This window comes from Hallella colorans, from assembly GCF_003096815.1.
Classification (GTDB): domain Bacteria; phylum Bacteroidota; class Bacteroidia; order Bacteroidales; family Bacteroidaceae; genus Prevotella; species Prevotella colorans.
Window position 1 is genome coordinate 1 of sequence record NZ_QENY01000002.1, and the last position, 57671, is coordinate 57671.

At 42.7% G+C, this 57671-nt stretch carries 41 protein-coding genes (1 of these 41 running past the window's edge); 23 read left to right on the forward strand and 18 right to left on the reverse strand.

All coding sequences use genetic code 11. The annotated features are described in order from the left end of the window. Positions 1-96 precede the first annotated feature (96 nt). From C7379_RS01040 to C7379_RS01065, 6 genes are all read left to right on the forward strand, one after another. The gene (locus C7379_RS01040) at positions 97-294 is read left to right on the forward strand and encodes a restriction endonuclease subunit S (protein ID WP_116615600.1); all 198 of its coding nucleotides are present in this window, start codon (positions 97-99) and stop codon (positions 292-294) included. A gap of 8 nt (positions 295-302) precedes the next feature. Continuing rightward, complete coding sequence (locus tag C7379_RS01045) at positions 303-938, forward strand: abortive infection family protein (protein WP_102697902.1); 636 nt, start codon at positions 303-305, stop codon at positions 936-938. 12 nt (positions 939-950) lie between these two features. Further along, a complete protein-coding gene (locus C7379_RS01050; protein ID WP_116615601.1) occupies positions 951-4046 on the forward strand; it encodes a type I restriction endonuclease subunit R in 3096 nt (1031 codons plus the stop codon). A 14-nt stretch (positions 4047-4060) separates the two neighbouring features. Further along, a complete protein-coding gene (locus C7379_RS01055) occupies positions 4061-6031 on the forward strand; it encodes an AAA family ATPase (protein ID WP_116615602.1) in 1971 nt (656 codons plus the stop codon). 208 nt (positions 6032-6239) lie between these two features. Beyond that, complete coding sequence (locus tag C7379_RS01060) at positions 6240-7142, forward strand: polyphosphate kinase 2 family protein (RefSeq protein WP_116615603.1); 903 nt, start codon at positions 6240-6242, stop codon at positions 7140-7142. Positions 7143-7311: 169 nt separating this feature from the next. Further along, positions 7312-7713, forward strand: coding sequence for a hypothetical protein (locus tag C7379_RS01065; RefSeq protein ID WP_116615604.1), 402 nt, complete (start codon positions 7312-7314; stop codon positions 7711-7713). A gap of 209 nt (positions 7714-7922) precedes the next feature. Here C7379_RS01065 and C7379_RS01070 read toward each other — a convergent pair whose 3' ends face one another. The 5 genes from C7379_RS01070 to C7379_RS01090 all read right to left on the reverse strand — a co-directional run bounded on the left by C7379_RS01070 (position 7923) and on the right by C7379_RS01090 (position 17124). Next, positions 7923-9326: an MFS transporter gene (locus tag C7379_RS01070; RefSeq protein ID WP_243406669.1), complete on the reverse strand. Its 1404-nt coding sequence runs from the start codon at positions 9324-9326 to the stop codon at positions 7923-7925. 126 nt (positions 9327-9452) lie between these two features. Continuing rightward, positions 9453-11075 (reverse strand): MFS transporter, encoded by a 1623-nt coding sequence (locus C7379_RS01075; protein WP_116615605.1) that lies wholly within the window; start codon positions 11073-11075, stop codon positions 9453-9455. A 76-nt stretch (positions 11076-11151) separates the two neighbouring features. Then, entirely contained in the window at positions 11152-13323 is a 2172-nt protein-coding gene (dpp5, locus tag C7379_RS01080; RefSeq protein WP_116615606.1) for a dipeptidyl-peptidase Dpp5, read from the reverse strand. A gap of 135 nt (positions 13324-13458) precedes the next feature. Further along, positions 13459-15372 carry a membrane protein insertase YidC gene (gene yidC, locus C7379_RS01085; protein WP_116615607.1) on the reverse strand — a complete coding sequence of 638 codons (1914 nt, stop codon included), beginning with the start codon at positions 15370-15372 and terminating at the stop codon, positions 13459-13461. A 144-nt stretch (positions 15373-15516) separates the two neighbouring features. Continuing rightward, entirely contained in the window at positions 15517-17124 is a 1608-nt protein-coding gene (locus C7379_RS01090) for a CTP synthase (protein WP_116615608.1), read from the reverse strand. A gap of 641 nt (positions 17125-17765) precedes the next feature. Between C7379_RS01090 and C7379_RS01095 the strand changes: the two genes are divergently transcribed. Next, positions 17766-18980 carry a DUF3078 domain-containing protein gene (locus C7379_RS01095; RefSeq protein WP_243406670.1) on the forward strand — a complete coding sequence of 405 codons (1215 nt, stop codon included), beginning with the start codon at positions 17766-17768 and terminating at the stop codon, positions 18978-18980. A 709-nt stretch (positions 18981-19689) separates the two neighbouring features. Here the strand turns inward: C7379_RS01095 and C7379_RS01100 are convergent. Both C7379_RS01100 and C7379_RS01105 read right to left on the reverse strand, forming a co-directional pair. Further along, positions 19690-22065 (reverse strand): TonB-dependent receptor, encoded by a 2376-nt coding sequence (locus C7379_RS01100; protein ID WP_116615609.1) that lies wholly within the window; start codon positions 22063-22065, stop codon positions 19690-19692. 72 nt (positions 22066-22137) lie between these two features. After that, positions 22138-23115, reverse strand: a complete 978-nt coding sequence (locus tag C7379_RS01105; protein ID WP_116615610.1) for a GNAT family N-acetyltransferase — start codon at positions 23113-23115, stop codon at positions 22138-22140. 274 nt (positions 23116-23389) lie between these two features. Between C7379_RS01105 and C7379_RS01110 the strand changes: the two genes are divergently transcribed. Beyond that, positions 23390-23908 (forward strand): KdsC family phosphatase, encoded by a 519-nt coding sequence (locus C7379_RS01110; RefSeq protein ID WP_116615611.1) that lies wholly within the window; start codon positions 23390-23392, stop codon positions 23906-23908. 18 nt (positions 23909-23926) lie between these two features. Beyond that, on the forward strand, positions 23927-24487 hold the full coding sequence (locus C7379_RS01115) for a Maf family nucleotide pyrophosphatase (RefSeq protein WP_116615612.1): 561 nt from the start codon (positions 23927-23929) through the stop codon (positions 24485-24487). 195 nt (positions 24488-24682) lie between these two features. On the opposite strand, the gene C7379_RS01120 is transcribed toward C7379_RS01115, so the two are convergent. From C7379_RS01120 to C7379_RS01130, 3 genes are all read right to left on the reverse strand, one after another. Then, positions 24683-26023, reverse strand: a complete 1341-nt coding sequence (locus C7379_RS01120) for a TolC family protein (RefSeq protein ID WP_116615742.1) — start codon at positions 26021-26023, stop codon at positions 24683-24685. A 4-nt stretch (positions 26024-26027) separates the two neighbouring features. Continuing rightward, the gene (locus tag C7379_RS01125) at positions 26028-29183 is read right to left on the reverse strand and encodes an efflux RND transporter permease subunit (RefSeq protein WP_116615613.1); all 3156 of its coding nucleotides are present in this window, start codon (positions 29181-29183) and stop codon (positions 26028-26030) included. Between the two features lie 62 nt (positions 29184-29245). Next, positions 29246-30313: an efflux RND transporter periplasmic adaptor subunit gene (locus C7379_RS01130; protein WP_116615614.1), complete on the reverse strand. Its 1068-nt coding sequence runs from the start codon at positions 30311-30313 to the stop codon at positions 29246-29248. Between the two features lie 196 nt (positions 30314-30509). On the opposite strand from C7379_RS01130, the gene C7379_RS01135 reads away from it, so the two are divergent. The 11 genes from C7379_RS01135 (at position 30510) to C7379_RS01190 (ending at position 41797) form a co-directional block, all read left to right on the forward strand. Next, on the forward strand, positions 30510-31412 hold the full coding sequence (locus C7379_RS01135) for a helix-turn-helix domain-containing protein (protein WP_165814998.1): 903 nt from the start codon (positions 30510-30512) through the stop codon (positions 31410-31412). A 362-nt stretch (positions 31413-31774) separates the two neighbouring features. Further along, a complete protein-coding gene (nhaD, locus tag C7379_RS01140; RefSeq protein ID WP_116615616.1) occupies positions 31775-33124 on the forward strand; it encodes a sodium:proton antiporter NhaD in 1350 nt (449 codons plus the stop codon). An 87-nt stretch (positions 33125-33211) separates the two neighbouring features. Further along, positions 33212-34189 (forward strand): 6-phosphofructokinase, encoded by a 978-nt coding sequence (gene pfkA, locus C7379_RS01145; RefSeq protein ID WP_116615617.1) that lies wholly within the window; start codon positions 33212-33214, stop codon positions 34187-34189. Between the two features lie 130 nt (positions 34190-34319). Then, positions 34320-35846 carry a F0F1 ATP synthase subunit beta gene (gene atpD / locus C7379_RS01150; protein WP_116615618.1) on the forward strand — a complete coding sequence of 509 codons (1527 nt, stop codon included), beginning with the start codon at positions 34320-34322 and terminating at the stop codon, positions 35844-35846. Positions 35847-35876: 30 nt separating this feature from the next. Further along, complete coding sequence (gene atpC / locus C7379_RS01155; protein WP_116615619.1) at positions 35877-36116, forward strand: ATP synthase F1 subunit epsilon; 240 nt, start codon at positions 35877-35879, stop codon at positions 36114-36116. Between the two features lie 562 nt (positions 36117-36678). Next, a complete protein-coding gene (gene atpB / locus C7379_RS01165; RefSeq protein WP_116615620.1) occupies positions 36679-37743 on the forward strand; it encodes a F0F1 ATP synthase subunit A in 1065 nt (354 codons plus the stop codon). Between the two features lie 89 nt (positions 37744-37832). Continuing rightward, positions 37833-38078, forward strand: a complete 246-nt coding sequence (atpE, locus tag C7379_RS01170) for an ATP synthase F0 subunit C (RefSeq protein ID WP_116615621.1) — start codon at positions 37833-37835, stop codon at positions 38076-38078. A 25-nt stretch (positions 38079-38103) separates the two neighbouring features. Then, the gene (gene atpF / locus C7379_RS01175; protein WP_116615622.1) at positions 38104-38619 is read left to right on the forward strand and encodes a F0F1 ATP synthase subunit B; all 516 of its coding nucleotides are present in this window, start codon (positions 38104-38106) and stop codon (positions 38617-38619) included. A 3-nt stretch (positions 38620-38622) separates the two neighbouring features. Beyond that, entirely contained in the window at positions 38623-39159 is a 537-nt protein-coding gene (locus tag C7379_RS01180) for a F0F1 ATP synthase subunit delta (RefSeq protein WP_116615623.1), read from the forward strand. Between the two features lie 62 nt (positions 39160-39221). Further along, complete coding sequence (gene atpA, locus C7379_RS01185) at positions 39222-40808, forward strand: F0F1 ATP synthase subunit alpha (protein ID WP_116615624.1); 1587 nt, start codon at positions 39222-39224, stop codon at positions 40806-40808. A 14-nt stretch (positions 40809-40822) separates the two neighbouring features. Further along, the gene (locus tag C7379_RS01190; RefSeq protein ID WP_116615625.1) at positions 40823-41797 is read left to right on the forward strand and encodes a F0F1 ATP synthase subunit gamma; all 975 of its coding nucleotides are present in this window, start codon (positions 40823-40825) and stop codon (positions 41795-41797) included. A 186-nt stretch (positions 41798-41983) separates the two neighbouring features. Here the strand turns inward: C7379_RS01190 and C7379_RS01195 are convergent, their stop codons facing one another. The 3 genes from C7379_RS01195 to C7379_RS01205 all read right to left on the reverse strand — a co-directional run bounded on the left by C7379_RS01195 (position 41984) and on the right by C7379_RS01205 (position 44855). Further along, complete coding sequence (locus tag C7379_RS01195; protein WP_116615744.1) at positions 41984-43315, reverse strand: DUF2130 domain-containing protein; 1332 nt, start codon at positions 43313-43315, stop codon at positions 41984-41986. 95 nt (positions 43316-43410) lie between these two features. Next, complete coding sequence (locus C7379_RS01200; protein WP_116615626.1) at positions 43411-44316, reverse strand: DMT family transporter; 906 nt, start codon at positions 44314-44316, stop codon at positions 43411-43413. A 128-nt stretch (positions 44317-44444) separates the two neighbouring features. Continuing rightward, the gene (locus C7379_RS01205; RefSeq protein ID WP_116615627.1) at positions 44445-44855 is read right to left on the reverse strand and encodes a secondary thiamine-phosphate synthase enzyme YjbQ; all 411 of its coding nucleotides are present in this window, start codon (positions 44853-44855) and stop codon (positions 44445-44447) included. Positions 44856-45235: 380 nt separating this feature from the next. Here C7379_RS01205 and C7379_RS01210 point away from each other — a divergent pair, with 380 nt between their 5' ends. Next, the gene (locus C7379_RS01210) at positions 45236-46135 is read left to right on the forward strand and encodes a patatin-like phospholipase family protein (protein ID WP_116615628.1); all 900 of its coding nucleotides are present in this window, start codon (positions 45236-45238) and stop codon (positions 46133-46135) included. 769 nt (positions 46136-46904) lie between these two features. On the opposite strand, the gene C7379_RS01220 is transcribed toward C7379_RS01210, so the two are convergent. From C7379_RS01220 to lon, 5 genes are all read right to left on the reverse strand, one after another. Then, positions 46905-48344: a C69 family dipeptidase gene (locus C7379_RS01220; RefSeq protein ID WP_116615629.1), complete on the reverse strand. Its 1440-nt coding sequence runs from the start codon at positions 48342-48344 to the stop codon at positions 46905-46907. 988 nt (positions 48345-49332) lie between these two features. Next, a complete protein-coding gene (locus C7379_RS01225; RefSeq protein WP_116615630.1) occupies positions 49333-51066 on the reverse strand; it encodes a DEAD/DEAH box helicase in 1734 nt (577 codons plus the stop codon). Between the two features lie 134 nt (positions 51067-51200). Further along, positions 51201-52475, reverse strand: coding sequence for an LptF/LptG family permease (locus C7379_RS01230; protein WP_116615631.1), 1275 nt, complete (start codon positions 52473-52475; stop codon positions 51201-51203). 32 nt (positions 52476-52507) lie between these two features. Beyond that, positions 52508-53635 (reverse strand): tRNA guanosine(34) transglycosylase Tgt, encoded by a 1128-nt coding sequence (gene tgt, locus C7379_RS01235; RefSeq protein ID WP_116615632.1) that lies wholly within the window; start codon positions 53633-53635, stop codon positions 52508-52510. 19 nt (positions 53636-53654) lie between these two features. Beyond that, positions 53655-56138 (reverse strand): endopeptidase La, encoded by a 2484-nt coding sequence (gene lon / locus C7379_RS01240; protein ID WP_116615633.1) that lies wholly within the window; start codon positions 56136-56138, stop codon positions 53655-53657. A gap of 226 nt (positions 56139-56364) precedes the next feature. Between lon and C7379_RS01245 the strand changes: the two genes are divergently transcribed. Both C7379_RS01245 and C7379_RS01250 read left to right on the forward strand, forming a co-directional pair. Beyond that, positions 56365-57009 (forward strand): tRNA1(Val) (adenine(37)-N6)-methyltransferase, encoded by a 645-nt coding sequence (locus C7379_RS01245; RefSeq protein WP_243406671.1) that lies wholly within the window; start codon positions 56365-56367, stop codon positions 57007-57009. A gap of 47 nt (positions 57010-57056) precedes the next feature. Beyond that, positions 57057-57671 carry the 5' end (the start) of a threonine/serine exporter family protein gene (locus C7379_RS01250; RefSeq protein WP_116615635.1) on the forward strand. 747 nt of this gene lie beyond the right edge of the window, so the window shows 615 of its 1362 coding nt (coding positions 1-615); the start codon lies at positions 57057-57059; the stop codon falls past the right edge of the window.

A 57671-nucleotide genomic window follows, 5' to 3' on the forward strand; every position in this document is an offset into this window, starting at 1 on the left:
GAAATCAAGTCCGTTTCATTTCAAAACACCACCTAATAGACTGTATTTCAATTAATTCAAAGAGTGATTAGTCCACCTTAACGGGACAGTAGTGACTTGTGTTATATTCTTAATAATATTGATTTGTCAGGTTACATAACAGGTTCGGCACAACCCAAACTCAATCAAGCTAATTTAAGTGCAATATCAATCATCCTACCTTCATTAAACTTACAAGAACAAATTGCTGATTTCATCTCTATGTTCGATAACAAGATAGAACTCAATCGACGGATAAATGATAATTTAAATTAATATTAATAATGCAGTGGACAAGAGAATATATTGCAAAAGAACCAAGTCTTAGGACTTTTGAAACGCATATTTCAACAATAGAAAACAATGTTGAGATTAATCCTTCTTTGTGCGTTGAAGTAAGCAAAAGTCTGACGGAGGCACTTTGCAAAACAATTCTCACTAATCAAAATGCAACATACAAAGATGATATTTCAGTTAATGGTTTAGTAAAGCAGACTTTAGAACATCTTATAAAACAGACTGAAAAAGAGATAGTTGGTCTATCTGAACTATGCCGTAGAATTTCTACTGTCATTCAATCAATTGCAGAGATACGAAATAATGCAGGGTTTGCTTCACATGGTTTGGATGTATTGCATCCTCAGATAGACAAATCACTATCCCTACTGATATACAAAACAACAGATGTTCTCTGTGGGTTCATTTTACATTTTTATTTCAGTTATGCTCACCACGCTAACCAAAGATTAATTTATCAAGATTGTGAGTGCTTTAATGATTGGTTTGATGAAGAAAATCCATTAGAAGTAGGAGGCGTACACTTATCAGCATCAGAGGCTCTTTACAACTTAGATTATCAAGCTTATAAAGCTAACTATATAGATTATTTAGAATTTCTTTTAGAAATGAATGAACAATAAAAATAAAAAACAATGCCCTTCACAGAAGATAATTACGAAAAAGCACTGATATCCCTCTTTGAGGGAATGGGCTATCAATATTTGTACGGTCCAAATATTGAAAGAGACTACTATGTGCCATATTATGAAGCACAATTAGAAGAAAGTCTGCAAACTGTTAATCCAAAGAAGCCACATGCAGCTATTCATGAAGCGATTATTAAACTACGCAATATTGATATGGGTAGTTTGGCGCAGCGTAATGAAACTTTTACAGACTATTTGCAGCATGGCATAGAGGTTTCTTATTTCAATGGCAAGGAAATGCGCAATGAAATGGTCTATTTGATAGACTTTGAGCATACGGACAAAAACACTTTTCAAGTTATCAATCAATGGACATTCATTGAAAATGCAGAGAAACGTGCCGATATCATTGTATTTGTGAATGGTTTACCATTGGTGGTTGTAGAATTAAAATCACCTTCCCGTGAAGAGACGGATGCTTCAGAAGCATATCTTCAACTCCGCAATTATATGAAGGATATACCATCGTTGTTCGCTTTCAATATGTTCTGTGTAATGAGCGATATGACTCTTTCCAAAGCTGGAACAATTACCAGCAAGGAAGATCGCTACATGGAATGGAAAACAAAAGATGGCAATTATGAAAGTACGGAATTTGTCGATTATGATACATTCTTTGAAGGAATATTTCAAAGGGAACGACTCTTAGACATAATCAAGAACTTTATCTGTTTTTCCAAAGAAGAAAAAGGGAGTGCTAAGATATTAGCAGGGTATCATCAGTATTTTGCAGTGAAGAAAGCCATCGAACGTACCAAACATGCTACAGTAAGTAATGGTAAAATCGGTGTATTCTGGCATACGCAAGGCAGCGGAAAATCATTGTCAATGGTTTTCTACGCCCACTTGCTGCAACAAGAGTTATCACAACCTACTATTGTTGTGATTACCGACCGCAACGATTTAGACGATCAACTCTATACCCAATTTTCTAAATGTAAGGAGTTCTTGCGCCAAACTCCAATACAAGCCAATAGTCGAGAGAATCTAAAAGAGCTATTGAGTGGACGAGAAGCTAATGGCATTATCTTCACAACCATGCAGAAGTTTGAGGAATCTGACGAACCTTTGTCAGAGCGAAGAAATATTATCGTGATGACTGATGAGGCGCATAGAGGACAATATGGCTTTGAGGAGAAAGTCGACGCCACTACAGGTAAAATCTCTATCGGCACGGCAAGAATCATTCACAATTCACTACCCAATGCTTCATATATTGGCTTTACTGGTACACCTATCTCTACTAAAGACCGAGATACCGTAGAGGTTTTTGGTGATTATATTGATATTTATGACATGACGCAGGCGGTCAACGACGGTGCTACTTGTCCTGTATATTATGAATCTAGAGTTATCAATCTAAATCTTGACGATGCTACCTTGCAAGCCCTTGATGACGAATACGAGCTGTTGGCTGAAGAAGGTGCAACGACAGAACAGATAGAAAAAAGCAAGAAGGAGATGTCACACTTGGAAGAGATACTTGGTGCACCAGCTACCATCGATTCTCTTTGCCAAGACATTCTCAAACACTATGAGGAAAACCGTCAATATGAATTGACAGGTAAGGCTATGATAGTGGCATATTCGCGTCCCATAGCCATGAGCATTTATCATCGACTACTGGAGCTTCGCCCAAAATGGACGGATAAAGTAAAAGTTGTCATGACGGGCAGCAATCAAGACCCAGAAGAATGGCACGACATTATCGGAAATAAGCAGTATAAGAAAGAACTTGCCAAACGATTTAAGGATGACAACGACCCGATGAAGATTGCTATTGTAGTCGATATGTGGCTCACAGGCTTCGACGTTCCCTCATTGGCAACTATGTATGTTTACAAACCAATGAGCGGACATAACCTAATGCAAGCCATTGCACGAGTGAACCGTGTATTCAATGGTAAAGTGGGTGGATTGGTTGTTGACTATATCGGTATTGCCAAAGCCTTGAGAGAAGCCATGCGTGATTATACGGGGCGCGACAGAAAGAACTTTGGAAACCCGGACATCAAAGGCATGGCTTTTACAAAGTTCAAAGAGAAGTTGGAAGTGTGCCAAGACTTATTTCATGGTTATAATTATAGTAAGTTCCACACAGGGACAGATGCCGACCGTGCTAAATTGATCAAAGGTGGTGTAAACTTTATGTTGGCAACCGACAAACAAGAACAACTGCCATTATATATGAAAGAAGCAGCATTGCTGCACAATTCCATCACTCTTTGCCGAAGCCTGCTGAATGAAGAGCAACGCTTCTTAGCTGCATTCTTTGAAACTGTGCGCACTTTGCTCTCCCGAATGACAGGTAAAGGAAAAGTTACGAAGAAAGAAATTAATGCCCGTATCAGTGAATTGCTGAAACAAAGTGTAAAAAGTGAAGGTGTAATCAATCTTTTCTCTGATGTTAAAGCCGAATTTTCCCTCTTTGATACAGCCTTCTTAGATGAAATTTCTAAGATGAAAGAAAAGAATATAGCTGTAGAACTGCTCAAAAAACTATTGGCGGAGAAAGTGGCACTCTATCAAAAGACCAATATTGTGCAGTCAGAGAAATTCTCTGACCTGCTCAATCGCTCTTTATCCAACTATTTGAAAGGATTACTCACCAATGAAGAAGTTATCCAAGAACTATTGCAGTTGGCAAAAGACATCACTTCTGCTGATTCCGCAGCGAATGAACTCGGGCTCACTCCTGAAGAAAAGTCTTTCTATGATGCCTTGACCAAACCGCAAGCAGTTCATGACTTCTATAGTAATGAAGAATTGGTAGCTATGACAAAAGAGCTTACCGACTCCCTTCGCAAGAACCGCACGATCGACTGGCAAAAGAAAGAATCAGCTCGTGCTGGGATGCGCAGAATGATTAAGCATCTTCTGAAGAAATATCATTACCCACCAGAGGAAGCTGCCAATGCACTGGAAACTGTCATTAAGCAATGCGAGCAGTGGACGGATAATGAACAAGAGAATTATTCAACAAAATCAGCCAAGATGTATGAAATCCACGAGGGTGAAATGCAAATGGCTGCCGAACCATAAAAATAAACATAAAAATGATATTAGCCGTTATCTTAAAAAACTATAAATGCTATAAAGGGATTAATTTTATCCCATTAAAACAAAATATTCATCAAAATATGAATATGATAATTGGTGATAATGGAGTAGGAAAAAGTTCCGTGCTTGAAAGTATGGATACTTTTTTTAATGATGCTCCATGGATATTAAATACAGATTCTTCTGATGTAAAGGAGGCGTCTATTGGAATCCTATTTCTTTTGAAAAAAGAGCAATTGGGCAGTTCTTTTACACCAAATGATCAATTGCTGTTAGACTGCATAAGTAGTTATTTTTGGGAACTGGATTTAAGGCAGACAGCTGTTCCAAGGCAATACAAAAAACTTATAGAAATTCAACAACGTTTATGTGAGCATAAAGAAGAATTTTATCTAATCATGATTGGTAAAAACTATGATAAAGAATTAGGATTTTTATCTTTTGAAAATGCTATTAAAAGTAAAATTTTGAAAGTTGCACCATTCTCAGGATCATCATACTCTTCATCAATACGAAAAGTTTTAGAAAAGGTAGTTTCCTTATATACCTATTTATACATACCAGTGGAAACCTCCATTAGTGAATTCTTAAAATTAGAAACGGCAGGTATGCAAACTCTTATGGATAAAAGTATTAAGGAAACAATAGCCAAAGCTTTGTCTTCAAGAAGAATTATGCGTGGTAACGGAAGAGCTCGTAAACAAATTTCTTTACTTACAATAATAAATGAAGAGCTTCAGGACTTCATAACAAATGTAGAAAAAGACATACAAACTATTGATAACTCTTACAATTATAAACTAAATAAGAAACAGACAAAAAATCTAACAGCAAATCACATAACTGATGCAATTATAAAAGCATATTATACAAAGCGCACGTTAAAAAAAGGAAAGTCTTCTATCCAAACATTATCATCAGGAGAAAAGCGGGCTGCCTTGACTGATTTAATATTGGCATTCATACGAAAAAGGGAAACAACAGACAATCATTTAGTAATAGCTATAGATGAACCAGAAAACTCTCTTCATATTTCCAATTGCTATAAACAATTTCACAAACTCGAGGATATTTCTGAACGCTGTCAATTATTAGTTACAACCCATTGGTATGGATCACTCCCCATCTTAAATAAGGGTAGCTTAATACACATAAACAAAGGTCAAGAGATTCTACTATTTGATTTGGATAATTATTTTGAAGATAGAAGGAATCATCCTAATGATATTTATTTGAAAGGATTCTTTGACTTGACTTCATCTATCTTATCCGCATTTAGGGATGATGAAAAAAATTGGTTATTAGTAGAAGGAAAAGAAGATAAAAAGTACTTGGAATATTATCTAAAACCAGAGGAACGAAGTAAAATAAATATACTTCCTTTAGGAGGATGTGCTAATGTTAAAAAGGTTTATGAATATCTTTTTACTCCTATGTCATCTAAGCAAACTGAATTTACACCAACAAAGAAAATAATGTGTTTAGTTGATACAGATGAATTGTGTACCGAGATTGCTGTTAGCTCAATAACAAAAAATGAGCAATTGCTAATAAAAAGACTACATGAAAATGAGCAGCATGTAATAGAGCTTAAGAGGATAGAGGATCCTAATAAAAAAGTAACAGAAATAGAAGAGATACTAGAGCCTCGTAAATTTTATAATTCACTGAAAACAGCAATTTTTCAGTTCGGAGATGACAACATAAAAACATGCATAAATGCTTTCGACTTTGATGAAAATGTTGAAAATAGTCGTATTGAAGGCGATTATAGTATATTAAATCATAAAGGAAATGGTAGAAATGTACGTGAAGATAAAGATTTAATTTCTCAATTCATAAATGATCATAAAGAAAATATAGCTGAATTTTATACGAGCTGTTCTCAAGAAGAAGAACGGCCTAATTGGATTACCCTGATATTGAAAAACCTGGGAATAGAAGCCGATGAAGAAAAGATTGTATGATAACATCCAAGATGATTTCTAATCAATACTACTCAAATTGAGGAAACATTTTTGTACCATAAGAATATAAATCATTGGTAATCAGTGTTGGATATATTTGAGGAAGAGAAGTAAGAACAAGATTAAAGAAGATATAATCATGCAAGACGTTTCTACAGATTTTTTCTAACATACTCGTCATAACACTAACCATAAAATACAAAACACCATGGACAAAGATTTATTGAAAAAGCTGATAGCCGAACCAGGGAAGAAGCATCTGGTCGCAGATTTTGAAACTGACGATACGGCGGAACTAACCAAAGACGAAGGTAAGAAACTGCTCAAAGAGAATATTAAGGTGTTGGCTTCTCTGCAAGACAAGCTCTATGCTTATAACAAGTATGCTGTGCTGATAGTGTTCCAAGCTATGGATGCAGCTGGCAAGGATGGGACTATTAAGAATGTGATGTCGGGCATCAATCCACAGGGATGTCAGGTATTCTCTTTTAAAAAACCATCTGATAAGGAGTTGGATCACGGATATTTGTGGCGCATACAAAAAAATGCACCTGAACGGGGACGCATCGGCATCTTCAACCGATCGCACTACGAGGACGTACTGGTAGGAAGGGTACATCCTGAGATTTTGGTAGGTGGGCAAATTCCTGGAATAGACAAATTAGACGATGTCAATGAAAAATTTTGGGAAAAACGCTATAGCCATATTAACGACTTTGAACGCTATCTCACAGAGACGGGAACAGTTATCATCAAGTTCTTCCTCAATGTTTCTAAAGAGGAACAAAAGAATCGATTCTTAAAACGACTGAACAGGAAAGAAAAGAATTGGAAATTCTCTTCCGCAGACTTAGAAGAGCGTCAATACTGGGATTGCTATATGGACGCTTACAGCAAAATGCTTACCAAAACATCCACTGATTATGCTCCATGGTATGTTATACCAGCTGACCATAAATGGTTTATGCGCTATGCCGTTAGCAAGATTATCTGCGAACGCTTGGAAGAACTTCAGATGAGTTACCCACAACTCAGCAAAGAGGAAACCGAACAACTAAAAATTTATCGTGAGCACATCATAAAGGAAGAAGAAAGTAAGAAAAAGCAATAAAATTTCTATCAGGTGTCACAAGTATGAAGCTTATTAGAAATTATGTGTAAATATATGCCTACAAACTTTGTTAATACATTTATTTTCAGTATATTTGCGATATATGATTTATATTTGAAAGCAATACTTGTTTTCAATTAATAAAGTATCACCCTCTAATTTTAAAAAAATGGATCAAGAAGATTTGAAAAAAGCTGCCGATGAATTGCAAGATAAGGTAGAGCAGAAAGTCGATAAGGTAGAAAATCAAGCAGAAAAAGCTGCTGATAAGGTTGCTGAAAAGGCTGAGGATGTGAAAGAAAAAACGAAGGAAGCTGTAGAAGATGTAAAAGACACTACGAAGAATGTAGTAGAAGAATTACGTGATAAAACAAAAGAGGCTACCGAAACAGTGAAAGAAAAAACAGAAGAATTTGCTGAAAAGATGAAAGACAACCAGAAAGTTCAAGAGGCAGCTAAATTTGTTAGAGAAAAGAGTGACGATGTCAGTCAGGCTGTAGACAGGGCTGCTGACAAGGTTGAGCACTCAAGTTTTTGGCAGAAACTGAAAGACATCTTAGGATTTAAATAACTAACTAACCCTACCTTTCATACCACCGTACATGCTGTTTGCCATACGGTGGTTTCTATTTTGCGTTACATTATAGAAGCGGTCCCATTAAAGTAGCATCCCCAGCCTTGTATAGATTGTCATTTGTTATTGCTCTATGTAGTATGTAGCGGCAATAACACACAAAAGCAACTAATAAGGGATGCTTACGCTTCATTATACACCATGCTTTATTTGGAAGAGATGATATTTGCTTGTTGCAACCCATAATTGTACTTACGATCCACGGCGTACAATATGATGGTTGCCAAGATGGTTGCCGATCCAAAAGCGCAAAAGATTACTAAACCGGTGGTATAAGAAGGGTCTGCATCGTTCACCTTGCCAATGAGCATAGGAACCAACGCAAGTCCAATGTTTTGAATATAATAGATGATGGAGTAGGCTGACCCGAGATATTTGATAGGTACGATCTTGGGAACACTTGGCCATAGCGCACTTGGTACAAGCGAGAAAGATATACCGATGAGAATCATGGCGACAATGGCAAACCACGTGTCGTGAATCATCGGCAGGGCGAGAACTATATGGCATAGCGTAAGAATGGAACAGCCTACAAATATGAGCGTAATGCCCTTACCCCAACGGTCATACAAGGCACCAAAAAGGGGAGTAAGAACAATGGTTCCATAAGGGATAACAGCCACGATCCAGCCCGCAGTGGTCTCAGTGACGCCATATTTATTGACCATCAGGTCGGTGGCAAATTTCATGAAAGGGCGCAAAGAGCTGTAAAAGAACACGCACACCAATGCGATAAGCCAAAACCCCGGGTTTCGCAGCACTTGCGAAATGTCTCGTAGGTGAAACCCGTCGTCAAGATTTTGGAGGCCGTCAGCTTTTTTGTGACGGAAAGCGGAGAGCTTGCGGTTCAGGTCTCTGTGCATGAAACAGTAGGCGATGAATAGTGCCAGCGCGATGGCGAGGATGATGGCCCCGACAAGGATGGGCATGGACAAGCCCCATGCTTGGGCTATCATTGGACTGAAACTTAATGCCGATGCTGTGCCAAGGCGTGCCATTGCCATCTGTATGCCCATGGCGGAGGCCAACTCATAACCTGTGAACCATTGGGTTATGATTTTCGAAACCGTGATGCCTGTGATGTCGCACCCCACGCCGAAGAGCGCGAAGCCAATGGAGGCAACAATAACTTGTAGCTTAATTTGCTCAGGGATAAGACCGAACAAAGTGAAAGTGGCGCTCACGGTAATGTCTGGAGAGACATGGCTGATTGCGTAATAGTTGATGGTGGCACCTAAAAACATAGCGCCCGTGGCAAGTAAGCCTGTAAATATTACGCCACACTTGTCAAGGATTACGCCACCTATGAAAAGCATGAACAGAAACACATTGAAAAAGGAGTAGCTGCCTGCGTAAAATCCATATTCAGCTTGCGACCAACCCATGCCGCCTTCAGAGGCTGGCAATCGTAAAGAAGTGGAGATGGGAGAGATAATATCCCAAAACACATAGCCTGCCATCATCACGGTAGCCACGAGAAAAAGCGCAAGCCATCGTTTGGCTTTGGAGGCTGATGGTAGGGTTGGAATAGCCGTTCTTGTCTTGTTCATGTCATGATAGTTAATGTATCTATCACGCGATACGGTTTTTGCGGTATCCTTGGAAGAATAGAAAAAGACCATGTCGCCAATGTGTGTTTCAACATATTTAGGTTGGCGACATAGTCTTTTGTAATATTAGGCTTGGATATTGGGCTTCTCGAGTCCTAACCCTTTCTTCTTATCTACCGCTTTAAGTATAAGCCCAATAATGAGGGCTGCTACTCCAAGCCCGGCCAACATGACAAGCGGAGCGGTGTAATCAAATTGGGTGGCGTCTGTGACACCTGGGTTGGTCTTGTCAAGCACCTTGCCTATCAGAAGTGGGAAAAGCCATAAACCTATGTTTTGTATCCAGAAAATCAGTGCGTATGCGGAACCGATAATCTTTGCGTCTACAAGTTTTGGCACGCTGGGCCACAACGAGGCAGGTACCAATGAGAACGATGCTCCAAGCACAAGAATGGTAAGATAGGCTATGATGACACCGCCCACTTGGTTACCTTTGAACTCCGGCAATATGAAAGCGAACGTGAGATGACATGCGATGAGCAGCACAGAGCCGAGCACGAGCATGGAGGCTGCTTTGCCCTTGTGGTCCACATAGCTGCCCAGAATGGGCGTTATGCCAACGGCAAGCAAAGGGAACACGGCGAAAATGGATTCTGCCGACTGGCGCATATAGCCCATGTAGCAATATATAATCAGCGAAATGACAGATAGACAAAGCATCATGTATTTTACGCTTTTGTTTTTCATGAAGTTGAACATGAATGCCGTGATCGCCACAATGAGCATTATAACATATTGCACAAAAGTGACAGTCGATGACGCCCAGAACGAATCGGAGGGAACCTCCGTGAACGTTAGGTTGCATTGCAACATGTTAACTGCGTATTTTTGGAATGGGAAAATAGCAGAGTAATATAGCACGCAGAGCATAGATACGAGCCAAAAGCCTGTGCTGGTGAGTATTTGGCCAAGGTCGCTGATTTTGAATGGGTCGTCTTTTTCTTCGGCCTCACCGGTTTGTTCGTCAAGCTTTTTGTCCATGAAGAAATACACGACAAACATCATCAAGGCAATACAGAGCAAGACAACGCCAAATGCCACAGAGCGAGATACGTCCACTTGGTCACCAAATTTGGCAAAGAAGGGTGAGAAAATCATACAGGTGGCTACACCAAGGCGTGCCAATGCCATCTCTGATCCCATGGCCAACGCCATCTCTCGTCCCTTAAACCATTTCACGATACCACGCGAAACGGTGATGCCGGCCATCTCGGTGCCACAGCCAAAAATCATGAAACCACATGCGGCTACCTTCGCAGAGGCTGGCATGCCCTCATAAAAAGGAGACACGCCAAGCTGCTCGAATACAGGAATATGGTTTAGATTGTTTGTGAACCATGTCTCAAGACCACTCCCCATGAAGCTTTCGCTAATGGCATAGTATTTAATTAGCGCTCCTATGAGCATCACGCTACCCGATAGCACGGCCGTAAAGCGCACGCCCATCTTGTCGAGAATGATGCCTGCGAAGATGAGAAAGAACACAAACACATTTAAGAATGTTTCGGAACCTTGCATTGTTCCAAAGGCTGTCGAATCCCAATTGCGCTCCGTGAGCATCAAATCTTTGATGGGAGACAATATGTCTACAAAGATATATGCGCAAAACATGGCGAGCGCCAAAAGCAGGAGCGCTGTCCATCTAATGGCCGCGGAGTCCCTAAGGGTGTGTTGAACTTGGTTTGTCATAATATGTTTATAATGTATTTTTTTTTAATTTAGATCATCTACACAATATTTTGATAGCTTCTTTAAGACTTGTTCGTTAATTTTTAAGCCAACGGTCCAGCCAGTTAAAGAACGTGCGCTGCCACAGCACACCATTTTGAGGCTTCAACACCCAGTGGTTCTCGTCTGGGAAAATGAGCAGTTGAGCAGGTATGCCACGCATGCGAGCCGCATTAAATGCACCGAAACCTTGGTTGGCATTGATGCGATAATCTTTTTCGCCATGTATGCAAAGGATGGGCGTGTCCCACTTGTCAACAAAGCGATGCGGACTGTTGGCATAAGTCTTCTTGGCCGCTTGGGTTTGATCCTTGTTCCAATAGGCGTCGTCATATTCCCAATTGGAGAACCAAGCCTCCTCCGTGTCGGTATACATGGACTCAAGGTTGAAAGCACCATCGTGCGAGATGAAACATTTGAAACGTTTGTCATGATGTCCGGCTAAGTAATAAACAGAGAAACCTCCGAATGAGGCGCCAACTGCACCCAGCCTGTTTTTGTCCACATAGGGCAAATTGTTGGCCGCGTCGTCAATGGCCGATAGATAGTCGTCCATGCACTGGCCAGTCCAATCCTGGCTCACCGCCTCGTTCCATTCGCTACCAAAACCAGGAAGCCCTCGGCGGTTGGGGGCCACCACCACATAGCCTTGTGCTGCCATGATAGACATGTTCCAACGATAACTCCAGAACTGGCTCACGGGGCTTTGTGGGCCTCCCTCACAGAAAAGAAGAGCGGGATATTTTTTGTTAGCGTCAAAATGTGGTGGCAATACTATCCATACCAATTCCTCTTTGCCATCGGTGGTCTTAACCCAGCGTTGTTTCACAGACGCGGGGGCAAGCTGGTCAAGGATATGTTTGTTCTCGGCGGTAATGGCTATGACTTTGGATGCCTTTTCTTTCTTGCTTGGAGTGAGCACGTATAGGTCGTCTGGTGCCAAGTAAGAATGTCTTGAGACAAGTAGTTGGTTGGTATTTCCCAACATTTGCACAGAGCCGTAGTCATGCCATCCATCTGTTAGTTGTTTAACTTGCCCACTCAAATTTGTTTGGTAAACCATCTCCACGCCATGCCAAACGCCAATGAAGTAGAGTGTTTTGGAGTTGGGGTGCCAGCAATAATCATCCACGTTTGAGTCGAAACGCTCGGTCACGTATTGCTTTTGACCCGTTTTCAAGTTATATACACAGAGTCTGTTCCGATCGCTCTCGTAGCCGTCGCGCGCCATGCTTTGCCATGCGATATATTGGCCATCAGGAGAAAACTTTGGGTTCACGTCGTAACCCACGTTCATGTCGCCTGATTGGTGGTTCACGGTTTGGTCTCGCATACTCTTGGTGGGGTCCACGTGGGGGGCTTTGTAATCTTTGGGTTTGCAGATATTCCAGCTTTGTCGTGTCTCTATGTTATAGAGATAGATGTCAGCGTCGGTGGATATGGCATAGTCTACGCCGGTTTTTTTCCTACAGGTGTAGGCCACGAGCTTGGAGTCTTTGCTCCAATCCAACTGCTCAATGCCGCCAAAGGGAGCCAAGGGGCACTCGTATGGCTCGCCATTCAAGATGTCCACACCGTCAGAGATGTTGTCGCCTTTGACATCTGCCACGAAAGGATGTGCGATGGTTTCCACGTAATGATCCCAATGGCGATAGTTCAAGTCTGTGACCAATCGTCCGCTCGCCTTGGGCAGGTCGGATGGATTTTGCTGAATACTTCCATGATATGGCAGACTCTTGATTAAGATGACGCGCTGGCCGTTAGGCGAGAATTTAAATCCCTCTATGTCAATTTTAGAGTTGGTGAGCTGCACGCGATTTGTGCCATCGGGGTTCATTTTCCATATTTGGCCATCGCGTAGAAAAGCTATTTTTTTGCCATTCTCTATCCATGCGGCGTCTGTTTCGTTTTTGGCGTCGGTCGTTAGTTGTGTTGGAGCGATGATGTTTTTGCTCGGTTTGGCCGACTGTACGAAAAGCATGGTGTGGCTTTTGTTTGCCTTGACACTGTAGTAGCTTACTTGGTAAACCACTTGCGATCCGTCTGGCGACGCTTGTGCGCCTCCAATACGCCCCATGGCCCATAGTGCCTCGGGCGTCATGAGGTCGCTTTTGAGGGTAATGTTGTTTTTCTGAATCATGTCTTGCGCGTTAGCATGTGGCTGCTCCATGAGCAGGATGCCTAATGTCAGAGCTAAAAGTTTTTTCATATTTGTTTACGGTTAATAGGATTGCTTAAGAAAATCATTCGTTAAGAAGGGTGTTTCTATTGTAAATACATAAAAGGCAAAGCCTATAGGCCCTTTCGCTACCATGTGGAAATAGCCTATAAGCTTTTTGGATTTTTATTTCAATCCTTTCTTTTTACGATTGAGTTGGTCTTGCTTTTCCCTTTGCGCTTCTATTTGTTGTCGTTGCATTTGTTGAAGCGCTTGCATGCGAGCCATCATGCCTTTCATTTTTTGTGGGTTGCTCTGGTTGTCCTTGTAACGCGATTCGAGTATGGCGAGGAGCTTCTCGTCATTGGTCGTTTTGCGCAAAATAAACATGATTGCCGCTGAGAGGATGAGCGAAACAAAGTAGTAGAAGTTCAATCCTGACGAGTAATCATTGAATATAAAGAAGAACATCAGCGGCATGAGGAACATCATCCATTGCATCACTTTCATTTGCTCGGCTTGCTGTCCGACCATTTGGTCTTTCTGCATTTGCATGGTAAACCAGCTGTAGATGAGTTGGGCGGCGCAGAAAAGTATACAGGTGAGCGACAGATGATCGCCTATGAGCCACAAGTTGGAATTCCATTGGAACACTGGGTCGTAGGTGGACAGGTCTTTCATCCACAAGAAACTCTGTCCGCGCAGTTGTATGGCGTTGGGCACAAAGTTGAACATGGCGATCCAAATGGGCATCTGTATCAACATGGGTAGGCATCCAGACAGTGGCGACACGCCATATTTGGCATATTCGGCCATCATGGCTTGCTGTTTCTGCATTTGGTCTTCAGGCTTGTTATACTGCTTGGTGGCCTCGTCAAGTTTGGGTTTGAGCACACGCATTTTGGCCGAACTCATGTAGCTTTTTTTCACCATGGGGTAGGTGATGGCCTTTAATAACAGCGTGATTAGTATCAACACGATACCCATTGGGAACCATTTGCTAAGCCAATCGAACACGTAGATGGTGAACCATCTGTTGATGATGCGAAACAAAGGCCAGCCTAAATACACAAGCCGCTCCATCTGAAGGTCTTTGCCAAAAGCGCTCTCCTTTTCTACGTTTTTGAGCAGTCGGAAGTCGTTTGGGCCATAGTAGAACTCAAAATTTGTTGGTTTTTTGCCCGTTGGATCGAGGAAAGCCTTCATCTTAGCCTCGTATTGCTTGAGATACCCACTTCCTTTCTTTTGAGGAATGGATGTCATTTGCGTGTTCTCGCCAAAGTCCTTTTCTGCTATCATAACAGCTGAGAAGAACTGGTTTTTAAAGGCTACCCAGTCTATATTTTTCTCAATTTCCTCGTCTTTCTTTTCTTTATTCTCGTTCAGATAGTCTGTACCGCCGTCAGTCTCATGATAGGTGAGGGTGGCATATCGGTTTTCAAAGGTGAAGCCTTTTTCTTGTTGTCTCACCTTGTCCTGCCAATTGATGGCCATCGTATTGCTGTTTGGCGCGAAGAGCCCAGCCATGCCAATGACCTTGAAACTCATCTTAAGCAGGTAATTATGTCCTAATTTGTATTGTAGGCATATGCTCTTGTCTTCTGCGGCCTTTGCGGTGAAAGTGACAGTGGTATCGGTTATCTCCGAGGGTTGGAAATATAGGTCAGCCGTTGAGATATTAGCTTCTTTGGCCACCAATGTGTAACTCAGGTTTTGGTCATCGCCTTGGAAAAGTATCACACTGTTGGTTTCCTTGATATTGTCTTTGTAATTCTTGACGACAGCTTTTTTTACCTGAGCTCCTTTTGATGATAATGTAAGTTCCAACTTGTCATTTTTCAGCACCACATCTTGCGCTTGACCTGTCATCGCTGTATGGAACAAGGCGGTAGTGTCTTGCAAGATTTGCTGTTTGGCAGTCTGCTGGCGTTTAAAAGCGGTAGTTTTTGCTTCTTTTTCTGCTTTAGCTCTACTCGACTGTTCTATAGAGTCTTTTACAAATTTGGCTCTTTGTTCCTCTTTAGAGGGTTGTGAGTACCAACTAAATCCGATGAGAACGGCTGCAATAAGAACAAATCCTATGATTGTATTTTTATCCATTGATATTATTGTGGGTCTCTAACAAGTGAATATGTCGTCTATAATTAAAATCATGTGCTGTCGTAAGGCTTTAAAAAGGTTTTGTTTAATTTGGCACCGTTTTTATTTAATTAAGACACATCAACCTGTTAATCTTTAGTTAAATTATTTTTTTTGGTTTTCAATTGCTGCTTTGATAAAGTCTACAAAGAGGGGGTGAGGCTTTAGTACAGTGCTTTGGTATTCTGGGTGAAACTGCGTACCGATATACCATTTTAGTCCAGGTATCTCAACAATTTCAATGAGATCGCTCTCCGGATTTCGTCCCACGCACATCATACCGTTGCGCTCGTATTCTTGTAAATAGTCGTTGTTAAACTCGTAACGGTGACGATGTCGTTCCTGAATGTGTTCTTGGTTGTAGATGTTAAAAACGCGAGAATTTTGCCTTAGCACACATTCGTACGCACCCAATCTCATGGTTCCACCCATGTTGGTGATATTTTTTTGTTCCTCCATAATGTCAATCACATTATGCGGTGTCTTTTCATCAAATTCGCGCGAGTTAGCATCGGAATACCCTAAAACGTTGCGCGCAAATTCTATCACCATCATTTGCATGCCTAAACAGATTCCAAATGTGGGAATGTTATGTGTGCGCGTGTGGTGCGTCGCAATGATTTTTCCTTCGATACCACGTTGGCCAAATCCTGGGCAAATTACAATGCCGTCTTGTCCTGCGAGCTTTTCGGCAACGTTTTCTTCCGTGATGTATTCCGAATTGATAAAGGTGATAACCGTTTTGTGGTCGTTATAGGTTCCTGCTTGAGACAGACTCTCGCGAATACTCTTATACGCATCTTGCAAATCATATTTCCCAACGAGCCCTATTTTTACCACTTCTTTGGCTTTTTTCTGACGTTCCAAGAATTCGCGCCATGGTCCGAGTGTTGGTGTTTCGCCCACAGGCTCTCCCACCTTTTTTAATATAGCCACGTCCAAGCCTTGTTTTTGCATGTTGATGGGCACCTCATAGATGCTGGGCATGTCCTCGCTTTGGATGATGCTGTCTATGTCAACGTTGCAGAAAGCGGCCACTTTCTTGCGCAAAGAGTCTGACAAATGTTTTTCCGTGCGCAGCACCAAGATATCTGGTTGGATGCCCACGCTTTGCAATTCTTTTACAGAATGTTGGGTTGGTTTGGTTTTCAATTCCCCAGCTGCGTGTAGATATGGCACGTAGGTGAGGTGCAAGTTTACAGCGTTTTTGCCCAGTTCCCATTTCAATTGCCTGATGGCTTCCATGAATGGAGCGCTCTCAATGTCGCCAATGGTGCCACCAATTTCCGTGATGACAAAGTCGTAATGGTATTTCTTGCCGAGCATTTTCACGTTTCGTTTTATCTCGTCCGTGATGTGCGGCACCACTTGTATGGTTTTGCCGAGATAGTCTCCACGACGCTCCTTGTCTATTACCGATTTGTATATCCTGCCCGTAGTCAGCGAGTTTGCCTTGGTGGTTTGGATGCCGGTAAAACGTTCATAGTGTCCCAAATCCAAGTCAGTCTCCATGCCGTCCACGGTGACATAGCATTCGCCGTGCTCGTATGGGTTGAGGGTGCCAGGGTCAATGTTGATGTATGGGTCAAATTTTTGAATAGTAATGTTATAGCCCCTTGCTTGTAAGAGCTTCCCTATGGACGACGAAATAATTCCTTTGCCAAGTGAAGAAACCACGCCTCCAGTGACGAATATATATTTTGTTTCTGCCACAATCTTATGCGTTAAATTGGTTATTGATAATTTGTTGCAAAGGTAATGTATTTTTGTGAGACGAACAACAAATCAAATTGAAACTTTGGCTATCTATTCTTCATGATGTGATATAGAGACAAAATTTAAAAAATACCATTATATGTTATCTTATACGAGATATGAATTACGTCGTGTCACCTTCGGGATTAGTTTTCGGTGTAAAATGTTAGTTTGCCCGGTTGTGTGCTCGTTATATTTTCTTTCTCACTTAACGTTTTGATCTCGAAAATAAGCTAAGGCCCAGATGGGGCTATTTTTATGAAGTTGCCTGTGTTGTATGCTAAAATGAGTGCTTTTGGCAAACTTCTTCTTGTGTCACACAATGTGATATGTTCCGCGCGTAACCGCATGGCGTGAACGCATGTCAAAGTTATATTCGTGACAATTGTCTTCTTAATTTGATTGCTGCAATGATAAAAGAATATGGAGGAGAATAGTTAAATAAAAAATGTCAATGAGACAATATTTCGTATAATAATTACTAACTTTGCAATCACAAGACGCTATTTGTTTTGAATTTTTTTGTTTTAAAAAAACATTCGTTGATGAATAATTATCGTTTAAAATACTTTTTTGTATCAATTTTTTTAATAGTAAGCATGTGTTCATGGGCACAGGTTCGTTATCAGAACGCTCGCCATGCGTTCAAGAGCAATAGCATGTGTAATGCCTATCAAGACTCTTTGAAAAACTTTGGTGATTCGTTATATAGACCTGATGTAAAGGCCGTATCGCCTCTAACCAAGCAGGATATGGCTTTCTTGTTTCTACCATTGACTTTTTATAAAAATATCACACATCATGCTTTCGTCATTGACGAGACACTTTCGCCTATAGACGCCCAGCTGCTGAGTATTTACCTTCGGCGGCCTGACATGATAAAAAGCACCCAAAGCGAGTTGGAAAGGGTGGGGCCTACATTAGCGCCAACCACTGTTACCAAGGATCCTACAGTCTCGGTGCAACAGCCTTCGGCTAAGGAGCCTGAGACTTTACCCGTGGACGTGGTGGTGTTGAAACCAAATTTTTGGACATTGGCGGGCGATTACTACCTGCAATTCTTTCAAAACTACATTTCTTCTAATTGGTATAAAGGCGGTGAGAGCAACTATTCGATGGAGAGTGCCCTCACCTTGGAGGCCAACTATAATAATAAACAGCGGTTCAAATGGGATAACAAATTGGAGCTAAAACTTGGCTTCCAAACGTCTAAGAGCGACTCTTTGCACAAGCTGAGAACCTCAAACGATCTGTTGCGATACACCAGTAAATTAGGCCTTCAGGCTGCCAGAGGTTGGTACTATACCCTGCAACTCATCGCAAATACGCAGTTTATGAGAAACTACAAGTCCAATCAACGACAGGTGTTGTCAGACTTTGCGTCACCATTGAATGTCAACGTGTCTTTCGGTATGGACTACACAGTCAATTGGTTTAAAGGTAAACTTAAGGGAAGCGCGCACTTGGCTCCCTTGGCTTACAACTTAAAATATGTAGATCGTTTGGCTTTGGGAGGTCGATATGGTCTTAAAGAGGGCAAGCGTACGCTTCACGATTTCGGTTCGCAGTTCACGGTCGATTTGAAATGGCGTTTCTCGGATAATATAACATGGCTAACCCGGTTCTATGGATACACCACTTACAAGCGTGCGGAGCTTGAGTGGGAAAACACTTTCACATTCCAATTTAACAAATATATATCTTCTAAGCTGTTTGTATACCCACGCTTTGACGATGGCCGCAAACGCGATGATATGTATGGTTATTGGCAATTGAAGGAGTATATTTCTTTAGGATTTTCTTACGATTTCTAACTGTTATTATGAGATGCCAGCACTATTAGCATGGCTCAATGTTTAGCATGCCCTATGCTTGTCTACTTGCTTGGCGTGCAATTTTGTGATTATTGGTGTTGTTTTTGTACGAAAAAATGCTCTTTATATTGAGCTTTCATGTCAAAATAATATCATAATACAATGTGCATATTACATGGTTTTTTAGGTAAAAAAAGACTTCTTTTTGCTCCAAAAAGATCCAACTTCGATGTTTGTGGCGTGGGGAGCTTGTGCGAATAGGGCTTAATCGCATTGCCTTTAAGCCTTTAACACATGATGAAAGGATATTATTCGAAGCCCGAACAAGCACTAATCACGACATGATTAAGGCCTAAAGACGATGGTAAAAATGTTTTTCTGATTTAAAACAAATCTCCTAAAACTGTAAAAGGGTGATTTGTAGACATTTATTGAATACCCTTTATTTTTTAATTTGAGGGGGTATGGTTTGGCTTTTTTATAAATAAATGAGTTTTCAGTAGTTTTTTGTCTGTTATTTTCAACATGGTTTAGGTTTTGTTGGTTAAGAATATTCTTTTATAAAATAATTTTTTTTGTGGGAGATCAAACATAGGAGAGGGCAACAAGATAGAAAGGAGTGTCTATATGAAGAATACGATCTTATAATCTCCATTTATAGACAAAAGGCACCAAATGGCTATGTCAAATTTGCAGAAAAACCTGCCGTTTAGAATTCAAGCAGTATTTTGGCATTGAGCTGTCTGCCTGTCAAGAAGTTGGGAACGGCATATTGTTGGTTTGCCACATCGGTCACCCAGTAATATGAGTTTACGTTGTTGATGCCAAACAAATTTAAGCAGTCCAATCCCAACCAGATGTTTCTAAAAATGTTTTTATGTGAGATGTTTTGACGGTCAAGCAGTTTGTAACTCATACCTATGTCCGCTCGCTTGTATGCTGGAGCTCGGAAAGTGTTGCGCTCAAGTGCCCTGTGTGGTGCGGAGAAAGGTAGGCCATCGGCCAATGCCAATTTAAGGCTCATTTTCCAACGTTTTGTTCCGGGGAAGAAATCGGTAAAAAAGAGATTGACAGCATATCTTTGGTCTGTGGGAAGGGGAATGGACATACCGTTTAGTTTCATCTTGGTGTCCATCAAGGAGAGCGTCAGCCACGAGTCGCTGCCAGGCACAAACTCGCCGAAGAGCTTAAGATCGACACCCGCCGCATGGCCCGAGGCCATGTTGTTGCCTTCGTAAACCACTTTGACATTATTGATAGAGTAGGGTACAAGATGGTCCAAAAGTTTGTAATAAGCCTCTGCTGTGAGTTTGAAAGGGCGGTTAAACAAGGTGAACCGATAATCCATGCCAGCGATGAAGTGTATGGATCGCTGGCTTTTAATTTTTTTGTTGAGGGCGGCTAATGTTATGCCGTTCACCGTGGATGTGTCGCGAAGCTCTTTGAAGAAAGGTGCTTGATAGTATAAGCCTGTGGCAAAACGTAGTGTGATGTTATGGCTAAAGGGAGGAATGATGCCTAACGATAGTCTCGGTGAAAGCGTGGATTCGCCATTGAAGCTCCATTTGGCAAAGCGAAGCCCATAATTTAACGTGAAAAGAGTGTGTCCACCTGATGATCTGAAGCGCCATGTATCTTGCGCGTAAGCCTCTACGCGCTTGGCGTCAAGCTTGTTTTTCGCGCGCAGAGAGTAGATCATATACAAGTCTTTACCTGTATGTGGTATGCTGTATCCAGCCGAATCGCGCATTTCGTACTCATTGGAAAATTCCTCGATATGCTCTTTTTTATATGTCAGCGCCCACTCCGTGCGGTGGTGTTTAGTGGTGTGTTTGAGCATGAGTTTGATGCTTCCCACTCGAGCTTTGAGGTAGTTGCGGGCATGCTCAAAATATGTACCCACTCCGAGATTTTCGGATGTTCCTGTCTCTGTGAGCCAATATTGTCCTTGAATGTCATAGCGTTCAGACTCAGAGGTGGAGAAAGCTGAGCCCAAAAGCGACACAGAAGTGGAATCGCCCAAATGCCTTGTTAAGCTGAGCGTGCCAAAATAGGTGCGGAAAATGTCTTTCTCCTTGCCGTCAAAATAGACTTTAAAAGCATGGACGCTTTTCAATGTGCCAAACTTTGTCTCGCGATCTGATGGCTGAAAGTTGAAATGATTGGCGGAAATGTTGCCGATAAGGTCCATGCTCCATCGCTTGTTGGGCTTGAAACTAAGATAGGTCTGGTAATCTAAAAAATTAGGATTGTACTCGCCCTTGGTGTCTAACGAGCCCAAGAGGTATTTTGTAGTCTTGTATCTCAGGCCGTGTGCCCATGCGAATTTCTTGTTCGAAAATCCTATGTAGGCATTGCCTCCAAGGAGCGAAGCCATAACGTTAGCCTCGAATTTCTTTGGACGACGGTAGGTGATGTCAAGCGCGGACGACATTTTGTCGCCGTATTTGGCCTCAAAACCACCAGTGGAAAAGCCTATGCGCTCTACCATGTCGGGATTGATGACGGATAGCCCTTCTTGCTGTCCGCCACGCACGAGAAACGGCCGGAATACCTCGACATTATTTATATATACGAAATTCTCGTCAAAACTGCCGCCTCGGACATTGTATTGCGATGATAACTCTGAGTGGGTTGACACGCCAGCCTGGCTCTGAATGAGCTCTTCCACGGCGTTGCCTGTGGTGGATGGTGTGGTTTTTAGTTGGTCTGTTTTAAGATCTTGTGTTTGTCCTGACTGTATTTTCTGCCTGACAACATTTACCTCACCAATATGCTCTACATTCTCATAGAGTGTCACTTGTAGGGTTTGCACGCCTCTCGGCCTTGTCAATATTCTCGTTTTCGTTTTGTAACCTAACATTGCAAAGCGAACGATTACGGTGTCGGCAGAATGAAGCGTCATGCGAAATTCGCCCTTAAGAGAGGTCACGGTAACCTTGCCTTGTGTGGGGCACGACACAGTGGCAAGCTCAATGGGATTATTGTTTGGGTCACTCACTCGTCCTCTAAGGGTAAAACTTTGGGCCGTGGCTAACATGGCCATGGCTATGAATATTGCCAAAAGAAGGGTTCGATGCTTCATGATGATACAATAACGACGTTTTTTTACGATTATTGCTTCATGGCAAAAGATAATCCACGTGGTGGATCGCCGTCATTCTTGATAGTACCAAGCGATAATCTTGTTAATGAAACTGATGGAAAAACGGAACCATCTGTAGTTGGATACGGGCTTTCCGCCGAAACGAAGAATAAAATCGCGAAGCGGGCTTTGGGGATAAGGCAAGCCTACGTCAAGGAAGTAGAAATGGGCATAATTATTCTCCCAAGCATAATTGATGGCTTGCCAAATGGTTATCATGTTGGGATGGAGGTAAGCGTAGCGTTTCCGTTTGGATGCAAGGTACCACAAGAAGGCTTTGCCCTCAGAGTAAGCGCAAACACATCCACCAATGATTTTGCCTTTGTATAAGGTGACAAAGAGGCGCGCGTTGTCAGATTTGAAAAATTCGACAAACTGCTTTTCAGGCGGGATAAGGCGTCGTGGTTTGAAGCGATAGAAATCGTGTATGAGTTTGTGGAGGCGTCTCGCTTCGTCCACATTTGCCGCCTCGCGCGTGGTTACGCCCATAGTGTATGCGTGATTGATGCGCACTAAGGCTTTCTTGCTGATACGTTCTATAGGTGTTTTTGAGTGCAGCGAGTTGTGCACTTCTTGCCATCTGACGGGAAAGTAAGTGTTTTGACGAAAATAACGGTAACCAAACATCTTACGTGAAAGATGACTGAACTCTATGTAGAAACACAGTTTGCGACGCAATTTGCGGGTGAGCGCTCTTAGCAACACGCCAAAAACCTCCTCCTGATCGACATCGTCCGCATATTCTCCTTCTCCAAAGACGCGTCCTTGGGTGTATAACATGGGAGGCAACAAAGAACCTCGCCGCCTGATAATGGCCAAAACGTGCCCCACAACTTGACCTTTGGCGTTCGTGGCTACAACCATATAGGGCTTTTGCCCGGGCGTTTTCTCAATAATGTGAAAAAGCTCAGGACTGTGGAAGAAGTTACGGCTATTTAGATGGGGCAACTTCTCACCAGAGGTATATAGTTGTGTTTGGTAGGTTGCCATACAGCAAAGATAAGAAAAAACTGTAACATTCAAACACTTATACGCAATCTTTTTGTTAACTTTGCATATAAAGTGAGATATGCCTTGGAAATATTAAATCGCGGGTTGATCTTGGGTAGGATATGACGATGGTGTCTCACGCTACGTGACAAAATGGTTGTGGCAACTTGTGTCGCTGGTAGAGATGGTTTTGCCAAAAAAAGAATAACTGGTCTTGCTACTCCATGAGAATTGCACGGATAAATAACCTTGTAATCTATTATATTTTAAGCAAATGATTAATTATGAGCTTGGGAAGATAAAAGCGATCATTCTTGACGTGGATGGCGTGCTTTCAGCAGAAACCATTGGTATGGACGCAGAGGGGATGCCTGTGCGCACCATCAATATCAAGGATGGATATGCACTCCAGTTAGCGGCGAAAATGGGCTTGCGCGTCGCTATAATGACAGGTGGTCATGCTGATTCTATTTTTAAAAGATACAATTACCTTGGCATAGAAGATATCTATACCAAATGTGCGGTGAAGATAGACACCTACGAAAGTTTTTTAAAGGAGTATGGGTTGCATGATGATGAGATAATCTATATGGGCGATGATATACCCGATTACGAGGTAATGAAACGTGTGGGGTGCCCTTGTTGTCCGATGGACGCCTGTGCGGAGATTAAAGCGGTGTCTCTTTACATCTCTCAAAAAAGAGGTGGAATGGGGTGTGTGCGAGATGTGTTGGAACAAGTGTTACAGGCGCAAGGATTGTGGTTGAGCTCGGCCAAGGCTTTCGGCTGGTAGTTTTTAATTTTACAAGAAATGAAGAAAATTGTGCTTGCAAGCAATTCTCCTCGTAGACGTGAATTGTTGGCGGGTTTGGGTTGTGATTTTGAGGTAAAAGTTATTGGTGGGATTACCGAGGGTTATCCTGACAATTTGTCGGTGCAAGAAATTCCACAATACATCGCTAAAGAAAAAGCTGATGCCTATAGTGTCGGTGATGACGAAATACTTTTGACCGCAGACACGGTGGTAGTGGTAGATGACGAGGTGCTCGGTAAACCTTGTGACGCCGATGACGCAAGACGCATGTTGCACAAATTGAGCGGAAGAGATCATCAAGTGATAACTGGAGTATGTCTCACCACGGCAGAAAATCGACGAGTTTTCTCGGTGACAACGAAGGTGACTTTTAAGAAATTGACAGACGCGGAGATAGATTTCTACATTGCTCGGTATAAACCTTATGACAAGGCTGGCGCTTATGGCATACAAGAATGGATAGGTTATATAGGTGTCACGGGCATTAACGGCAGCTATTTTAACGTGATGGGATTACCTGTTCAGCGTTTGTACGAGGAACTGAACATGTTGAAATAAAGGGTCTTCCTGCGAAGACCCTCAACTTTTGCTCCAGCGAGCATGGCATGTGGCAGATTGTTTTCAAGGAATACCACAACAAGAAATATTCTCTGATGACCTTTTGTGATTATTAAAGAAAATGAAAACAAGGGCCGCTTATCTTTGAGACTTTCCTTTTTATATGTGGAAAAGCCAAACGCGAGCATGGTGGTGTTACCATCCAATGCTCTGCTTGTATTCCAAGATTTTTGTTTGCAACTGAGCGTAGGCATCAACATAGCGATCCCTGCATTGCTGATATTTTTGCTGGGCATCTAACAATGTGTTGATGGTGGAAGTTCCGGCGTGATAGAAGTCGTTGTTTAGCCGTAGGTTTTCCTCGCTCTGCTCAATGCCTTTGCGAGCTAATTGCAGCTGCTTGTAAGCGTCGTCCATATCATCACGATTCTTTTGGATGCGTATCTTTAACAGTTGAGTGTTGTCCTCCAACTGTTCGCGTGCGTTTTGCTCGGCCAATTTCTTACGTTTGATGGCGTGCGACCCTCCCCACCAGTCTGATATAGGTATGGTGACAGTGGCAAATATCATTCCGAAATTGTTGTCTAAATGACTTCCGAAATCGTAATAGTTGTAACCGGCACCAACGCCTATGGTAGGCATGTGCTTGCCAGTTTCCATCTTGCGTTGTAAGGTTTTGGCCTCAACATTCTTTTGCAAGAGTTTGTATTCAGGTGTCGCGGCAACGGCCGTGTTGGGGTCGATGGCATCCACTTGGTAGTCGGGTAATTGGTTAACATCTATCTCCGCGATGACATCAACAGTTTGGCCGTCCATGCCAATATACTGTGCCAGAACCCTTTGCGAGAGTTTCAGTCCATTGCTTAACTTGATGCGCGCGCTCTCCATCTCATTTTGTTTCAGTTGCACTGCGAGTAAGTCATTGCGCATGGCCACGCCAGCTTTCACGGCTATGTCGGCATCTTTCTCTATGTTTTTAAGCATATCAATTACCGCATCAATCGTTTTTTGCTTTTCTTTGAGTGACACCACTTGCCAAAAGTACTTTTCCGCAGTCAGCTCCACGGTGTTTACCGATGTCTCTTTTTGCAATAGTGCGGCGTCCTCGCCCACTTTGGCCAATTTGTTGCCATTGACAATCTGCCCACCGGCAAACACTGGTTGAATGGCGGTAACGCCACCAATCAATCCATGTTTCATCATACTGTAAGAGAATGTCTCGGGTAACATGCCAGCTACCGATGGCGGTATCAGTTTGGCGATGGTTGGTGTGATGTAGTCTTTCACGTGGAAATCCTCTTGCAAGACGCCACGATTGGCTTGATACCCCAAACCAAAAGCACTCACTTTGGGGAAGAAAAGTGTGAAAGCCTCTTGCTTTTGCTCGTGTGCTTGTGCCACAGCATTTTTAGCGGAACGTATCCCGATATTGTTTTCAAGAGCCATTTTCTTGACCTCCTCAAGCGAAAGTTGCTTCTGTGCCATGCCCATGAGTGGCAGGGCAAGGCACAACGCTATCATATAATGTCTTTTCATCTTTTTAATTTTTTTCCAAATCAATACTTTTTTGTCTTTTCTCGTCGGTACCCCTCATCAAAAGCCAATATGCAATGGGCATTACCGTGAGAATGAGTATCATGGTGATGATGGTGCCATAGAATATCACATTTCCCATAGGCGCCCACAATCCAGAGCCACTAAGTATCATTGGTATAACACCCATCGAGGCGGCTGCCGATGTGAGGAAGATGGGGCGCATGCGCCGCTGGGCACTGAGATAGATAGCCTCGTGCACTGTGTAATGAGCGGGCAGGGTAGGGTCGGCATCCAGTTCTTCTTGTGGACGCGATGTCAATCTAAGTTCCTCGGCATAATCGTACATGATGATGACGTTGCGAACCAATATACCCATGAGCGATATGATGCCAAGATAACAGGTCAGCGAGAAAGGACTTCCCGGTATGAGTACACCCATGGCAGTACCTAAGAGTACCAATGATAGCGATACGAGCAATAATATGGCTGTGGATATTCGTTTGAAATGGCCCAGCATCAAGAAGAAAATAATGACAATGCTAATGGCTAAACCCCTTATAATTTGCGGATTGGCCTCGTTGGCCACCTCGTATTCGCCTCCCCAATCCACAGAGATGTCTTGGGGTAAGTCTTCTTGTTTAATAGCCTTTTGCAGTGCCGATGTTACTTCGATGACATTGACGCCATCGACTACGTCAGCCATCAAAGTGATGGTGCGTATGCCATTGCGGTGACATATTTGGCCGTCCTCCCATTTGTTAGACACCGTGGCTATTTGTCTCAGTGGCACTGAGGTGATGCCTCCTGCCACGGCGACAGGTTCATCGGCAATGTCGGACAATGTGGCGCGGTCGGCTTTGTTGGATTTTAATGTCACGGGGATGCCGTAGTCGCCATCCCACACTGTCGTAACAGGTATTCCGTCGCTTTGGTATCTACCGGCAATCTGTAGCTCTACCATGGCATTAGTAATACCAAGGCGCCCTGACTTCATCTCATCAAGTTTGATGTTCGTGGTGAGCAGAGGCTCGTTCACGTCACTACGGCATAAAATCAAGTTACTATTGGAGCGCATTTTCATCATCACGCTGTCAGCGGTACGTTTCAATTCGGTCCAGTTTTCACCACTTAAGCGTACCTCTATGGCGTTGCTCTCGCTGCTATAGTTAAGTTGTTTAAATCTGACGTATGCGCCTGGGAAAGCATTGGTATATTTCATGCGGTAATCTTCTAAGACACCAAGTGTCTCTTTGTTTCCCTTGGTGTTGACGATAAATTGCGCATAGTTTTTACCTCCAAATTGTGGGGCGTATGCCGTTTGAAATCTTGGAGATGCACTGCCATGGAATGAGGCAACCGAAACCACGCGGTCGTCAGCGCGCAGGATATGCTCGAGAGAGTCGGCAATAATCGAGGTCTTCTTCAATGGAGTTCCTGTAGGCAAGTATATTTCCACCGCAAATTGGTTTCGTTCGGCGGTGGGCATCATCCTTTGTGGTAATATTGTCAACAGGAACGCACCAATAATGACTGATACAACGCCCATGGAAATGATCGTTTTTGGATGGCGGAAGCACACCGCAATGATTTTGTCATAATACTTCTGCATCAGGTTCAGGAACGAGAACTTGGGCTTGCCGTCATCGTTAGTGTCTTTTATGGGTTCTTTGATAAAATAGAACTGCATGAAAGGTACTACCAGTTCGGCCACCAAGAGCGAGACAAAAAGCACGATTGAGATGCCCCACGGGAAGAAGAGCAAGAAATCATGGAACATACCCGTCATGGTGAGCAACAGCGGGAAGAACGTGATGGAGATGGCTAATGTGGCTGATAGAATGGACTTAAAGAAGTGTGTGGCACTCCGCAAGGATGCCTGCCAACGTGTGTATCCCTCTGACATCAATTCCATATAGTTGTCAATGATGACAATGGAGTTGTCTACAATCATGCCAAGGGTAACGATAAGTGCCGCAAGCGTAACAGTGTTAAGCTCAATACCCAAAGCGTAGAACAATCCAAGCGAGATGAATATTGTAATGGGGATGGTGCTTGCTGCCACTAATGCCACGCGTAAAGGCATGAGCATGATAACAACTAACACTACGGCGCAAATGGCGATAAGTAACTCTGCAAGGAAACTCATAACCGAATCGCCCACAACCTGGCTTTGGTCGGTGATGGTGAACATCGTTACTTCGTCAGGCAAGGTTTTCTTAAACTTTTCAAGCTCTGCTTTAACAGCGCTACCCATGTCGGTTATAGAACGTCCCTTTTTAACCTCGATGCTGAGCACCAAGCATTTTTTGCCATTATTGGTGACATAGCTTGACGGCTCGGCATACTCTCGTTTTACCTCAGCAATGTCTTTTACGCGCACGACATTGCCATCCGGACTTGAGTAGACCACCATTTGTTGCACGTCGTTAACCATGTTGAGCGCACGATCAACATGGATGGGGGCCTCGTAGATAGAGGTCTTGTGAGTGCCTGCCGTGGTATTGAATCCTTGTGATATGAGGGCTGCCGACACGATATTAGGACCAATACCATATTGGGAAAGCTTGCGAGTATCTACATGGATAGCAATTTGTTCTTTTTGTCCTCCAGTGACACTGATGCGTCCCACACTCTCAATGCCGCGCAAACGACGTTTCAGGTCGTCCATGTAGGTGTTGAGCTCACGATAGGTTTTTTCGTCGCTCTCCATGGTGATGAGAAGTGACGAAGCGTCGCCAAAGTCGTCTTTGACAATAATGGCAGCAACTCCAGTGGGCAAAGTGCGTCTAAACTGTTGAATACCAAGCTTGAAACGACTCCAGAAATTTTCCTTGACGGCTCCGTCCACATCATCATTAAGCTCTACTTGTACAATAGCCAGACCATTGCGTGTGTAAGATTTTGTTTTGCTTTTCTTCACCTCTTTATATGTGAAGATATAATCTTCCAACGGTTTGGTGACTTGTTGCTCCATCTCTTCAACCGATGCGCCAGGATAAACCGCAACGGCCACTCCTTGTCGAACCGTAAAGTCGGGGAACTCATTTTTGTTGATTTTATAGAACGCATACATGCCAAATGCTACCAAAACCGATGTAACCAGTATTACAATAGACCGGTTGTGCATGGCCCATTCTATAAGATTTCTCTTCTTTCTCATTGTATTCAATTCAATTATTGGCTGATACCAATGGATAAACTCTCAGTATGGGAAGACGCGTTTTATAGCGTGCGGACCTTTTGGCCATTGCTAACTTTTTGCTGTCCCTCTATTATAACCTTGTCGCCTTCGTTCAATCCACTTTCAATTACAATCTTTTCGCCTGCATTGTTGCCGAGCATGAGCATGCGTTTAACGGCTTTCCCTTTCTCAACCACCCATACAAAAGGCTTGTTGTCAACATCTATCTGAATGATATTGGCAGGCAACATAATACCAGTTTTTTGCATTGAGGTGGCATGTATGTATGCGTTGCACACCATGCCAGGCAGCAATTTTCGGTTGGTGTTATTTACCAAGGCTTTCACGGTATAGGCACGAGAGATGGGGTCGGCAGACACATTCTTCTCGGTAATCTTTCCTGTGTAATTCTCATTACCCAAAGACGACACGTTGAAAGTGATTTTTTGGCCAACATTTATGCGTGAAAGGTCTTCTTCTGGAACACTAATCTTAACCTTGACTTGGTCAATTTTCACCAATTTGGCTATGGGCTGTCCAGGCATCACGTTTTGTCCCACCTCTGCTTTCTTTCCAACGATATATCCGCTGAAGGGTGCTTTCAATCGCGTATCACTCAATCCCTTGCGGGCTATCTGCTCTGCGGCTTGGGCTTGAGTGAGCATTTGCTTGGCTTGTGACACCTTTGTTTCCACTTCAACCCATTTAATCTCAGGCAATGAGCCGTTGTCGTGCAGCATTTTCATGCGTCGATAGGCATCCTCCGCTTGGCGAACAGACTCACGAGCTTGATTGGTTGTGGCTTTGGCCATGGTTAGGGCGTTAGCAGAGGTGGACGCATCGATGACACCGATAGTTTGCCCTGCAGACACCTGTTGGCCTTCATGAATGTATAATGTCTTAATGGTGCCGGCGCTTGAGAAACTTAGTGCCGTGCCGTCGACCTCCTCAATAGTGCCTGGATAGCCTGAGTTTTCGCTAATTCCCAATGTGTTAGCAGTCATGGTCTTGACATTAACAATATTGTCTGATTGCTTGTTTTTGTGAGAACAACCCATGACAAAAAATATCATGGAGCCGTATACAATTTTACATACAATTGATTTCATAACCTATTTTTTGTTCTTCTTTTTTATTTTTGAGTGTAAAATTAAGCTTAAAATGTCAGTTTGCGATGTTTAAAAAGGGAAATATACTGCCAAATAAACGAATATAATCCGAAAAAACACATTATATTTCCAAAATAATACATATTTTTTGGAACAAATTGCCTACTTTTGTGCAAAAGATATGAAATATGATATTATGAATGAACAAATAAAGTCTGAAACAAACAGATTGTTTTCTATTGGCAAAAACGTTGCCTTGGCACAGCCAGACTACTTAGACGATGACCTTATTATAATAGATAATGTCAAGCTGCTAAGCAAGCCAGGCACCATTCGCCCTAATATGAACATTATAGCTATATGTACGCGCGGACGTCTTCAGACGGTCATCAACGGTGCGCCCCTTGAGGTGTGCGCCAACCAAGTGTGTATCTGTCCGCCTGAGACGGTGCTTGACGAGATGATGGTTACGCCTGATTTTGAATATGTGGCATTGTGCATTACCAATCGCGCTTTGCAAGTTTATCTTAGGCAATATATCAATGTGTGGAATGATTTTGCTTATGTTCAGAAGATGAAAATAATCGATTTGAACCAAAAGGAGATAGACATCTACCACAAAGTATATGATCTAATAGGCATGTGTCTGCGTCAAGATGATGAGGAATACAATTCTTCTTTCCGAAAGGAAATGATGAAAGGACTTTTAAGTGCCTCGCTCATTGGCCTATGTGGACTGTTAAAAAAACAGACAGGAGAACACGTTGAATCTTCTAAGCAGAATATATCGTTGTTCAATCGCTTCTTGCAGCTGCTTCAAACGGCTGAGATAAAACATCAACCGGTGGAATATTATGCTTCGCAATTATGTATATCATCTAAGTATCTTACGATGATTTGCAAAAAAAACTCTCACAAAACGGCTAAGGAATGGATACAAGAATATACACTTGCAGACATTGCTTACTATCTTCGAAACACGTCTTTGAGCGTGAAAGAAGTGAGTAATAAGACGGGCTTCTCCAATTCGAGCTTCTTTGGAAAATATGTCAAAGACAATCTTGGGTATACGCCTTTGCAATTTAGGCAAAAAGAATAAAAAACGCTTGATAAGGTGCTCATGAGAAACAAAGAAATAATAGGCATGTCACGAAAGTGCTGGTATGCAAATATGGAAGGTAGTGAGGCATGGGGAGTGAGATGGATTACGGATAGAAAGAAAGTCTAATCATAGTTTGTCCTCATTGTAAATCTTTCTTAATGAGCTGATGATGGTAGGCACACAAAAGTGTTAGCAAGACGATATTAGTTGCTACTTATTAAATATAGTTTTTGTTATGTCTAACCATTTTCTACCATAAATCTGTATAAACGGAAATAAAATTAGGCATGTTTGCTTGTTGTTTCTTAGATATTTTACTAACTTTGCGATGCATAGGTCACACAAAAAGAATAAGTTGAATGGCTCTTGTTATTGTATGTATATTACTTTTGGGGTATCTACTTATTGTCACAGAAAACATCACTAAGGTGAACAAAGCGGCCGTTGCCATTTTTGTTTGCACGGTGGGATGGGTGCTGTACATTAGCTATGGAACAGAATTTGTGACACGCCAACATGCTTCGGAGTATGCCAATTTCTTGAATGGTAGGGCGACGGATGGCAGATTGGTGAAAATGTATATAGCCAACAATATCTTTCTGAAATATGTAGGTCGTGCTTGTGAGATAGTATTATTTTTGCTTGCCACAATGACAATAGTGGAAATTTTAGAGAACAATGGGTGTCTCGACTTCATTACGCAATTATTGAAAACCCGCGACAGTAAAAAATTGCTATGGCGTATAGGTGTCGTAACATTTGTCATATCAGCCAATCTTGATAATTTTACCACTATGGTAATGATGTTTATGGCTGTGCGTTCTGTAGTACCGAATAGGCGGCAACGTATGATATTGGGATCCGCGATAATAATAGCGGCCAATTGTGGTGGTGCCATGACAGTGATAGGAAGCCCGACTGGACTCATGTTGTGGCATGCTGGATTGGCGACTCCCACCGATTTTTCGCTGTCATTGGTTATTCCATGTGTGTTGGCATGGGCTTTACCAACATGGTGGATTGGCAAGATGCTGCCAGAACACATTGACACAGAATGGATAACGCTGCCTTATAGAGGGGACGATACGAGACTTGAAGTTTGGCAACGGTTTATGATGCTTGTCGTAGGTATAGGTGGATTATGGTTTATCCCAACATTTCATAATATCACGATGCTTAGCCCGTTTATTGGCGCACTGTGTGTGTTGTCATTGCTCTGGGTAGTTAACGAGGTGTTTAATCGTAAATTATTGAACATGGGGAGTATGAGCGACCGCAGAATACCTCATGTGCTGTTTTATGGAAATCATCAACTAATACTCTTTGTAATGGGTATGGTGTTGGCATTAGGTGTCGTGAAAGAAACAGGCATGATGACAGATTTGAGCCTTTTCTTGCAAAAAAATGGCATCTCAAGCATGCTGATTGGTTTGAGTGCGGGAATAGTAAGCACGGTGCTTGATAATTTTGCTACGGCTGCAAGCTATATCACTTTACAATCCTCGTCAGAATTAAACATGGCATATTGGAAGATAGTGGCTTATACGACGTCGGTAGGAGGCAATCTATTAACGATAGGCTCTGTTGCTGGACTTGTTTTGATGAGAATGGAGAAGGTGCGAGTGGGATGGTATTTCAGAAATATTGGGTGGAAAGCTGGGGTAGGAGCTTTGGTAGGTACAGGTGTCTTGCTATTGACTCTTGCATAAAATATCATTGTTGAAAATTGTGTAGTCAAAAAAACAAATCGCTTCTATAACAAAAATATAAATATCAAGAATTGAACATATAACAACATGGCAAAAATTAAAACAATAGGTGTGCTCACCTCAGGAGGTGACGCTCCTGGCATGAATGCGGCCATACGTGCTGTGACACGTGCTGGTATTTGCAATGGCTACCAAATAAAAGGTATATATCGTGGATACGATGGGCTGATCAATGGTGAAATAAAGCCGTTTACGACAGAAAATGTTTCGGGTATAATCATGCAGGGTGGCACAATCTTGAAAAGCGCTCGCTCTAAGGAATTTTTCACGGAAGAGGGCAAGGCCAAAGCTTATGACACTTTGCAACGTGAAGAAATCGACGCATTGGTGATCGTTGGTGGCAACGGGTCTCTCACCGGAGCCATGGAGTTTGCGCGCCAATATGATTTTTGTTGCATTGGATTACCCGGTACAATCGATAATGACCTATATGGCACTGATACTACAATTGGATACGATACCACTCTGAATACTATTGTGGAATGTGTGGATCGCATTCGTGACACCGCTCAAAGTCATGAGCGAATATTCTTTGTTGAGGTGATGGGACGTGATGCTGGGTTCCTTGCTCAAAACGCTGCCATTGCTAGTGGAGCAGAGGCAGCCATTATTCCAGAAGACTCTACCGATGTGGATCAATTGGCACAATTTATGGAGCGAGGTATTCGTAAGTCAAAAAAGAGTTGTATAGTAATTGTTTCAGAAAGTCCTAAATGTGGTGCGCTTTATTATGCTGATCGCGTGAAGAAGGAGTTTCCGGGTTATGATGTGCGAGTTTCGATATTGGGACACTTGCAACGTGGAGGCCGCCCCTCTGCCCATGACAGAATACTTGCCAGCAGAACAGGAGCTGGTGCGATAGAGGCTATTATGCAAGGGCAGCGCAATGTCATGGTCGGCATACGAAACAACGAGGTTGTTTATGTTCCGCTTTCAGAGGCTATCCGCTCGGATAAACCATTTGATAGGAAACTAATCAAAGTATTAGATGAGCTTAGTATATAGTAGGAAAATTAAAGTATGTTAAAAAACCCTTGGTTTGTAATAATTATAATGTACTTTTGTAGTCAGAAATCTGAAATATGCTTTAATCAAGTAAACGAATCTATAAATAACTAATAATAAACAATAGCTTATGTCACAAATCAGCGGACGCATCTCCCAGATTATTGGTCCTGTGGTCGATGTTTATTTTGATACCCAGGGACAAGATCCCGAGAAGGTGTTGCCAAAAATCAACGAGGCTCTCAAAGTGAAACGACCTAATGGAGGTGAGCTAATTATTGAAGTACAGCAACACATTGGCGAGGATACCGTGCGTTGTGTGGCTATGGACGTTACCGATGGTTTGCAACGCAACTTAGAGGCAATCCCAACTGGTAGCCCAATAAAAATGCCATCTGGCTCGCAGATTAAGGGTCGAATGTTGAATGTTATAGGCAAGCCTATTGACGGCATGAAAGAACTCAACATGGAAGGTAGCTATCCTATACATAGGCAGCCACCAAAGTTTGACGAGTTGTCTACACGAAAGGAAATACTAACTACTGGCATCAAGGTTGTAGACTTGTTGGAGCCTTACCTAAAAGGTGGCAAGATTGGACTCTTTGGTGGAGCTGGCGTTGGAAAGACAGTGTTGATCATGGAGCTTATTAATAATATAGCGAAAGGACATGATGGTTACTCTGTCTTTGCAGGTGTTGGCGAGCGTACCCGTGAAGGCAACGACCTAATTCGAGACATGCTCGAATCGGGCGTTATCAGATATGGTGAGAAATTTAAGAAAGCCATGGATGAGGGTAAGTGGGATCTTTCGTTAGTGGATCCTGATGAAATTAACAAGTCGCAAGCTACATTGGTATACGGACAAATGAACGAACCACCTGGGGCTCGCGCTTCCGTGGCTCTGTCTGGACTGACTGTGGCAGAGGAATTTCGCGATCATGGTGGAAAAGATGGTGGCCCTGCGGACATCATGTTCTTCATAGACAACATATTCCGCTTCACGCAAGCAGGTTCGGAAGTTTCCGCATTGTTAGGGCGAATGCCATCAGCGGTTGGATATCAACCCACACTTGCGTCTGAAATGGGAGCTCTTCAGGAGCGCATTACCTCAACCAAGAAAGGTTCTATTACGTCTGTACAAGCTGTATATGTACCTGCGGACGACTTGACAGACCCTGCGCCAGCCACTACATTTAGCCATCTTGACGCTACTACTGTGTTAGATCGTAAGATTGCCGAGCTGGGCATCTATCCCGCTGTCGACCCATTGGCAAGTACGTCGCGCATCCTTGATCCGCTGATTGTCGGCAAGGAACATTATGATTGTGCTCAACGGGTGAAAGAAACACTCCAGCATTATAATGATTTACAAGACATTATTGCTATCCTTGGTATGGATGAGCTCTCTGATGAGGACAAACTTGTCGTAAGTAGAGCACGTCGCGTACAGCGCTTTTTGTCTCAACCTTTTGCTGTGGCAGAGCAATTCACCGGTGTCCCAGGTATCATGGTAAGCGTGGAAGATACAATTAAAGGCTTTAACGCAATCCTTGACGGAGAGGTGGACGACCTTCCTGAGCAAGCCTTTATGAACGTTGGAACTATAGAAGACGCTATTGCCAAGGGTAAAAAACTGATGGAACAGGCCAATAAATAATTTTTTTGGTCAATCAAACCATATTCGATTATGCTAAAATTAAGAATTGTATCTCCAGAAAAAGTGATATTTGATGGTGATGTGAAAAGTGTAACGGTGCCTGGAATGCAAGGTAGTTTTCAGATACTTAACAATCACGCTGCCATTATTTCTGCGCTTGTTGAAGGCAAAGTGGAGTATGTCACTTCTCGGGAGACAAAGCAATTTAACGTTGAAGGTGGCTTCGTCGAGGTTAAACAAAATGAGGTAAACCTGTGCGTAGAGGTATAATAAACATGAAAAGATTCATGAATATGACATAGTTTGATGATTGATAATTTAGGCGAAAAAGTTTATTAATTTATAAAGAGGTATATACTTGTCCAAAAACAATGGTGAGGGTATCTTATAAAGCCAATGGGACAGGGAATATTTATTGATACTATTTTTGTCTATTCAAAAGTCAATTTGTTTTATCATAAATACTTTAAGCATGTACAAAAGTATGACAGAAATGAAAAAATGCTTAGATATCACGGGGTGATTTGATGTAAAAATGTATATGATATCCACAACAACCCTAATAATATGTACTTTGTTTTTTACGGCAATTGGTGCGATATGGATTGTGGGTTATAATTATGTCAAGAAACATTACCCAGCAAATTTGCCCCATTTTTATATGGTTTTGGCGGTTGTAAGGGTTGTCTTAATACTGACATTTGTAGGAGTATACATTCTGTTTATATCGAAAAGCACTGCTGAGTCTCGAGCTTTTGCCATAATGGTAATACTTATGTATATCTTGATGATGGGTGTTTCGCTGAAAATAAAACATTAATAATATATCTAAATGAAATACATTCATTTGATTGTTTGCACGTTGATGTGCCTCGCCTTTTTTCTTCCGGTTAACGCAGAAAATAAGGACGGGGGAAAACTAAATACTTCTGAGGTTGTGGTAGGGCACATCAAAGACTCATACGAATGGCATATCACTGATATCAGTGGAAAACCAGTCGTCATTCATTTGCCTGTTATCGTTAAAAGTTCAACAGGTTGGCATGTCTTTAGTACAAGCAATTTCGCTGAAGAAGCAGATGCCAAAGGCTATAAAAAAGGGCCTTACAACCTTGCCATTGTCACCCAAGGGGACAACGCTGGTAAAATAGTAGAGTTACAGAATGGTGAAGAGATCCGCCCCTTTGATATTTCTATTTCTAAGACCGTAGCGGTGATGCTCATAGATGCCATCATCCTTATATGTATCGTCTTAATACCAGCACGTTGGTATCACAAGCATAAGGCAACTGACCCGGCACCGGGAGGTTTCACCGGGTTTATAGAAATGATAGTGACCTATGTTGAGGACAATATAGTAAAACCGGGAATAGGGGATGGCTATGAAAAGTATTCACCTTACCTGTTAACGTGTTTCTTCTTTATCCTAACATGCAATTTAATGGGTATTATGCCATTTCCGCCCGGCGGAGGCAATGTGACGGGTAATATTGCTGTTACTTTTTTCTTGGCACTTTGTACGTTCGTCGTAACTCAATTTAGTGGCTCGAAACACTATTGGAAAGATATATTTTGGCCAGATGTACCAGTGGCTCTGAAAGTGTTCCCACTTATTTCTATCATAGAATTTGTTGGTATCTTTACCAAACCGTTTGCGTTGATGATTCGTCTCTTTGCAAACATGATGGCTGGGCATGCAATAGCCTTATCTTTGACATGTATTATATTTGTCGTCGCCGCTATTGGTGGAGCCACATTCTATGGTATGTCTTTTCTAAGTGTCCTCATGAGCATATTTATGATGTGTCTTGAATTATTGGTTTGCTTTATTCAAGCCATGGTCTTCACCATGTTAAGTTCTATATTTATCGGACTTGCAAGAGCGAAAGCAGAATGAAAGAATGGAAGTGACAAATAACAGGCATAAAATCAAAATAGAATCGATAAAACTACAATAATTAATAATAACATTAAAAATTTAAAATTATGGTTTCAACATTATTATTGGCTGCCGCTGCGGATGGAATTGCAAAGTTAGGTGCTGGATTAGGCGCAGGTATCGCTGCCGTAGGTGCTGGTGTTGGTATTGGTCGTATTGGTGGCCAGGCTATGGACGCCATGGCTCGCCAACCAGAGGTAATGAACAAGATTTTTACCAACATGATTGTTGCCGCAGCTTTGATAGAGGGTGTTGCATTGTTTGCGGTAGTAGTTGCATTCCTTTGCATTTAATCGCTTAACAATATAAACACTGCGTATGGATTTATTAATGCCAAGTACAGGTCTGCTATTTTGGATGACGATAGTCTTCTTTGTAGTGCTTGCCGTTCTGTGGAAATGGGGATTCCCTGCCATCACCAATATGGTGAGAGACCGTAAGAACTTCATCGATGACAGTCTTCGAAAGGCTCATGAAGCCAATGAAAAGCTGGCCAACATACAAAAAGAAGGCGAATCCATTCTGCAGGAGGCACGCGAGAAGCAGTCGCAGATACTAAAAGAGGCCACTGCTACTCGTGATGCTATTGTTGCGAAAGCTCAAGATCAAGCGAAAGAGGAAGGTGCTCGTCTACTCAACGATGCCAAAGCGGAAATTGAGTCGACCAAGCAGCAAGCCATTCGTGAGATCCGTTCACAAATAGCCGAACTATCAGTAAAAATAGCTGAGAAAGTGGTTCGTGAGAAGCTTTCGAGTGAAGACAAGCAGATGGATTTGATAGACAAACTGCTGGCAGAGGTTTCTGCCTATGAGAAAAATGATATAAAACAATAGTCTATGGATTTAGGTGTAATATCGGTAAGATACGCTCGCGCACTCCTTAAGAGTGCCACGGCATTGAAACAGGATGCTGAGGTGTACCAAGAAATGCAGATGCTATATAACAGCTACCTGCAAGTGCCGCAGTTGCGTTTTACCATAGACAATCCAATGTTGAGCAAAGAAAAAAAGCAAGATATTGTTGAAACTGCCGCTGGCGGCAATATTTGTGAACAGACTCGACGTTTCTTCCACCTTGTATTAAAAGAGGGAAGGGAAGAGATGCTTCAACTCATGGCTGCGTCTTATATCACGCTCTATCGCAGAGAAAACAATATTACTCGTGGTAAACTTATTACCGCCGTCGCTGTTTCTGATCAAATTGAGACGAAGATGAAGCAGATGGTAGAGCACAAAACAAATGGAACTGTGGAGTTTAATACCGAGGTTGATCCTGATATCATAGGTGGTTTCATCTTGGAATACGACACCTACAGAATGGATGCAAGCGTTAAATCAAAGCTCAACAACATCCTTATTCAATTGAAAAAATAAAATCGCCGCGTCAAATCATGTTTAGATCAAAGCGTGCGGCTTTTAAAATTTAAACCAAAACAATGTCAGATAAAATAAAACCAAGCGAAGTGTCAGAGGTTCTTCTGAGGCAACTTGAGGGCATCAATGCCAACGAGCAGTTTGATGAGGTTGGCACTGTACTCACCGTTAGTGACGGAGTGGTGCGCATTTATGGTCTTCGTAACTGTGAGGCTAATGAGTTGCTTGAGTTTGAAAATGGCACCATGGCTATTGTCATGAACCTTGAGGAAGACAATGTGGGCTGCGTACTCTTGGGTCCTACCAGGGGCATTAAGGAGGGGCAATCCGTCAAACGCACCCATCGCATTTCTTCTATACGTGTTAATGATAGCTTCTTGGGGCGTGTTGTTAATCCTCTTGGCGAGCCTATTGATGGCAAGGGCGATTTAGATTTGACCGGGGCTTTTGAGATGCCATTGGATCGTAAGGCTCCGGGTGTAATCTATAGACAACCTGTGAAAGAGCCTTTGCAAACTGGATTGAAGTCTGTCGACTCGATGATTCCTATCGGCCGCGGACAGCGTGAGCTCATCATTGGCGACCGTCAAACAGGTAAAACCGCTGTGGCACTTGACACAATAATCAACCAAAAGGGTAATTACGAAGCTGGTAAGCCTGTGTATTGTATATATGTAGCCATTGGTCAAAAAGCCAGTACGGTGGCCACGTTGGTGCAAACATTGAAGGAGTACGGTGCACTTCCTTATACCATCATCGTAAGTGCCACCGCCGCAGACCCTGCCGCCATGCAATATTATGCGCCATTTGCGGGTGCCGCCATTGGCGAATATTTTCGCGACAGAGGCTATCACGCATTAGTGGTGTATGACGACCTTTCAAAACAGGCTGTCGCATATCGTGAAGTTTCGCTCATACTTCGTCGCCCTTCAGGTCGCGAGGCTTATCCCGGTGATGTTTTCTATCTCCATTCTCGTTTATTGGAGCGTGCCGCTCGTATAAACGATCAGCAAGAGGTGGCCGAGCAAATGAACGACCTTCCTGAGTGTATGCGTGGACATGTACGTGGTGGAGGTTCTCTCACGGCATTGCCAATTATCGAGACGCAAGCAGGCGATGTTTCTGCATACATCCCCACAAACGTTATTTCCATTACTGATGGCCAAATATATCTTGAGACCAACCTCTTCAATCAAGGTTTCCGTCCTGCCATCAACGTTGGTATTTCGGTATCTCGTGTAGGTGGTTCGGCTCAAGTTAAGAGTATGAAGAAAGTGGCAGGAACCTTAAAAATTGACATGGCGCAATACCGAGAATTGGAATCTTTTTCCAAGTTTGCGAGCGACATGGACCCTGTTACGGCAATGACTATCGACCGCGGTCGAAAAAACAATCAGTTGCTCATTCAAGCTCAATATAGCCCAATGCCTGTAGGCGAACAGATTGCTATTCTTTATTGTGGCGTTCATGGACTTTTGTATGATGTTCCAGTGGAGCAAGTTCGTATATGCCAAGAACAGTTTTTAGAGCAGATGCGCTCACAGCATCAGGATGTAATTGATAGTTTGGCGGCAGGTAAATTAGAAGAGTCGAGCGTCAAAGTTATAGAGGAAGTGATGGCAAACATTACAGGCCAATTCAAGAAATAAGAATAAAATAGCTTATGCCTTCGTTAAAAGAACTAAAAACCCGCAAGACGTCTGTTCAGAGCACTCGTAAGATTACGAGTGCCATGAAGATGATAGCCTCGTCCAAATTACACCATGCGCAGATGGCAATTCATAACATGTTGCCTTATTCCGAGCAAATGGAACATATATTAAAGGTATTCTTAGCATCAATGCCAGGTACCCAAACCATTTTTGAGGAGGAACGTGCAGAGGTAAAACGTGTGGCGATGTTAGTCTTTTCATCGAATAGTTCGTTGTGTGGTGCATTTAATAGTAATGTCATTCGTATGACGAAGCAAGTTGTTGAGGAATATAAAGCACAGGGTATCACTGATATCACGATTTATCCTTTGGGCCGTAAGATAGCTGAAAAGGTAGCAAGGATGGGCTGTAAGTCTGCGGGTGATTTTACAGATCTCGCCGACAAACCTAATGCTCACGAATGTAGCAGGATTGCCAAAGAAATATCGAACAAGTTCGCCAACAACGAGTACGACAAAGTGGAGATGATATATCATCATTTTAAGAGTGCTGGTTCTCAAGTTCTTACACGCAAGACATTCTTGCCTATCGACCTAAGTACAGAAACTATTGGTGCGGATAATGACAGAGATCTCAGTTCGTCTATAGCCACGGCTAAGGCTCAAGAATATCTGCGTAAGAGAAACAAGGTTGCCACTAAGCGTAATCAAGAAGCGATAATCGGGCTTAATGATGATTTTATTGTGGAGCCAGATATGGAGACAGTCTTATCTCTTCTTGTACCTCAAATGTTACATTTGATGGTATATACAGCACTGCTTGATAGTGTAGCTTCGGAGCATGCGGCTCGAATGGTTGCCATGCAGACTGCCACTGACAATGCTGACCAATTGCTTGAGGAACTCAGCTTGCAGTTTAATAAGAGCCGTCAAACGGCTATCACCAACGAATTGCTTGATATTGTGGGTGGCTCTGTTAACAACTGACATTGTATCATCTATTTTATAAAAGCAGGTAGCAAACATTTCGAAACGATGTTTGCTACCTGCTTTGGTATTTATAATTGAGGATATCATCTGAACTGTGCTTATATGCTATTAGGCATACAAGTAGTGTGAAAGATGGCAAATATTAGAAGTTTACAAAACAACACAGCTTTTTGTTGCCTTTTCCTATTTCTCGGGTTGTTCCATTTCTGAATTTCTCGCCTCTTCAAATTTAGATTTCATCGTGGGATTGTTATAGGTTAGTTTTTTGATGGTCAACTCTTCGGCTTTGTTATTGGCTAATCTCAAATTATTTTCAGACCCAACCAACGCATCCTTAATTTTTTGCAAGTGGTCTATGCTTTTATCAATCTCGTCGATCGCCGTGCGAAATTTTTTACTGGCCAATTCGTAATTACGCCCAAATCGCTCCTTGAAATCCAACAGTTTGTTTTCGAAATTCGTCACGTCTACATGCTGACTTTGTGCTATTTGCAGCTGGCGTTGGTATTCCACGCTTTTCTTGGACGTTTGCACCAACAATGTGATGAGTGGTATAAAAAACTGTGGCCGTATCACATACATCTTTGGATAGCGATGCGACACGTCTACAATGCCATTGTTATACAATTCATTGTCAGGCTCCAACAAAGACACCAACACGGCATACTCACAGTTCTTCTTATTTCTATCCTCGTCCAATTTCTTGAAAAAATCCTCATTCTTATGCTTTGTCGCAGTCTCGTCCATCTCGTTTTTCATCTCAAACATGATGGAGACATACTCTGTCTCGCCATCGTAGTCACGAAAAATGAAATCTCCTTTGGTGCCACTTGTCACATCGTTGTCCTTCTCAAAATAGGCATTGGACAGCACAGATCGCAGCGTGGTGTTGTAGAGCGTGTTGCAATGTGCCTCGAGCGTCTCACCAACCATCTTGGTTGACATTCTCGTTTTCAAGTCTTTGTAATAGTTCACCATGTCTTGTTTTTGCTGAAGTTCCCGCTCGTATCGTTCTTTCAAGTTGCTCTCGCGCACTAACGCTTGGCTGTTATCTGTCTCAATGCGAGTTTTTAGTTCTGCTATTTCTTTTTCTTTCTTGTGGATTAGCTCCATGCCTTTAGCTTGTTCTTGCATAACAGCCAATTTTACCTTGTTGGCGTTTTCTTCCATCGCGACGTTTAGCGTGGCTATTTTCTCATCTTTTTTAGCCAATTCGGCAAGCATCTCAAGTTCCTTTTGTGTTTCCAAGTTTTTTAGTTTCTCGCTCAAGTTAGAAATCGTTATTTCTTTTTCATTTAGCTGTTTCTCAACAGATTTCATTCGCTCGCTAAACCCTTTTTCAGCCTTTAAGGTCCATGATTCTCGCTCTGCATTGTGCTGTTTCTCCAATTCTTGCACCCTACGCGCTACCTCGGCATCAAACTCAACATTCTTAATTTGGTTTACAATCGAGGCATAGTCAGCCTCATTCACTGTAAAAACGGCTCCACAGTGTGGACATTTAAGTTCTTTCATCATCCTATTGTATTATGAATAGTTCAATATTAAAGTTTTATTTTTTTTACTTTTATTCCAAATATCTTTGTTTCCCCGCTCTCAAATCGCCATCTTTATTTGTGCCCATGTATATGCAGGCTTGGTACGCCTTGGTTAGAGATGTACACCGCCACCAAAATCATAGCAGAGCCTATCCAAGCGAGCCATGTCATCGTCTCGTTTAATACCAAGGCGGAGAAAACAATGGTCGAGACAGGATTAAGATAGATATAATTACTCACCTTGATCGCGCCCAACTTTTTGCTAGTCCAGCTCCACAACACGTAGCAACCAAAACTTGATACAAAACTGAGAAACAACAGATTGCCCCATATTATGGTTTGGGTCAAATTCCCAAGTGGAAACGACCATGGCCTCACCATAAACATAGGCAGCACCGTCACTAATCCATAGAAAAAGACCTTGCGAGTCACAAACACTACGTTGTATCCCGCCAACCTTCGCAGCAACAAACTATATATAGCCCAACAAAAGGCTGCCGTGAGTGCCAAGATGTCTCCCCAAGGGTTCAACCTCAATACAAATTGGCCATTAAACACCACCAAGGCAACGCCCGTTACCGCCAAAACGGCTCCTAAGACAATATCTCGCGTGGCCTTGACACTTCTCAGAAACACAAGTGCCAATATTGTTGTGAGCAATGGAGCGGTACAAACAATAAACGCCACATTGGTAACATAGTCTATCCTAACGGCCTCATTCTCAGACACAAAATACAGAGAGCCACCCGTCACGCCCAATAGTGCCAAAAGTAACTCGTCTTTGACATTGTTGGCCCATAGCCTTCGCGGTGAAATAGCCCAAACGCAAAAGTAAGCGAAGAGAAAACGCAAAAAGAATATTTCGTGTGCCGCCATGCCATTCATCAGCAGCACTTTGGAGTTTACGAACGTGCATCCCCAAATCAACACCACAATGATGGTGATCAAATGGTACAGCCAGTTACAATTTCTTTTCATCGTTAGGTATAGTCTTAAATCGCAAATAGATTTTCAAGTGATTAGCACCGCCCGCTTGGCGCACTATTCGGGTGGTGCCCCATATAGCCAAGACACCGTTTGGTAAACGACAGGCCCAACGACCACCGTCATCCCATGATGGTGGCCACAATACGGCGTGCGCCGCCCTGTTCCCTAAACTCGCAGAGATATAGCCCCTGCCAGGTGCCCAAAGCCAAATGTCCATCCACGATAGGCACATTGATAGATGTCCCCACTATCGAACTTTTCGCGTGGGCACTCATATCCGTTGGCCCCTCGTCTTGGTGCCGGTAGTTGGGGTCGCCATCGGGAACTATTCGCTCCATAATGCCTTTAAGGTCATGTCGCACGTCAGGATCACAATTCTCGTTAATAGTCAGCGCACAACTTGTGTGCTGCACAAACAGGTTGAGTAGCCCCATTGGGGGCAATACTGGCAACTGTCTCATCACGTCGCGCGTGATCAAATGAAATCCACGCACAAATGGGCCAACCGAAAAAAGTACCTGTTGTATCATCATGTAATATTGTTTCTGCAAAGTGTAATAAAGCCGGTATAACCGCCTTTGTTGCCACATACTCATCCCGTCTAATACGTACATGTTAGCACCATGGCAATCGTAGCGCCTGTCTTTAGGCTCATCACATATAAAAAGGCATGCCATCTCAATGTCGCCCAAGCATAGACTTTGGATCGACGCATGAACTTATGGTTGTACGCAAAGTTAAAAATTTTATTTCGTTTCTACAAGGACGTGCCCAACTTTATGACAGCCATATTATACCTAAATGGTCAAATCTCTCAGTAATGTCATGTCACCCCTTCAAAAGCTGGTGTAAAAACATGTCTCACGGCATATTTTTTAGTAACTTTGCAGTGTTCACAAAGGATATTCAAATGATTTGGCTCAAGCAACAATGGAAACGACTTCTTAACACTTACCACCCATCGCGCGACGTGGCCTTGGTGCTCAGCGGCGGCGGAGCGAAAGGTTGGGCGCACATCGGAGCCATCGACTCGCTTGTTGGGCATGGCTATCGCATCACCTCGATAGCTGGTACATCCATGGGGGCCGTAGTAGGCGGACTATACGCTGCTGGCAAGATGGACGAGCTGAGAGCTATCGCTGAGCGTATGACACGCAAGCGCATGTTGCGCATTTTCGGTTTCTCGCCGGGCTTTGACCATATCACTAATGGTGAGCGCATCATGTTGTTGCTCGATCGAATCATCGGTGACATCAATATCGAAGACCTTCTTATACCGTTTTGTTGTTCGGCAACTGATCTTGTGAGTGGCACCGAAGTGGTGTTCAGGGAGGGTAATCTCAAACGGGCCATACGCGCTTCTATTTCCATTCCCATGTTTTTCAAGCCTGTTTGCGACGGCAACAGGTTCTTCGTTGATGGCAGCGTGCACAATACTTTACCCTTAGACCGTGTGGCACGAAAGTCACACGACCTACTTGTGGCAGTCAACGTGAGTGGCGCATGCGAACGCCCCGACACTAAATTTTTAAGCCAATGCCAAAACGTGCCATCAGAGACCGACGATCCTTCGAAATCCAAATTCCGACTTCCCAGACCTGAAACCTCGTCCAATTATATCAATGTGATGACACGCGTGATGCAGTTGATGATACAAAATGACACAGAGCGAGCCATGTGTCTTACCCCACCAGACTTGTATGTCAATGTGCCGATGGACGACTTTGGCTTGTTCGATTTTGACAAGGGGGCAGAACTTATCCGTTATGGTCAGCGAACAATGGATGAGGCATTACAAAAACATGGATAAAGGCGAGCTCTAAAAAAGATCATCGCATGTAAACATGAAATAAACATAAATAGTCTCCTGGCTTTTTTTATTTTATCCGGTTCGTAATATAAGCTCGAGTGGTCGATCTTGTCCACTACAACTCTCCCTTTCTCTTTACATTTTGACTTTGAAAGTAAATACAGGGATTATGTTAATCCGTGTAAGTCACAGTAAACTCAATTTCTCATTTTATTTACTTTTGACGTTTTTCTTCATTGGCAATTAGGAGTTATCCCTTCAATATAGACTGCCATCTCATCCCATCGAAGTTCATAAAAACTAACATCCTGCCGTGTTTTTTTATTACTCAAACACCTTTGTGCCATCTTCTTATGGATAGGCAACAAAGCCGCAGCGTTCTCAGTGCAGGGTTTTGGTATGGTTACGACACAATGATTGTAAAAAACATGGATAGCACTGTCAGAAGGGTTGAAATTGTTGCTGAGTGCCTATTGGCATATTCGAATGAGCCCCAGACGTATATCCACAGGGGTATAACATACCCTGAAAACATTTGTTTCGTTGAGAATAAACATGATTTTTTGAGGCAAGAATACAGTTTCAAAGGCAAAAACACACCAAAGCGGCTAATGTGGCATGTCTTCGCAATTGGCAATAAAAAATGGAACAGGTGTTAAAACACGTAATTTTTGCAAACAATAAAAATTCTCAGATAGGAAACGCGGTTAAAATTGCGTCTCCCATCTGAGGTTAAAGATAGAAAGAATATCAACTTCTTTGATTGGTGTTAAGCACCATGGAAGAGATATTCGGCCTGGATGTCCTTGGTCATACGGGTAAAGAGCTCCTTTACCAGGCCGTCAGCCACTTCTAAAGCATGGTTTAGCAGACTGTCGCTAAACTTTTGAAGCATATCTTGCGCTTGCATCGGGCTTTCCTTGTATATCTCAAGATAACGTGCTTCAAACTCCTTTTGTCGCTGGTCGTTCTCAGCTTCAAGGCGTGCGTAAGCTTCTTTGATTACAGGGGCGTATGCGTTATAGTTTGTCATGCCAAGCGTCATTACTTTGCGAAAACGCCAATAGGCCGACTCGTCATCACAGTAAGAATTGCCAATGCTATAGGCTTGTGGGAAACTTTTAACGCCCTGATATATTGGAAGGAACACGCCAAGATCAGCCATTCCATTGGCCACATACGTGATACAACCTATTTCTTTGGGCAACCATGAGCGTACTTGCATCAAGTGTGTTTGCGTGGTGCGGAAGATAGACACTGGGCGCCAAGGTTCTTTACCATTGCTGTGCAAGTAGGGGTCGTGTTCGGTGTTGTCATAATGGAACCTGAAAGCACGACGAAGTTCCTTTATTCCAATCGGATTATTAGCCTTGGCGAAAACTGGGAACGTGTTTTTGGTCACGTCATTTTTTATGCCGGGTGAGAACATTCCTTGCAAACCCCATACACGTGGATAGTTGTAGGTGGTGTCATCTATATCGTCTTTGGCGTATGCCTCATGAAAATCAAACTCACCTTTGGCAGGATCATACAATCCGTTTTTCTCCGCAAACTCAATGAGATCAGACGAAGCCATAAAGTTTTCCTTGTCATTGGGGTCGTATTTCCTAAAGCGGCTTTGGTTGCCAGTTACAAAATATTTGTCTTTGGGCATGCGACAGGCCAACCAGCGGTGGCCACATGCGTTCTCAAGATACCATATTTCTTTATCGTCTATGAAACCTATTCCAAAACCTTCGGCAGAACCGTACTTCTCTATGAGTGCCCCCAAGCGCTCCACACCCTCGCGAGCGGTGTGTATATAGGGCAGCACGATGTTGTAAGTGCAGTTTTCGGCAAGACCGTCTTCTACATATGGATCAAATTGTAAAGCCTTCTTGCTGCTAAAAATTGTTTCCGTAGAGCTTTCGCCTACTCCAGCTGAGTTAAATCCGGCGCTGCCCCACTCGTGATGATACTGATAATCAGGCAATGCGGTATAGCCCAAAGCTCTCTTCGGTAATGGACAGCGAAAGCGGCTATCATCAGCCACAAACTCTTCGGGACCATTCTCTGTATCCGTAAAAACCAACCAGTTTTTGCAACGTAGCGCATCAAAATCTTCTGATCGAGCGTATATACGAGAACCGTCATCGGTCATCTTCTCGCCCACAATAATTGTTGTACATTCTGATGGAAGTTTCTCCATCTTGCTTGATTTTGTTCTCATAATATAATATTTAAGTTTTACTATAAGCGAAATTAAAGTTTTTATATCTTATTTGCAAGTAATTTGTGTTATAAAAATAAAATTGAATATAGCAATTACAAGCATATATAATTTTTATTATTATAGTGTTTCTTTAGGAAAAATTGGTTAATATGTGTGTTTATCAATGGCTTAAGTTTGTAATAAAAATATATTGAAAGTTTTTTTTTATTTATTTGATCGATTAATTTTGCATCAGATTTTTTGTTCTATGAAGAGTATACGCAACTCTAAATTTTGCATCTTTTGACCCATAAGAGTACAACAAGTCTTTGTTGTCAACATTTATGATAATAGCAAAATACATGTTTGAATTAATTTAATAAAAATGATGAAAAAATACGACAAAATGTGTCTCAGGATTTGAGTATTTGTAAAAAGAAGACACCTCGCTTGCAAATATTGTAAATATGCGAGTTTTCGGCAAACGGTTTACAGTTAAATATTTACATAGATAAAAATAAAAAGTTACATAAAAAGTTATCTTTTTGCCTTTCCATTAAGGTCTATTCATCTTGTGAATAGGTATTTTTGACCTCACGATTAATTATGAAACACACTCCGATTAAGGCTCAAACGCGTCATGAAAGGGCACTTATCGCAACACCAATTAGATAAGACAGCGATAAAAAGACGAAATTTTTAAGAAAACATTGTTAAAGAACTTCTAAAACGTTGGATGCTAAAAGCCCTTTTTTTGTGATGTTTATTTTACAGAGTGAGCCTGCGGTAATCTGGACAAACCCACTTGGTCATAAAAATTAGGCGTTATGGGTACTCTGCGTAAAGGGTTGGATGCTTCTGTTTATGACTTGAACAGGCAAGGATACTTGCATGTTTAGATTAAACAATTGAGTGAATAAATGAAAAAAAACACAACGTGATCGCCATTGCGTCACGCTGTGTTGTGATAAACTTATAATCTGTGTAAGCAAAGGTATATAACCTTTTACTTGCCTAACCCTTTTAGCCATTTCAAAGGTTTTTTCAATATAGCCTTGAGGCCTGTTTCCTTGGCAGAAACATCAGAAGCTGCCGTCGACAAATTTTTTGAACCACGATTTGCCCTTCTTGATTTGTCATTGCGACGCTGATTTTTCTTTTTCTCGTCAGGAACGCCATTGTTGTTACGATTGTTGCGACGCTGTCTATTGTTGCGCTTGCGGTCTGGGGCTTCATCGTTCGTGTCTACAGATGATCTTGGGGCGGTATTGTCTCTTGTGCGTTTTTGTTGTCCGCGAGCGTTCTTGTTGTCGGCACGCCGTTTCCCAGATCTTTTTGTCTCGTCATTACGATTGGCATTGTCATTAGGATGTGATTTGCCATCGTCTCGATTGTTAACACGGGGTTGCTGGTTGGCGTCTTGCAAGTTGTCTTTAGATATAATGTCAGTCTCGCTTCGTGCACGGTCACCACGCGCCGTCCTGTCCGAACGATTACGGGTGCGCTGTTTGGTTCGCTTATGAGATGTAACGTCTCGGTCATCTTTACGTCGTTTCTTGGCGGAAGAACGTTTGGGATTTTTGGAAACGACATACTCCGGCCCTTCGTCCATGCCCTCGGGCAATGGATTTTTCTCAATATCCTTATTGAGGAATTTCTCTATTTGGTGGAAAGCGTACATGTCGTCCTCATTGACCAAGGTAATGGCCACGCCGTCACGATCAGCGCGCGCCGTTCGACCTATGCGGTGCACATAGTCTTCGCTGTCGCGCGGCACGTCGTAGTTGATAACCATGGCAATATCGTCAATGTCAATGCCACGTGCTACAATATCTGTGGCCACAAGCACGTCTATCTGGCCGCTCTTGAACTTGTACATCATTTCGTCGCGTTGTGATTGGTCAAGATCGGAGTGCATCTCACCGCTGTTAATGTGAAGTTGTGAGAGCGCTTGGTTAATCTGTTTTACCTTTTGTTTGCTACCCGAGAAGATGATGACACGCTTCAAATCGCCTGCCTTGAAGATGCTTTTAATGATTTGAATTTTCTGCGTGGTATAGCAGATGTATGCGCTCTGTTTGATTTTTTCGGCAGGTTTGCTCACGGCTAATTTTACCAACACCGGATCTTTGAGCAGCTTTTGTGCCATTTTTTCTATTTCGTCAGGCATGGTAGCTGAGAACATTATGGTGTGGCAACTCTTTGGAAGTTGGGAGGCTATCTTCATTATATCTTCCGAAAAACCCATGTCAAGCATGCGATCAGCCTCATCGAGAACAAAGAAGCTCACCTTGCTGAGGTCAATGTTGCCCATTGTCATGTGAGAGATAAGACGTCCGGGAGTAGCGATGATAACATCGGCTCCCAACCTCATACTTTTCAATTCTTGGTCGTACCGGTTTCCGTCGTTGCCACCGTAGACGGCTACGCTTGACACTTCCGGGAGATGATAGGCGAAACCCTGCATAGCTTGGTCTATTTGCTGTGCAAGTTCGCGCGTGGGTGACATAATGATGCAGTTTACCACATCTTTAGGATATTTTCCATCGTCAAGCAGTGAAAGGATAGGAAGCAGGTAAGCGGCTGTCTTGCCGGTTCCTGTCTGTGCCACTCCCATGAGGTCGCGGCCTTTTAATATCTCTGGAATACACTTTTCCTGAACTGGTGTGCATTCCACAAAATTCATGTCATAAAGTGCGTCAAGAATGTTGTCGTTTAAATTAATTTCTTCAAATTTCATAATTTCTTAAATACTGTTTTGTTTTTGCGACCAGTGCTGCTTTAACTTTTGGTAGCATGTACTATATTTTCACAAATCAGGCAGCATACTTCTTGTCAATAAGGATATTACTTGGTCATATGAATGGATAACCATTAACTTGGTGCGTGCCTATAGCAAAAAAAGGCGATAATGGCAAAAATGATATTGGGAACCCATGCCGCCAACATGGGCGGGAAATCGGCATTGATGGCAAATGTGGCGGACACCGTTTGCATCATAATATACGCGAAGCTCAGAGCTAAGCCTATGCCAAGGTACATGCCCATGCCGCCTTTGCGCTTACGCGATGACAATGACGCTCCAATAATGGTGAGTATGAAAGACGCGAACGACGCCGCGATACGTTTGTGATACTCCACCTGATATTGTACCACATTGCCCGAACCTCGATCTATCTGTTTGGAGATGTAGTCTTTGAGCTCGGGGGATGTGAATGTTTCTTGCTGCCCCTTGGAATAAACGAGGTCGGTTGGCTCCATCATAATAATAGAATCTTTCTCGGTTCCATTGGTGATATACTCTCTCAAACCCTTGAGTCGGCGAATTTTCCAATTGCTAAGTTTCCAATGGTACTTTGAATCGGATATTGTATCGTATTGCACTTCGGTTGCCGTGAGATGCGAAACGAGTTTCTTGTTCTCAAAGCGGTCAAGGCAAAAGCCATAGCCTTTCTTTTGATTGTTATCGTAATATTGGATATATGCGATGACACCACGCCCCACTTGCAACTGTACATTCTCAGCAGAAGTATTCTTTTTCTTGTTTTTGTACATCGACTCAAAGTTCTGTTTAATAACAGTTCCATGAGGAATGACGTATGCGGAGAGGTAATAAGACAGCGCGGAAAGCAATACGCACGTGATCATGTAGGGACGAAGGAGCCGCCTGAACGACATTCCTGTAGCCATCATGGCTATGATTTCCGAATTGCCCGCCAGCTTGGAGGTAAAGAATATAACCGCGATAAATACAAACAAGGCACTGAAAAGATTGGCAAAATAAGGTACGAAATTGGCGTAATAATCAAATACGATAGCCTGCAATGGCGCATGGTACTCTGAGAATTTAGCCAAGTTTTCGTTCACATCAAAGACTATGGAAATAGAAATGATCAGAATGATGGAGAAAAAATAAGTGCCAATAAACTTTTTTATGATATATCTGTCTATGCGCTTGACATATCTAAAAACATTCAGATATTTCAGAAAACCAAATTTTTGGGCCAGCCATTTGAATGCTCTTTGCAAACCTTTGGTATGTTTGTCCGCCCAGCTCGCAAAGGCAATAAGCCACGAGAAGCGCTTGCCCATCCAACGTCTAATTTTGTATTTTCTAATGTTTCTTCGTATTTTGCTATAGCTTTCCATTGCAATTCATCTTAATTAGCATGTCACAAAGACTATACGCGCTTTCCCAGTTGGTCAACAACCGATTTTTTCCATTGCACGAAGTCGCCTTGCTCTATGTGCCGGCGAGCATCCGTGACAAGACGAAGATAAAACGCAAGGTTATGGATACTGGCTATTTGCATGGCCAAAAATTCTCCTGCCTTGAAAAGGTGGTGCAGGTAAGCCTTGGTATAAACGCGGTCTACGTCACATCCATTGGCGTCAATGGGCGTGAAATCGTTTTCCCATTTCTTGTTGCGCAAATTCATAGTGCCATCGTATGTGAATAGCATCGCGTTGCGCCCATTGCGAGTAGGCATCACGCAGTCGAACATGTCAACTCCTCGCTCAATGGCCTCGAGTATATTTGAGGGTGTTCCGACACCCATGAGATACCGCGGTTTGTCTTTGGGCAAGATCTCGTTTACCACCTCTATCATCTCGTACATCACCTCGGTAGGTTCACCCACGGCAAGCCCACCGATGGCATTGCCGTCTGCTCCCTTGTCCGCCACGTACTTGGCAGCTTCTTGGCGTAAGTCTTTGTAGGTGCAACCTTGAACGATAGGAAACAGTGATTGACTGTACCCATATAGCGCTTCGGTCTCATTGAAACGCTTGATGCACCGGTCGAGCCATCGTTCTGTCAAAGCCAATGATTTCTTGGCATAAGCATAATCGCTCTGTCCGGGTGGACATTCGTCGAATGCCATCATAATGTCTGCGCCAATAACACGTTCTGTATCCATTACATTCTCGGGCGTAAAAAAATGCTTGGATCCGTCTATATGCGACCTAAACTCGCATCCTTCTTCTCTTAACTTTCTAATTCCGGTAAGAGAGAATACTTGAAAACCACCACTGTCGGTGAGTATGGGGCGTTCCCAGCCATTGAAACCGTGTAGTCCTCCAGCTTTTCGCAGGATGTCAAGCCCCGGCCTAAGATACAGATGATAGGTGTTTCCCAAAATGATTTGCGCATTGACTTGTTCGCGCAACTCACTGAAATGAACAGCCTTAACACATCCACATGTGCCCACAGGCATAAAAATGGGCGTCTTGACACATCCATGATCGGTCTTTATTAAACCTGTGCGTGCGTCACTATTGGGATCGGTATATTGCAACTCAAATCTCATCTGCTATCCTTTGGTTTGTTTAGTTATTCTTGACAGTCTCTTCCTTGTTGAGCGATGTGTCATGAAAGGTCAAGTCTACAGGGTTGTCCACAATTTCATCGGTAAGTGCAAAATCCCATACATCTTGCACGTTTTCAACATAATGGAACTCCACTCCTTTACGGTATTTTTCCGGGATTTCCTCAATATCCTTGCGATTATCCTTGCACATCAAGATATCAGTGATACCCGCGCGCTTGGCGGCCAAGATTTTTTCTTTTATTCCTCCTACCGGAAGCACTTTGCCACGGAGCGTTATCTCTCCTGTCATGGCTGTGTTTTTGCGCACTTTGCGCTGTGTGATGGCCGATGCGATAGACGTGGCAATCGTGATGCCGGCAGAGGGACCATCCTTCGGAGTAGCCCCCTCTGGGACATGAATGTGTATGTTCCAATTGTCGAAAATACGCGAATCTATATTCAACGACTCACCATGCGCCTTAACATATTGTAGCGCGATTATCGCGCTTTCTTTCATTACGTCGCCCAAATTGCCCGTTAACGTTAGTTTGCCAGCTTTGCCTTTGGAAAGCGATGTCTCTATAAAGAGAATCTCTCCACCTACGCTTGTCCATGCCAATCCTGTTACAACGCCAGCGTAATCATTGCCTTGATACACGTCACGATAGAACGGCGGATTGCCTAACAAGGCCTCTATCTCGGCAGGATTAATATTGGTAGACGCCAGGGTTCCTTCCATAGCTTTGCGAAAAGCCATCTTGCGCAGAGCCTTGTTAATCTGTTTTTCCAATTGCCTTACGCCACTTTCTCGTGTGTATTGCTCTATGATTTTTTCCAAAGCAGCTTTGGAAAATTTGATCTTGGGGATATTTTTATCTAATCCTGTATTCTCCAACTCGCGAGGTATGAGATGCCGTTTGGCTATTTCTATTTTCTCCTCAGTGATGTAACCAGAAACTTCGATAAGCTCCATTCGGTCAAGCAATGGCCGTGGTATGGTGTTCAGGTCGTTGGCCGTGGCTATGAACAATATCTTGGAGAGATCAAAATCTACGTCCAAAAAATTGTCATGGAAGGCATTGTTCTGCTCTGGGTCGAGCACTTCGAGCAATGCCGACGACGGGTCTCCGTTGATAGTGTTCTGCGTAACCTTATCTATCTCGTCAAGAATGAACACAGGATTAGCTGAGCCAGCTTTTTGGATACTCTTGATTATACGCCCTGGCATGGCACCTACATAGGTGCGACGATGCCCGCGTATTTCGCTCTCGTCGTGCAACCCTCCCAATGACATACGCACATATTTGCGTTTCATGGCTGCGGCTATGCTCTTGCCAAGAGATGTCTTGCCCACTCCGGGAGGTCCATAAAGACAAATAATGGGTGATTTTAAATCTCCACGAAGCTGTAAAACAGCAAGATATTCAAGAATACGCTCCTTTACTTTTTCCATGCCGTAGTGGTCTTGGTCGAGTTTTTTCTTGGCACGATTAAGGTCAAGGTTGTCTGTTGTATATATTCCCCAAGGCAAAGACACCATCTGTTGCAGGTAATTGTACTGCACACTGTATTCCGGGCTCTGTGGGTTGAACATGTCGAGCTTGTCCAATTCCTTATTAAATGTCTTGGCAACCTCTTCTGGCCATTTCATATTTCGAGCCTTCTCCATCAGCTCTTTCTTCTCGGGCGAGCCATCGCTGCCGCCCAGCTCCTCCTTGATATTTTTCATTTGCTGCTGCAAGAAATATTCTTTCTGCTGCTCATCAAGGTCTTCGCGTGTTTTCTGGTGTATCTCGTTCTTGAGCTGTTCAAGCTGTATTTCCCTGTGCTCTATTTTCAAAAGCTCTATAATGCGGTCTTTCATGTTGTCGCATTCCAACAACTTTATCTTGTCTTTCACCGACAAAGGCAAGTTGGTGCATAAGAAATTAACGTACATTGTTCCATGCGTTAAATTCTTAAGCGTGAGCAATAATTCATCAGGAATATCCTCGCTGCTTCTTATAAGTTCCTCGGTTGTATCCTTTAAATCATCTAAGAGCGTCTTGAACTCTGGGTCGTTGTCAAACTCAAAATCCTCATAAACGCTTGATACTACACCTTTATAAAAAGGTTTTATACTTGTTATCGACTCTAAACGACATTTGCCCAAAGCTTGAAAAATAGCCGTTACATTATCATGCGTGGGCATTTCGATGATTTTAACCAATCGCGCATAGACGCCATGCTCATTTAGCTCATGAGCATCGGGAACATCAACATCTGGATTTTTCTGGCAAAATATAGCGCATATATTGTCGTTAGGGCTTTTACTAAGTTTCTTGGCGAGATTTAAACTCGCTTTTCTACCTAAAAGAATGGGTACCAATACGCCTGGAAAAAGCACCATATTCCGTGTTGCGAGTACGGGCACCTCATCGGGTGCGGGCATATTCAGCAGGTTTGTTATATCGCCGTCAAAATCGGCAAACATCTGAATAGAAGTGTTTTGTTGTTTACTCATTGATATCTTATGAACATTTATCCAAGTGAATACAACTTTGCGTGCGTTCCACTTTATATTATCTTGCAAAGGTACGAATAATATCGCAAATTAGGATGGCCTCTGCTTACAAAATTAACACACACAAAGCATTATGATAAAATATGCTGCACAAATGTCCGTTTAATAAAAAATGGATCATACTTTTAAATTCAAAAATTTCTCTTTACAACAAGATCGTTGTGCCATGAAAGTAGGTACAGACGGTGTGTTGTTAGGAGCTTGGGCACGAGGCGGCTCGCGTGTGCTTGACATTGGCACTGGCACAGGTGTAATCGCGATGATGCTTGCACAGCGTTTTCCCAACGCGAGCATTGATGGAATAGATATTGACATAGCGGCGGCAAAGCAAGCTCAAGAGAACGTTGAGTCTTCAAAATTTGCCCATCAAATTAAAATATATCATTCATCTTTCCAAGATTATGTTCCGACAACGTCTTATGATGCCATCGTGAGCAACCCTCCATTCTTTATAGATAGCCTGAAAAATAATGACACAAAACGCATGTTGGCCAGACATACGGAGGTCACTTTTTTCAAATCTCTGTTTCGTTTTTCCAAGCAGTGGCTTTCTATTTGTGGCGAGATAAGTCTTATCGTCCCAAAAATATGCTCTGAACAAATCGAGTCTGAAGCATATCTTCTTGGTTTTATGCTATCAAGAAAAATACATGTCAGCTTTACTTCTGACAAAAAAGCTGAACGAGTTTTATTATCATTTGTCCTAAAGCGGAGTTTTGAAGTGGAGATTAAAGAGATGCATCTCTTCGAAAAAGATGGTTGTAGAAGTTTTTGGTTTAATGAAATGACACACGATTTTTATTTACAATAAATACTATATTTCATTGCTTAAATATTTAAAAAAACAATAAAACAAATATGGTTAAGCTTAAAGAAGATCTCAATGACAATGCTCGACGCATACATCGCAAACTTACTATATTGTTACGTGCGGGAATGGTGCTTATGGAAAGTGCCGCCGACACTAATCGTATTGTGCGTAACATGAGACGAATAGCTGCGTTTTTAGGATTGAATGAAGAAAATTTGAACATAGACGTGCTCTATGGTACGCTTAAGGTGAACTATAGCGACGATACGCACTCGTTTAGCAGGTTTGTCCATTCAGACAAGTATAACATCAACATGAAAGCACTCGCGGCAATGAGCCAGTTGTCGTGGCAAGCCATACAGAAAGATTATACGATGAGTAGATTTGAGCGTGTGGTCAACCGCATAGCCCAAGGAAAATCTGATTATCCTGCATGGCTTGTCACATTGGGGGCCGCTATGGGATGCGGAGGCTTTTGCGTGCTGTTCGGTGGCGACTGGCCTTCGTTTGTGCCAGCCATGATAGCGGGTTTTATAGGATTTGCCATACGTGGCCGTTTGCTCAGATCTGGATTTAATGTGTATATGGTTACGGCCCTGACCGCTTTTCTTTCCACCATGGCTGTTTGGTTGCTCATGCTGTTACTGCCGATAGATTTCAGT

Excerpts from the sequence above, each read along its gene's own strand:
- C7379_RS01230 (WP_116615631.1), bottom strand. The coding sequence starts at position 52,475 with ATGGAAAGCTATAGCAAAATACGAAGAAACATTAGAAAATACAAAATT.
- C7379_RS01065 (WP_116615604.1), top strand. The coding sequence starts at position 7,312 with ATGGATCAAGAAGATTTGAAAAAAGCTGCCGATGAATTGCAAGATAAG.
- C7379_RS01060 (WP_116615603.1), top strand. The coding sequence starts at position 6,240 with ATGGACAAAGATTTATTGAAAAAGCTGATAGCCGAACCAGGGAAGAAG.
- C7379_RS01105 (WP_116615610.1), bottom strand. The coding sequence starts at position 23,115 with ATGGCAACCTACCAAACACAACTATATACCTCTGGTGAGAAGTTGCCC.
- tgt (WP_116615632.1), bottom strand. The coding sequence starts at position 53,635 with ATGAGATTTGAGTTGCAATATACCGATCCCAATAGTGACGCACGCACA.
- C7379_RS01130 (WP_116615614.1), bottom strand. The coding sequence starts at position 30,313 with ATGAAATCAATTGTATGTAAAATTGTATACGGCTCCATGATATTTTTT.
- atpA (WP_116615624.1), top strand. The coding sequence starts at position 39,222 with ATGTCAGATAAAATAAAACCAAGCGAAGTGTCAGAGGTTCTTCTGAGG.
- atpC (WP_116615619.1), top strand. The coding sequence starts at position 35,877 with ATGCTAAAATTAAGAATTGTATCTCCAGAAAAAGTGATATTTGATGGT.
- C7379_RS01075 (WP_116615605.1), bottom strand. The coding sequence starts at position 11,075 with ATGACAAACCAAGTTCAACACACCCTTAGGGACTCCGCGGCCATTAGA.
- pfkA (WP_116615617.1), top strand. The coding sequence starts at position 33,212 with ATGGCAAAAATTAAAACAATAGGTGTGCTCACCTCAGGAGGTGACGCT.
- C7379_RS01245 (WP_243406671.1), top strand. The coding sequence starts at position 56,365 with ATGAAAGTAGGTACAGACGGTGTGTTGTTAGGAGCTTGGGCACGAGGC.
- yidC (WP_116615607.1), bottom strand. The coding sequence starts at position 15,372 with ATGGATAAAAATACAATCATAGGATTTGTTCTTATTGCAGCCGTTCTC.
- C7379_RS01120 (WP_116615742.1), bottom strand. The coding sequence starts at position 26,023 with ATGAAAAGACATTATATGATAGCGTTGTGCCTTGCCCTGCCACTCATG.
- C7379_RS01210 (WP_116615628.1), top strand. The coding sequence starts at position 45,236 with ATGATTTGGCTCAAGCAACAATGGAAACGACTTCTTAACACTTACCAC.
- C7379_RS01045 (WP_102697902.1), top strand. The coding sequence starts at position 303 with ATGCAGTGGACAAGAGAATATATTGCAAAAGAACCAAGTCTTAGGACT.
- C7379_RS01095 (WP_243406670.1), top strand. The coding sequence starts at position 17,766 with ATGTGTTCATGGGCACAGGTTCGTTATCAGAACGCTCGCCATGCGTTC.
- C7379_RS01200 (WP_116615626.1), bottom strand. The coding sequence starts at position 44,316 with ATGAAAAGAAATTGTAACTGGCTGTACCATTTGATCACCATCATTGTG.
- lon (WP_116615633.1), bottom strand. The coding sequence starts at position 56,138 with ATGAGTAAACAACAAAACACTTCTATTCAGATGTTTGCCGATTTTGAC.
- atpD (WP_116615618.1), top strand. The coding sequence starts at position 34,320 with ATGTCACAAATCAGCGGACGCATCTCCCAGATTATTGGTCCTGTGGTC.
- C7379_RS01190 (WP_116615625.1), top strand. The coding sequence starts at position 40,823 with ATGCCTTCGTTAAAAGAACTAAAAACCCGCAAGACGTCTGTTCAGAGC.
- C7379_RS01220 (WP_116615629.1), bottom strand. The coding sequence starts at position 48,344 with ATGAGAACAAAATCAAGCAAGATGGAGAAACTTCCATCAGAATGTACA.
- dpp5 (WP_116615606.1), bottom strand. The coding sequence starts at position 13,323 with ATGAAAAAACTTTTAGCTCTGACATTAGGCATCCTGCTCATGGAGCAG.
- C7379_RS01225 (WP_116615630.1), bottom strand. The coding sequence starts at position 51,066 with ATGAAATTTGAAGAAATTAATTTAAACGACAACATTCTTGACGCACTT.
- atpF (WP_116615622.1), top strand. The coding sequence starts at position 38,104 with ATGGATTTATTAATGCCAAGTACAGGTCTGCTATTTTGGATGACGATA.
- atpB (WP_116615620.1), top strand. The coding sequence starts at position 36,679 with ATGAAATACATTCATTTGATTGTTTGCACGTTGATGTGCCTCGCCTTT.
- C7379_RS01050 (WP_116615601.1), top strand. The coding sequence starts at position 951 with ATGCCCTTCACAGAAGATAATTACGAAAAAGCACTGATATCCCTCTTT.
- C7379_RS01180 (WP_116615623.1), top strand. The coding sequence starts at position 38,623 with ATGGATTTAGGTGTAATATCGGTAAGATACGCTCGCGCACTCCTTAAG.
- C7379_RS01100 (WP_116615609.1), bottom strand. The coding sequence starts at position 22,065 with ATGAAGCATCGAACCCTTCTTTTGGCAATATTCATAGCCATGGCCATG.
- C7379_RS01070 (WP_243406669.1), bottom strand. The coding sequence starts at position 9,326 with ATGAACAAGACAAGAACGGCTATTCCAACCCTACCATCAGCCTCCAAA.
- C7379_RS01205 (WP_116615627.1), bottom strand. The coding sequence starts at position 44,855 with ATGATACAACAGGTACTTTTTTCGGTTGGCCCATTTGTGCGTGGATTT.
- C7379_RS01055 (WP_116615602.1), top strand. The coding sequence starts at position 4,061 with ATGATATTAGCCGTTATCTTAAAAAACTATAAATGCTATAAAGGGATT.
- atpE (WP_116615621.1), top strand. The coding sequence starts at position 37,833 with ATGGTTTCAACATTATTATTGGCTGCCGCTGCGGATGGAATTGCAAAG.
- C7379_RS01135 (WP_165814998.1), top strand. The coding sequence starts at position 30,510 with ATGAATGAACAAATAAAGTCTGAAACAAACAGATTGTTTTCTATTGGC.
- C7379_RS01110 (WP_116615611.1), top strand. The coding sequence starts at position 23,390 with ATGATTAATTATGAGCTTGGGAAGATAAAAGCGATCATTCTTGACGTG.
- nhaD (WP_116615616.1), top strand. The coding sequence starts at position 31,775 with ATGGCTCTTGTTATTGTATGTATATTACTTTTGGGGTATCTACTTATT.
- C7379_RS01115 (WP_116615612.1), top strand. The coding sequence starts at position 23,927 with ATGAAGAAAATTGTGCTTGCAAGCAATTCTCCTCGTAGACGTGAATTG.
- C7379_RS01195 (WP_116615744.1), bottom strand. The coding sequence starts at position 43,315 with ATGAAAGAACTTAAATGTCCACACTGTGGAGCCGTTTTTACAGTGAAT.
- C7379_RS01125 (WP_116615613.1), bottom strand. The coding sequence starts at position 29,183 with ATGAGAAAGAAGAGAAATCTTATAGAATGGGCCATGCACAACCGGTCT.